The organism is Salinimicrobium marinum, from assembly GCF_014651535.1.
GTDB classification, from domain to species: domain Bacteria; phylum Bacteroidota; class Bacteroidia; order Flavobacteriales; family Flavobacteriaceae; genus Salinimicrobium; species Salinimicrobium marinum.
This window is the reverse complement of sequence record NZ_BMXB01000007.1, coordinates 57,672-115,342: the sequence shown is the minus strand read 5'-3', so window position 1 is coordinate 115,342 and position 57,671 is coordinate 57,672. Positions and strand designations below refer to the sequence as shown.

Annotated in this window: 43 protein-coding genes and 1 tRNA gene (2 of these 44 cut by a window edge); 19 read left to right on the top strand and 25 right to left on the bottom strand. The window is 39.7% G+C overall.

Going from position 1 to position 57,671, the window contains the following annotated elements; all coding sequences use genetic code 11:
- On the bottom strand, window positions 1–1,631 hold the 5' portion of the coding sequence (locus IE056_RS10335; protein ID WP_189604641.1) for a DUF4175 family protein. The gene continues 1,627 nt to the left of window position 1, outside the view; 1,631 of the gene's 3,258 nt are visible here — the first part of the coding sequence; it begins with the start codon at window positions 1,629–1,631; its stop codon lies off the left edge, out of view.
- A gap of 140 nt (window positions 1,632–1,771) precedes the next feature.
- On the opposite strand from IE056_RS10335, the gene gltX reads away from it, so the two are divergent.
- Window positions 1,772–3,295, top strand: coding sequence for a glutamate--tRNA ligase (gene gltX, locus IE056_RS10330; protein ID WP_189604640.1), 1,524 nt, complete (start codon window positions 1,772–1,774; stop codon window positions 3,293–3,295).
- Between the two features lie 79 nt (window positions 3,296–3,374).
- Here gltX and IE056_RS10325 read toward each other — a convergent pair whose 3' ends face one another.
- On the bottom strand, window positions 3,375–4,049 hold the full coding sequence (locus IE056_RS10325) for a hypothetical protein (RefSeq protein WP_189604639.1): 675 nt from the start codon (window positions 4,047–4,049) through the stop codon (window positions 3,375–3,377).
- A 77-nt stretch (window positions 4,050–4,126) separates the two neighbouring features.
- Between IE056_RS10325 and IE056_RS10320 the strand changes: the two genes are divergently transcribed.
- Window positions 4,127–5,116, top strand: coding sequence for an SPFH domain-containing protein (locus IE056_RS10320; protein ID WP_189604638.1), 990 nt, complete (start codon window positions 4,127–4,129; stop codon window positions 5,114–5,116).
- A gap of 104 nt (window positions 5,117–5,220) precedes the next feature.
- Here IE056_RS10320 and IE056_RS10315 read toward each other — a convergent pair whose 3' ends face one another.
- From IE056_RS10315 to IE056_RS10300, 4 genes are all read right to left on the bottom strand, one after another.
- Window positions 5,221–5,451, bottom strand: a complete 231-nt coding sequence (locus tag IE056_RS10315; protein WP_189604637.1) for a DUF6327 family protein — start codon at window positions 5,449–5,451, stop codon at window positions 5,221–5,223.
- A complete protein-coding gene (locus tag IE056_RS10310) occupies window positions 5,451–5,840 on the bottom strand; it encodes a phage holin family protein (protein WP_189604636.1) in 390 nt (129 codons plus the stop codon). The genes IE056_RS10315 and IE056_RS10310 overlap by 1 nt, the downstream gene beginning before the upstream one ends.
- 5 nt (window positions 5,841–5,845) lie before the next feature.
- Window positions 5,846–6,274 carry a YtxH domain-containing protein gene (locus IE056_RS10305; RefSeq protein WP_189604635.1) on the bottom strand — a complete coding sequence of 143 codons (429 nt, stop codon included), beginning with the start codon at window positions 6,272–6,274 and terminating at the stop codon, window positions 5,846–5,848.
- 132 nt (window positions 6,275–6,406) lie between these two features.
- A complete protein-coding gene (locus IE056_RS10300; protein WP_189604634.1) occupies window positions 6,407–8,083 on the bottom strand; it encodes a glutamine--tRNA ligase/YqeY domain fusion protein in 1,677 nt (558 codons plus the stop codon).
- Window positions 8,084–8,220: 137 nt separating this feature from the next.
- Between IE056_RS10300 and folB the strand changes: the two genes are divergently transcribed.
- Window positions 8,221–8,577, top strand: a complete 357-nt coding sequence (folB, locus tag IE056_RS10295; protein WP_189604633.1) for a dihydroneopterin aldolase — start codon at window positions 8,221–8,223, stop codon at window positions 8,575–8,577.
- 93 nt (window positions 8,578–8,670) lie between these two features.
- Window positions 8,671–8,741, top strand: a tRNA-Cys gene (locus IE056_RS10290).
- Window positions 8,742–9,049: 308 nt separating this feature from the next.
- Here the strand turns inward: IE056_RS10290 and IE056_RS10285 are convergent.
- From IE056_RS10285 to rnr, 3 genes are read right to left on the bottom strand one after another with little or no spacing between them, the layout of a single operon-like run.
- On the bottom strand, window positions 9,050–9,730 hold the full coding sequence (locus tag IE056_RS10285) for a LysE family translocator (protein WP_189604632.1): 681 nt from the start codon (window positions 9,728–9,730) through the stop codon (window positions 9,050–9,052).
- Between the two features lie 32 nt (window positions 9,731–9,762).
- Window positions 9,763–10,461 (bottom strand): head GIN domain-containing protein, encoded by a 699-nt coding sequence (locus tag IE056_RS10280; protein ID WP_189604631.1) that lies wholly within the window; start codon window positions 10,459–10,461, stop codon window positions 9,763–9,765.
- A complete protein-coding gene (gene rnr / locus IE056_RS10275) occupies window positions 10,445–12,646 on the bottom strand; it encodes a ribonuclease R (protein ID WP_189604630.1) in 2,202 nt (733 codons plus the stop codon). The genes IE056_RS10280 and rnr overlap by 17 nt, the downstream gene beginning before the upstream one ends.
- Before the next feature lie 241 nt (window positions 12,647–12,887).
- Here rnr and IE056_RS10270 point away from each other — a divergent pair, with 241 nt between their 5' ends.
- The 4 genes from IE056_RS10270 to IE056_RS10255 all read left to right on the top strand — a co-directional run bounded on the left by IE056_RS10270 (window position 12,888) and on the right by IE056_RS10255 (window position 14,742).
- On the top strand, window positions 12,888–13,082 hold the full coding sequence (locus tag IE056_RS10270; protein WP_189604629.1) for a hypothetical protein: 195 nt from the start codon (window positions 12,888–12,890) through the stop codon (window positions 13,080–13,082).
- On the top strand, window positions 13,079–13,321 hold the full coding sequence (locus tag IE056_RS10265; protein ID WP_189604628.1) for a DUF2007 domain-containing protein: 243 nt from the start codon (window positions 13,079–13,081) through the stop codon (window positions 13,319–13,321). Before IE056_RS10270 ends, IE056_RS10265 begins: the two co-directional genes overlap by 4 nt.
- Before the next feature lie 534 nt (window positions 13,322–13,855).
- Window positions 13,856–14,287, top strand: a complete 432-nt coding sequence (gene rpiB / locus IE056_RS10260) for a ribose 5-phosphate isomerase B (protein WP_189604627.1) — start codon at window positions 13,856–13,858, stop codon at window positions 14,285–14,287.
- Window positions 14,287–14,742, top strand: a complete 456-nt coding sequence (locus IE056_RS10255; RefSeq protein WP_189604626.1) for a GNAT family N-acetyltransferase — start codon at window positions 14,287–14,289, stop codon at window positions 14,740–14,742. Before rpiB ends, IE056_RS10255 begins: the two co-directional genes overlap by 1 nt.
- Here IE056_RS10255 and IE056_RS10250 read toward each other — a convergent pair whose 3' ends face one another.
- From IE056_RS10250 to IE056_RS10225, 6 genes are all read right to left on the bottom strand, one after another.
- On the bottom strand, window positions 14,743–16,374 hold the full coding sequence (locus IE056_RS10250; RefSeq protein ID WP_189604625.1) for a S41 family peptidase: 1,632 nt from the start codon (window positions 16,372–16,374) through the stop codon (window positions 14,743–14,745). It abuts the gene before it with no gap.
- A 6-nt stretch (window positions 16,375–16,380) separates the two neighbouring features.
- Window positions 16,381–16,755 carry a ribonuclease P protein component gene (locus IE056_RS10245; protein WP_189604624.1) on the bottom strand — a complete coding sequence of 125 codons (375 nt, stop codon included), beginning with the start codon at window positions 16,753–16,755 and terminating at the stop codon, window positions 16,381–16,383.
- A 128-nt stretch (window positions 16,756–16,883) separates the two neighbouring features.
- Entirely contained in the window at window positions 16,884–18,731 is a 1,848-nt protein-coding gene (locus IE056_RS10240; protein ID WP_189604623.1) for a M1 family metallopeptidase, read from the bottom strand.
- Window positions 18,732–18,734: 3 nt separating this feature from the next.
- Complete coding sequence (locus IE056_RS10235) at window positions 18,735–20,417, bottom strand: S8 family peptidase (RefSeq protein WP_189604622.1); 1,683 nt, start codon at window positions 20,415–20,417, stop codon at window positions 18,735–18,737.
- An 8-nt stretch (window positions 20,418–20,425) separates the two neighbouring features.
- Entirely contained in the window at window positions 20,426–21,286 is an 861-nt protein-coding gene (locus IE056_RS10230) for an MBL fold metallo-hydrolase (protein WP_189604621.1), read from the bottom strand.
- A gap of 104 nt (window positions 21,287–21,390) precedes the next feature.
- Window positions 21,391–23,175 carry a cation:proton antiporter gene (locus tag IE056_RS10225; protein WP_189604620.1) on the bottom strand — a complete coding sequence of 595 codons (1,785 nt, stop codon included), beginning with the start codon at window positions 23,173–23,175 and terminating at the stop codon, window positions 21,391–21,393.
- A gap of 218 nt (window positions 23,176–23,393) precedes the next feature.
- On the opposite strand from IE056_RS10225, the gene IE056_RS10220 reads away from it, so the two are divergent.
- Both IE056_RS10220 and IE056_RS10215 read left to right on the top strand, forming a co-directional pair.
- Window positions 23,394–25,424, top strand: coding sequence for a cation:proton antiporter (locus IE056_RS10220; RefSeq protein ID WP_189604619.1), 2,031 nt, complete (start codon window positions 23,394–23,396; stop codon window positions 25,422–25,424).
- 149 nt (window positions 25,425–25,573) lie between these two features.
- Window positions 25,574–27,454, top strand: a complete 1,881-nt coding sequence (locus IE056_RS10215; protein ID WP_189604618.1) for a cation:proton antiporter — start codon at window positions 25,574–25,576, stop codon at window positions 27,452–27,454.
- Here the strand turns inward: IE056_RS10215 and IE056_RS10210 are convergent.
- Window positions 27,451–28,209 (bottom strand): YebC/PmpR family DNA-binding transcriptional regulator, encoded by a 759-nt coding sequence (locus tag IE056_RS10210; protein ID WP_189604617.1) that lies wholly within the window; start codon window positions 28,207–28,209, stop codon window positions 27,451–27,453. The two genes, IE056_RS10215 and IE056_RS10210, sit on opposite strands and share 4 nt — an antisense overlap.
- Window positions 28,210–28,571: 362 nt before the next feature.
- A complete protein-coding gene (gene lepA / locus IE056_RS10205; protein ID WP_189604616.1) occupies window positions 28,572–30,368 on the bottom strand; it encodes a translation elongation factor 4 in 1,797 nt (598 codons plus the stop codon).
- Between the two features lie 275 nt (window positions 30,369–30,643).
- Between lepA and IE056_RS10200 the strand changes: the two genes are divergently transcribed.
- The 5 genes from IE056_RS10200 to murQ are packed head-to-tail and all read left to right on the top strand — an operon-like array spanning window position 30,644 to window position 36,055.
- Window positions 30,644–31,510 carry an ROK family protein gene (locus IE056_RS10200; protein ID WP_189604615.1) on the top strand — a complete coding sequence of 289 codons (867 nt, stop codon included), beginning with the start codon at window positions 30,644–30,646 and terminating at the stop codon, window positions 31,508–31,510.
- 47 nt (window positions 31,511–31,557) lie between these two features.
- Window positions 31,558–32,826 carry a sugar MFS transporter gene (locus IE056_RS10195; RefSeq protein ID WP_189604614.1) on the top strand — a complete coding sequence of 423 codons (1,269 nt, stop codon included), beginning with the start codon at window positions 31,558–31,560 and terminating at the stop codon, window positions 32,824–32,826.
- Window positions 32,823–33,590 (top strand): creatininase family protein, encoded by a 768-nt coding sequence (locus IE056_RS10190; RefSeq protein WP_189604613.1) that lies wholly within the window; start codon window positions 32,823–32,825, stop codon window positions 33,588–33,590. The genes IE056_RS10195 and IE056_RS10190 overlap by 4 nt, the downstream gene beginning before the upstream one ends.
- A gap of 33 nt (window positions 33,591–33,623) precedes the next feature.
- Window positions 33,624–35,225: a beta-N-acetylhexosaminidase gene (locus tag IE056_RS10185; RefSeq protein WP_189604612.1), complete on the top strand. Its 1,602-nt coding sequence runs from the start codon at window positions 33,624–33,626 to the stop codon at window positions 35,223–35,225.
- Window positions 35,226–35,242: 17 nt separating this feature from the next.
- Window positions 35,243–36,055, top strand: a complete 813-nt coding sequence (murQ, locus tag IE056_RS10180; RefSeq protein WP_189604611.1) for an N-acetylmuramic acid 6-phosphate etherase — start codon at window positions 35,243–35,245, stop codon at window positions 36,053–36,055.
- Window positions 36,056–36,174: 119 nt separating this feature from the next.
- On the opposite strand, the gene IE056_RS10175 is transcribed toward murQ, so the two are convergent.
- The 8 genes from IE056_RS10175 to IE056_RS10140 all read right to left on the bottom strand — a co-directional run bounded on the left by IE056_RS10175 (window position 36,175) and on the right by IE056_RS10140 (window position 47,325).
- Window positions 36,175–36,999: a sugar phosphate isomerase/epimerase family protein gene (locus tag IE056_RS10175; RefSeq protein WP_189604610.1), complete on the bottom strand. Its 825-nt coding sequence runs from the start codon at window positions 36,997–36,999 to the stop codon at window positions 36,175–36,177.
- A gap of 25 nt (window positions 37,000–37,024) precedes the next feature.
- Entirely contained in the window at window positions 37,025–38,737 is a 1,713-nt protein-coding gene (locus IE056_RS10170; protein ID WP_189604609.1) for a GMC oxidoreductase, read from the bottom strand.
- Window positions 38,738–38,739: 2 nt separating this feature from the next.
- Complete coding sequence (locus IE056_RS10165; protein ID WP_189604608.1) at window positions 38,740–39,285, bottom strand: gluconate 2-dehydrogenase subunit 3 family protein; 546 nt, start codon at window positions 39,283–39,285, stop codon at window positions 38,740–38,742.
- Window positions 39,286–39,445: 160 nt separating this feature from the next.
- A complete protein-coding gene (locus tag IE056_RS10160) occupies window positions 39,446–40,048 on the bottom strand; it encodes a 3-keto-disaccharide hydrolase (protein WP_189604607.1) in 603 nt (200 codons plus the stop codon).
- Window positions 40,045–40,791, bottom strand: coding sequence for a 3-keto-disaccharide hydrolase (locus IE056_RS10155; protein ID WP_189604606.1), 747 nt, complete (start codon window positions 40,789–40,791; stop codon window positions 40,045–40,047). Before IE056_RS10155 ends, IE056_RS10160 begins: the two co-directional genes overlap by 4 nt.
- A gap of 19 nt (window positions 40,792–40,810) precedes the next feature.
- The gene (locus IE056_RS10150) at window positions 40,811–42,166 is read right to left on the bottom strand and encodes a Gfo/Idh/MocA family protein (protein ID WP_189604605.1); all 1,356 of its coding nucleotides are present in this window, start codon (window positions 42,164–42,166) and stop codon (window positions 40,811–40,813) included.
- 150 nt (window positions 42,167–42,316) lie between these two features.
- Window positions 42,317–44,080, bottom strand: a complete 1,764-nt coding sequence (locus IE056_RS10145; RefSeq protein ID WP_189604604.1) for a RagB/SusD family nutrient uptake outer membrane protein — start codon at window positions 44,078–44,080, stop codon at window positions 42,317–42,319.
- Between the two features lie 32 nt (window positions 44,081–44,112).
- Complete coding sequence (locus IE056_RS10140) at window positions 44,113–47,325, bottom strand: SusC/RagA family TonB-linked outer membrane protein (RefSeq protein WP_189604603.1); 3,213 nt, start codon at window positions 47,323–47,325, stop codon at window positions 44,113–44,115.
- A 762-nt stretch (window positions 47,326–48,087) separates the two neighbouring features.
- Between IE056_RS10140 and IE056_RS10135 the strand changes: the two genes are divergently transcribed.
- The 4 genes from IE056_RS10135 to IE056_RS10120 all read left to right on the top strand — a co-directional run.
- Complete coding sequence (locus IE056_RS10135; RefSeq protein WP_189604602.1) at window positions 48,088–51,360, top strand: SusC/RagA family TonB-linked outer membrane protein; 3,273 nt, start codon at window positions 48,088–48,090, stop codon at window positions 51,358–51,360.
- 15 nt (window positions 51,361–51,375) lie between these two features.
- Entirely contained in the window at window positions 51,376–53,088 is a 1,713-nt protein-coding gene (locus IE056_RS10130) for a RagB/SusD family nutrient uptake outer membrane protein (RefSeq protein ID WP_189604601.1), read from the top strand.
- A 123-nt stretch (window positions 53,089–53,211) separates the two neighbouring features.
- Window positions 53,212–54,855 carry a glycoside hydrolase family 10-like protein gene (locus IE056_RS10125; RefSeq protein WP_189604600.1) on the top strand — a complete coding sequence of 548 codons (1,644 nt, stop codon included), beginning with the start codon at window positions 53,212–53,214 and terminating at the stop codon, window positions 54,853–54,855.
- A gap of 144 nt (window positions 54,856–54,999) precedes the next feature.
- Window positions 55,000–57,671 carry the 5' portion of a SusC/RagA family TonB-linked outer membrane protein gene (locus IE056_RS10120; RefSeq protein WP_189604599.1) on the top strand. Its footprint extends 388 nt past the window's final position, so the window shows 2,672 of its 3,060 coding nt (coding positions 1–2,672); it begins with the start codon at window positions 55,000–55,002; its stop codon lies beyond the right edge, outside the window.

Here is a 57,671-nt window from a genome sequence, read left to right as displayed (position 1 = left end):
TTCTCCAGCTTTTTTCTGTCACTGTAATTCAGCTCTTTCTTCTGTTTTTGCAGCCGTGAAATTTCTTCTAATTCTTCCCTAGAAAACTGCAACTTCTCCAAAGAATTATCCAGCCCTTTAATAGCATCCGATTGCTGATTTAATCGTTCCTCCTTCTTCTCATCTTCTGTTTTTCTGCGGAAATAAAAAACACTACTTTTTACACTTTTTCGGTTATTAACTGCATCATTATCGAAAGCCTGAAAATAATATTCATAGCTCTTCCCCTTCTGAAGATTTAACGTGTCGGGGAAAGCAAAAAGAAATTCAGCATAAGCAGCTTTTGAAATAGGAATACTCCTCCTCTGAACATCTTCAGATTTTTCTGTAGGATAATACACCAGCTGCACCCCTGAAATACCATAATCATCTGAAACTTTTCCGTAAAAATATTGCGTTTCCGTATCAACAGAATCTATCTTTTGCTCCAGTTCCAATTCCGGATATTGATCCTTTACTACCGCTATTTCATAATCAAGATTCTCATAATTCTTCACCTCTTTATTTGAGGTAGAGATTTCATATCGAAGCGCCTTCAATATTTCCTTATCAAATGCAAAACCATTTCCTTCTTTCTGAAATTGATTTATAGTATCCCCGGTCCGGAAAGAAACTTCTTCCGTAGCCAGGGTATTTAGTTTCCAGTTAATGCTTGTTCCTTCCGGAACTGTGGCATTTCCGGAACCATCTACTATTTCGTCCTCCAGTCCTGTATAATCAGGAAAATTAAGATGCATTTTAAAATCGGTCATTTCGGGAACCTCAACCACCTCCAGGGTATAGTTTCCTGAAGTCACTTCATTTCCGGAAAAATTGAAATTAACAGATTCTTTTAATGCTTCAAATTCATATTCAAATAATCCCGGGGAAACTTTATTCAGAAAGTATGTTTGTCCTCTATAATGAATAGAGGGACTTTCAGGCAGGACATTACCTACCGTATTTATCCGGAGTGTAAAGGGTTCATTTGCCCGGGCTTTCAGTTCGCCATTCATGATATTGAAAGCGAAAGGTGCCGGCGGAACATAGGCCTTTTTGTAATGCACTACCCTCTCGTAACTATCGGCAAACATATTGCTTTGGCCGGTTACAAAAATGAGTAGTATAATAAGAACAGGGATGGCAGCATATTTCAAAAATGGCAGATTGCTTTTAAAGTCTACCGCCATATTGAAAGGCACAGGTTTCAATTCCTGCGCTTTTTGATCAATCCCTGCAAGTAAAAGTTCAGATTGATGATTATTTTCTTTTAACTGTAATAAATTCAGCAACTTATCCTTCACTTCTGGAAAATGATCTCCAATGATCCGTGATGCCTGGGCGTAATTAAGCCCTTTAGACAACCTGAACAGCTTAAGAAGTGGAACTATGATGAATTTGACAAAAAGTAGTACTTCAACAAGAACGAAACTCCAAAACAGGATTTGCCGCTTTGTAGAATTGAGCCAAAAGAAATGTTCTAGAGATAAAGTTATTAGGAAATACAGCAGCCCTATAGAAACAAAAAATATAGCTCCTTTAAGAAGTTCATTCAAATAATATCGCCTTATAAAGGCTTCAAGTTTGTTTCGTAACTCATTAAAATTGTCCATACTACCTCCCCTTTTCCGCATCTTTAAAACTACAACATAAAATTAAAATTGTAAAAGAATTGCATTTTTGGAAAATCCTTCCACTAACAGCGATTTCTTAAACCTAAAGAAACCTCTATCTTTGCAGTAAAACAAGGTTTATGTCCACAGAAAAAGTCAGGGTGCGATTCGCACCAAGTCCTACAGGGCCCTTACACATAGGAGGAGTAAGAACAGCTCTTTTCAACTATTTATTTGCTAAAAAAAACGGCGGTGATTTTATTCTAAGAATAGAAGATACAGATCAATCCCGTTATGTTGAAGGTGCCGAAGATTATTTAGTAGAAGCTCTAAACTGGTGCAACATTCTATATGATGAAGGACCGGGAAAAGAAGGTGACATTGGACCTTACCGCCAGAGTGAACGGAAACATTTGTACCGGGAATATGCCGAAAAACTTATAGCTTCCGGAAATGCATATTACGCATTTGATACTTCTGAAGCTCTTGACGCCCACAGAAAAGACCATGAGGAAAAGGGAAAAACGTTTATCTATAACTGGCATAACCGGCTTAAGCTGGATAACTCCCTGGCACTTTCTTCAGAAGAAGTGAATAAAAAACTGGAAGCTGGAGTGCCTTATGTGATCAGGTTTAAAATCCCGGAAGCTGAAACTTTAGAGTTAAATGATGAGATTCGCGGTGAGATGCAAATCGAAACCAAGGTTCTTGATGATAAAGTACTTTTCAAAAGTGACGGGATGCCCACCTATCATCTCGCCAATATAGTAGATGATCATTTAATGGAAATTACCCACGTAATTCGCGGTGAAGAATGGCTTCCTTCCCTGGCACTTCATGAACTTTTATATCGTGCTTTTGACTGGCAAGCTCCAAAATTTGCACATTTACCGCTTATTCTTAAACCACAGGGAAAAGGAAAACTAAGTAAACGAGATGGCGATAAACTTGGATTCCCGGTGTTCCCTCTGGAATGGAAAGATCCAAATTCGGGAGAGATTTCATCAGGTTACAGGGAAGAAGGATATTTTCCCGAAGCTGTAATAAACATGCTGGCTTTCTTAGGATGGAATGAAGGAGGCGGAAGTGAAAAAGAAATCTATTCGCTGAAGGAGTTAATACAGGCCTTTAGCCTTGAACATGTGTCGAAAGGAGGCTCTAAGTTTGATCCTGAAAAAACAAAATGGTTCCAGCACCACTATCTTCAGGAAGCAAAAGATGAAGTTTTAGCGAAGCAGTTAAAAGTGCTTTTAGCGGAGAAAAATCTTGATTTCACACAAGAATATCTTGTCAAGGTAGTATCGCTTCTAAAAGAACGTGCGAGCTTTGTAAGAGATTTTTGGGATCTCGGCTTCTACTTCTTTGTCGCACCTGAAAAATACGACGAAAAAGCAGCTAAAAAGGCCTGGAAAGAAGATACAGCCGACCTTATGAAGCAACTTATAGCAGAACTAGAAAAAATAGAGGATTTCAGTACCTCTACTCTACAGGAAAATATCAAAGCCTGGATCACGGAAAAAGAAATAGGTTTTGGGAAAATAATGCAACCTTTCAGGTTAAGCCTCGTTGGGGCTATGCAAGGTCCCGATGTTTTTGAAATAGCCTCGGCTATAGGAAAAAAACAAACTGTTTCACGTATAGAAAGAGCTGTGAGAGAATTATAATAATTTTTTTTAGCATAAAAACCCCACACTACGTTTTTTGTAAAGTGGGGTTTTGTTTTATAGGAAAACTCTTTGATCTCTACAGAAACACCATTATTCCGCCGGTGATTAATGTCATGCTCCCGCTGATGTCTGTAGCACGGGGATCTATTTCCTCGAGGTTTTCCCCGCTTAATCCGCCAAAGAAGTTATTCACCCCGTATTGATATTGTGCAAAGAATTTGACGTTTTCAAATCCCCCGGAAATCCCTGCAGCCACATTAAAATTAACGGTAGAAACCTTTTCAATATCTGAAGCCTGAATATCATATTCTTCCAGGTAAAATAATTCGCGATCCTGCCTTGGTTCAAATTTTCCATTCACCTGGACGACAGGTCCTGCTTCAATACTTAAATAATTTCCAATGATCTTATAACTTCCAAGGAAACTCGCCTGAACGCCTATCATATTAAATTTTACATCCTCATTGGCCTCCAGGTCTTCCTGCTTTTGTCTCCCCCTTATTTTTGCATTCAGATCAAAAAAGTTTAGCCCGTAAATAAACTGGAAATCATCGTAATAAGATGCTCTGCCAGTAAAACCGGCTGTCCAGCTAGTGCCGGGTTCAACATCAAAATTTCCTGTATGAATATTAAAATGGTTCACACCGGCCTGTAATCCCAATCTGTTATATTCCCCTTCCCATCTTCTTTGAGAATGTGATAAAAATGAATATAACATCAAAAACATCAGTATAATGTACCTCTTTTCCATATTAACTATTTTCTTTTTGCGATAAATATAAAGGTTTTATTTTTTACCTTGACAGGCAAACTCTTAAACAGAACTAAATGATATCTACCATTCTCACTGTGATCATTATCTTTTTTGGACTTATGATCCTATTTTCAGGAATTTTTACTGTCAAACAGCAGACTGCAGCAATTGTGGAGCGTTTCGGAAAATTTCAAAGGACCAGCAACAGCGGACTTCATTTTAAAGTTCCCATCATTGACAAAATCGCGGGACGTATTAACCTAAAAGTTCAACAGCTGGATGTACTGGTGGAAACCAAGACAAAAGATGATGTTTTTGTAAAGTTAAAAATATCGGTACAATTTCGTGTTATGAGCAATAACACCTATGATGCTTTTTACAAGCTGGAAAATTCACACGACCAGATTACTTCTTATGTTTTTGATGTGGTACGTGCAGAAGTACCAAAAATGAAACTGGATGATGTTTTTGAGCGTAAAGATGACATAGCAATCGCTGTGGAAAGGGAATTGAATGAAGCTATGCAGGATTACGGCTATGACATCATTAAAACGCTGGTGACAGACATAGACCCCGATGTGCAGGTTAAAGCTGCTATGAACCGTATAAACGCTTCTGAAAGGGAAAAGGTAGCCGCAGAGTACGAAGCGGAAGCAGAAAGGATTAAAATTGTAGCTAAGGCCCGTGCTGAAGCCGAAAGTAAGAGGCTACAGGGACAGGGTATTGCAGATCAACGCCGGGAAATAGCACGCGGACTTGAAGAGAGTGTGGATGTGCTTAACAATGTAGGGATTAATTCCCAGGAAGCTTCTGCATTAATAGTGGTAACCCAACACTACGATACTTTACAATCACTAGGTGAAGAGACGCAAAGTAATCTTATTTTGCTTCCAAATTCACCCCAGACCGGGAGTGATATGCTGAACAATATGATCGCTTCTTTTACAGCTTCAAACCAAATTGGGGAAGCAATGAAAAAGGAAAATGCCTTAAGAGAGAGCAAAAGAAAGAAAGAAAAGGATAACAAAACCCGGAATAAAAATCCGGGTACAGAACTGGAATAACGAAAAAATAACAATGAAAAAAGGGTTGGACTCATCTATGTCCAACCCTTTTATTTTTACCATTAAACGGAAATGTTTAATACTTAAAAAAACGGCATTTATACCTATTTTTCGTCTTTCTTCCCTCCTATCATTCCTAGAACTTTGTTTGCACCCTTTAGAATAACAGCAGATTTAAACACAGTTCCTGCCATGTTCTTGATGAGGTTTACAGGTGCCAGACTTTCCTTGGTATAGTTATAGCTCAGGATCATTTTCTCCTTATCAATTTCCATCTGGAGTTTGAGAAGTCTCTTGTCCCTTTCAATTTCATTAAAGTTTTTATACTGCCTCATCAATCACGTTTGTCTTCATTACTTCCTTTATCTGAACCTCCGCTGTTAAAGAATTTTCTTGAAACCTTGATCAGCATTGTTTCTTCTATCATAGAACTTCCGAAGAATTTCATGAAAAGTATCAATAACAAATAAAATCCTGCCACAATAAAGAATCCACTGCTTGCATTGCCTATTGCATCACTTATCCATACAGAAGCGGCAAGAGATAGAAATAGAAGAAAAAATAAAGCAAGAAAGCCAATCACCAGTATTCTTGCCAGTGATGTGGCTCCCTTCATTACTTTTTCAAACAGGTCCAGCTTGTAGTACTCCGCACTACTCTTGCTGAAGGCCTTAATGTTCTGATTTAACCTTTCTAAATTTGCTGATATTCTTTCAAATGCCATTCTTATTAGGCTATTGAGTTATCTGTAGATGGATTAATTGCCTGATTGGACGGGGTTGTTACTTTCTCCTTTTTATCTGATGATGAATCACCACCTGATTTTTCTCCGGATTTCTGAAATCTTGCATTCTGGCGTCTCAACTCTTCTAATTTGCTTTCCAATCCATCAATTATTTCATCTGCTTTAAAACTGGCAGATGCAAGCGTATCTTCCAACCTGGTTTCAAAATCCATTTTGGCCTTTTTTGCCTTCTGTGATAAATTTGAAGAGGTTTCTCTATATTGCTTATTAAGATTGTCCTGAGTTCTACGTGCGTTTTCACTTAGTTTTCTCCGGGTATCTTCACCACTTTCAGGTGCATAAAGCATTCCTAATCCTGCTCCGATGGCAGCTCCTGTTAACAATGCTAAAAATGTAGTTCCTGTATTTGCCATGATGTTCTGGTTCTTTTTAAAATTAGTATTAATTCCAAATTTAACATTTTGAACCGAGCACCACTGTTAATAACCGGTTAATATCATTTTTGGATTGCTAATTTATTCTTAATTACCTGAACAATAAAAGTTTTAATCTTTGTTAGCCCAGGAATCACGCAAGGTGACGGTTCTGTTGAAAATTAGATTATCTGAAGAACTTTCTTTGTCTACATTGAAATAACCAATCCTTTGGAACTGGAATTGTTCATAAGGCTGTGAATCTTTCAAACCAGGTTCAAGATAGGCTGTGATCGTTTTAAGCGACTCAGGATTGATATACTCAAGATAATCCTTCTCTTTATCTGCATCTGGAGATTCGACTGTAAACAGGCGGTCGTAAAGCCTTACCTCAGCTTCAATGGCATGCTTTGCAGAAACCCAATGTAAAGTACCTTTCACTTTACGCATAGATTCTTCAGTTCCGCTTCCACTTCGGCTTTTGGGATCATAGGTACAGTGTATTTCTGCTATTTCCCCGTTGGCATCTTTGATTACTTTCTCTCCTTTTATGATGTAAGCATTTTTCAGCCTTACTTCTTTTCCAAGAGTTAATCTGAAAAACTTTCGGTTTGCTTCTTCTTTAAAATCTTCTTTCTCAATGTAAAGCTCTTTTGAAAACGGTACTTCTCTCGATCCTGCCAATTCATCTTCAGGATTATTTTCGGCAGTAAGCCACTCCTCTTCCCCTTCAGGATAATTGGTGATTACAAGTTTTACCGGATCCATAACCGCCATAACTCTTGGTGCCGTTTTATTGAGATCTTCACGAATACAAAATTCCAGCAATGAAACATCAATGACATTTTCCCGCTTTGCAATTCCAATGGTTTCAGCAAATTTCTTGATCGAAGCAGGAGTATAACCTCTTCTTCGAAGCCCAGATATGGTCGGCATTCTTGGATCATCCCAGGAAGAAACAATGCCTTTCTCTACCAATTGAAGCAATTTTCTTTTACTTACGATGGTATGACTCAAATTACGACGGGCAAATTCCCTTTGTTTTGGTTTAAAATCATCGGGTGAACTTACTTTTTCAAGGAACCAGTTGTATAGTTCCCGATGTGGAAGAAACTCAAGCGTACAAAATGAATGGGATATGCTCTCAATAAAATCACTCTCTCCATGTGCCCAGTCATACAGCGGATAGATCATCCAATCATTCCCTGTACGGTGGTGTTTTTTGTGCAGACTCCTGTACATGACGGGATCTCTCATAAGCATATTCTTAGCAGCCATGTCTATCCTGGCTCTAAGTACATGCTGACCTTCGGTGGTTTCCCCGTTTTTCATTTTTTCAAAAAGCTCCAGGTTCTCTTCTACCGATCGATCTCTGTACGGACTGTTCTTTCCGGGTTCTGTAGGAGTACCTTTTTGTTCAGCAATAACTGCTGAAGGCTGACTGTCAACATAAGCATATCCATTTTTGATTAGCTCCACTGCCCAGTCATATAATTGCTGAAAATAATCTGATGCATAGCATTCCTTGGCCCATTTAAAGCCAAGCCATTCCACATCTCTCTTGATCGCATCCACATATTCCTGCTCTTCTTTAATAGGATTTGTATCATCAAACCTAAGATTTACAGGAGCATTATACTTTTCTCCAAGGCCAAAATTGAGGCAAATGGAGGAAGCATGACCAATATGTAAATATCCATTAGGTTCGGGTGGAAAACGGAATTTTAAATCTTCTTTTTTATAGTTCAATTTAAGATCTTCTTCTATAATTTGCTCAATAAAATTGAGAGATTTCTTTTCTTCAGACATAATTTTTCGTTCTTCTTTACGAGATCAAAATTAATTAAAATAAACGTCAAAACTATTATAACAAGGGAATTTGGCCAGATAAAAATCATTATAAGATTATTGTCTTCTCAATTGTTTTTATCTTCGCAAAAAAAACAGTGGGTTCAATAAAAATTAAGAATATTAAGGTTTTTGCATATCACGGATGCCTGGATGAAGAAGGAAAAATAGGCAGTGATTACCGGGTCGATCTAAAAGTCAAAGGAGATCTCTCACTTTCTGCCAAGACCGATGCTTTAAAAGACACCATAGATTACGTGCATTTAAACAAAATAGTAAAGGAAGAAATGGCTACTCGTTCAAAATTACTGGAAACAGTAGCCGAACGTATTATTAATCGGGTAATGGAGGAATTATTAATTGTACAGAAAGTAACGGTAGATGTTTCAAAAATAAATCCACCAATTGGAGGAAATGTGCAGATGGTAACGGTAAGGAGAAGTAAAAGCAGATAGAAACCGAAATTGTTGAAATAATTTCTCCTTTTGCTTTCTGAAAAATATGGTCTTCCTAAAGAAATTTTATTACATTTGCCTTCCCAAATTTAGGGCATCGTGGCCGAGTGGCTAGGCAGAGCTCTGCAAAAGCTTGTACAGCGGTTCGAATCCGCTCGATGCCTCAACAAAAAAGCTTCCTGAAAAGGAGGCTTTTTTTTATTCAAATCATGATCTGCTAATTGATATTTGAAATTTAAACTGGAAAAGCGAACCACACCAGTTCGCCCTGGATATCCCATGTTAGGTTTTTCTAAAAAAGAACCTCCACCCTGTTTTATGGTACTGCTAGGTAGCATGAGAAAGAGAAATCATGAGAAGCTTCCGGAACATTTTACTATAGAACATCATGCATTATTCCGAAGCTTCGGAACGAGTGAAAAATTAAATTATTCTAAAAAGCTATTTTTAAAGCTTTATAGGAACTTTTTTTTTATTCGGGAGAGATAGTATCAATCTGATTTTGAAGCTGCGTCAGCTCCTCCGGAAGTAATCCCTGCCCTATTAATACAATCCCAAAAACAATGAGAACTATACTAATAGCCCGTTTGGTGTAGAAAATGCGGTTTGGGGTTAATTTGCGGTTTAGTTTTTTGGCCAGTAAGATCTTAATTACATCAAAAACAAGATAAGTTCCCAAAACACTACTAAAGAAAACAACAATTCTGTCGGTTTCCATTTCCATTTTGGGACCAAAAACAATGATTAAACCCAGCCAGAAACCTAAAACTCCAATATTAATAAAGTTTAAAAGAAAGCCTTTTGCTGCCAGTCCCAGGTAATCCCTCTTATTGAGTTTCTGGATCTCAGGCACTTCCTCATGAAGCAACACTTTTTTGGTTTGGATAAACTGAATTATCCCATAAGTCACCAGAATTCCTCCTCCAAAAACAAACAAAGCAGGATCATCTTTGATCCTGTTAAGCAGTTTGGTGGTACTTAAATAGGCAATAAAAAGGAAAACAATATCGGCAAAAATAACGCCGGCATCAAATGAAATTGCAGCCCTAAACCCTTTGATAGCAGCAGTCTCCAGTAATACAAAGAAAACGGGACCTAATAAAAATGCAAGAAAAAAGCCTAAAGGTATAGCAGCCAGAATATCTTGAAGCATTACGAACTTTTAGTTTTCACAAATGTAGCATTTTAGTTCATCTTCTTAATGCTGCCTCCAAAACTGGTCTTTCTATCCAGTTGTTCGGGATTTCCGAAAACTAAAATAGTACCTCCAAGTTTGGCAGTTGCCTTACAATAAGTTTCGGCAGATACTTCGGCGTTTCCACCTGCGCTAATAGAAACCTCAGTATTTTCTGAAATTAATTTTTTACCGTAAAACTGGCCTCCGGTATTGATCGTGATCTCCTGTTCCCTCACTTTACCATGAAGATTTACCTGTCCCCCCGTAACAGCTTTTGAACTTTGCTTTAAAGCATCAATCCCTGCAAAAACCGAAGCACCTTCCTGCGCCCTGAAAACGAGATTTGTTCCCACAATTTCACCATCCACCTGAACTACAGATCTTTCATTAGCATCTATCACCTGAAGTTTTCTAAAAAATATTTTTACAAGAGTGTTATCATCTGTCCAAATATTCTCCAGGGACAACCTTAATTCCAAACGGTTTTCCACATGTTGATATTTTACCTTTTCCTTACTGTGTCCGGTAATTTCTATCCTGTTTTCTTCAGAAGGTATTAAAACAACTTCTATCCCGTTGAAAACTTTCAATTCATTAAAATCTGAAAGCTGGGCCGAAATATCCTGCCCAAAAACAGCTCCCGAAACAATAAATAAACAGCAGGCTAAGGTGGTTTTGAAATTATTTAAATTAATTCTCAACTTCATTTCTGGACCCAATTAAATTAAAATCAAGATGTCTTTTTACTAAATCAGCATTTTTAACGCTCACATAAACTTCATCTCCCAACTGATATACCTTCTTGGTTTTTCTACCCACAATGGCATAATTCTCCTCGTCATAATCATAATGATCTTCTCTTATATCTCTAAGACGAACCATTCCTTCACACTTATTGGCGATTACTTCCACGTAAATACCCCATTCTGTCACCCCCGAGATAACGCCCAAAAACTCCTCTTCATTATGCTCCTGCATAAACTTGATCTGCATATATTTTATGGAATCTCTTTCTGCGCTGGTTGCCAGGCTCTCCATATTGCTGCTATGCTTACATTTTTCTTCGTATTCTTCTTCTTTTGCTGAAGCTTTGTCCTCAATATATTGCTGCAAAAGACGGTGGGTCATAACATCTGGATATCGTCTAATAGGTGAAGTAAAATGGGAATAATGACTGAAAGCGAGTCCGTAGTGGCCAATATTATCAGTACTATAATATGCTTTGCTCATGGTTCTTATAGCCAGCGTATCGACAAGGTTCTGTTCCTTTTTACCCTGCACATCCTCCAGTAACCGGTTAAGGGACTGACTCACTGATTTTTTATCTTTCAGGGTTAGTTTATGTCCGAATTTGGATACCAGGGTTTTAAGCGCAGCAAGCTTATCATCATCGGGTTCATCGTGGCAACGGTAAACAAAAGTTTTCTTTGGTTTCTGTTTTCCTATGAATTCTGCTACCTTCTTGTTGGCCAAAAGCATGAATTCTTCAATTAATTTATTGGCATCTTTCGATGTTTTAAAGAAGACTCCAATTGGTTCATTATTTTCGTCCAGTTCAAATTTCACCTCTACCTTGTCAAAAGAAATAGCTCCATGTTTCATCCGTTCTTTCCGCATGATCTTGGCGAGTTTATCCATTTCTAAAACCGCACTTACAACCGCGTCATTAGCATGATATGATTCACCCGAAATGGAAATATCTGCAGGGATTTCACCGGCAGTTGTTTCTATTATATACTGCGCTTCTTCATAAGCAAAACGTGCATCTGAAAAGGTTACTGTTCTTCCAAACCACTGATCTTTAATTTCTGCTTTTTCATTCATTTCAAAAACAGCAGAAAAAGTATATTTCTCTTCATTTGGACGTAATGAACAGGCATTATTGGAAAGAATTTCCGGTAACATTGGCACTACCCGGTCTACCAGATAAACAGAGGTTGCCCTGTTAAAAGCTTCTTCATCTAGAATCGTTCCCGGTTGTACATAATGAGCCACATCGGCAATATGAATACCAATTTCAAAGTTTCCGTTTTCCAGTTTTCTAAAGCTCAATGCATCATCAAAATCCTTGGCATCTTTGGGATCGATTGTAAAGGTAAGTACGTCACGCATATCCCTCCTTTTACTAATCTCCTCTTCCTTAATGGAAGTATCAATCGTTGCGGCAAAATCTTCTACTTCCTGCGGAAATTCATGTGGAAGACCGTATTGAGCTAAAATAGAATGGATCTCTGTATTGTGTTCTCCGGGTTTACCCAGCACCTGAATAATTTTACCGAAGGGAGAATCGGCTTTTTCGGGCCATTCTTCCATTTCCACCACTACCTTATCCCCATCTTTTGCATCTCCGATCTTATTCCTTTGAACAAAAATATCGGTATACATTTTCGGATCGGACATGGCTACAAATCCAAAATTCTCTTTCAGTTGAAGCACTCCTACAAATTCTGTGCGCTTTCTTTGAATGATTTTGGTTACTTCTCCTTCACTTTTCTTATTGCGTCTTCTTTTGTAGATATAGATCTCTACTTCATCCCCGTTTAGTGCTTTATTAAGATTAGTAGAAGGAATAAATACATCCTCTTCCAGTTCTTCAACCACCACATAACCACTTCCTTTGGCCGTAAGATCCACAATTCCGTGGTAATAATCATCTGTGCCCAGTAACTGGAACTTTCCCCGTTCTATTTCCTGAACCTTCTTTTTAGCCGCAAGTTGTGCTAAATTCCGGATGATCTTATTTCTGCTACCCGGATCATCTACACCTATTTTTGCAGCGATCTGTTTATAATTAAATGCCTGTCCCGGATCTTTTCTCAGGATGCCCAATATTGTTCTTGTAAAATCTTCTGTATTTGGGGTATTCTTTTTTTTGTTACTCTTTCTCGTCATTGTTGCCTATTAAATGATAAAATTACGGCTTATATACTAACTACTATATTTTAGTCAATATATTTTTAATCAGGAGTGTAAATTAATACTCTTTTTTAGTCTCCCGTACTCCTATCCTGAAAACCAAGCTTGTATAAAAATAAAAATTTAACATTCTAAATAAATTGTATTTAATAACATCTTAAATTTAACACATATTTTCTTTTTATGTAAAAAGAACAGTTAGTTCAATGGTTAAAATATGAATAATTCTACTAAACTTACTTTATTGTCCAAATTCATATTTGTTATTGGCGTATTGGGATATGTTTCTTACATCCACCGTATTCTTAATACTTATCACCACACCAATACCTCTCATTATCCTAAAGAAGCGTTATTTAGCTATCCCTTTACAGGAGATTTCGTTATCTTTAGTAGCAACTATAAGCTATGAAAGATTTCGTTACCCTCGCCATATTCACTTATCCGCATGAATTTGCGGTACTAAAACTCCTATTGGACAAAGCCCACATAAAACACTTTTTTCAAAATGAAACCATGGTAGGCGTTTTTCCATTTTACTCCAACGCCCTGGGAGGAATACATCTTAAAGTTCATCCAGCAGATATTACAAGAGCAAAAGAGATCTTGGATTCCTTCAATGAAACTTCTTCTCCTCTTAAAATCGTTTAGCCATTTTATTTTTAGTTGTTAACACCTATTATATTATTTTCTTTTTCTTTCTTTTTTTAAAAATTAAAATGCTTGTTATTATAGTCTGTTAATAGCTACAATAACTTTTTGCTTTATTTCTTGCTCCTTAAGATGATTTATTTAGGTAACAGGTTATTAACCTGCTGTTACTCTCTTAAGCTCCTGATTTATAAATAATCTTAAGACTTTATTAACAACTGTTCATAAGAAAGTGTGAATAGGAAAAGAGGATAAAAAAGATATTTTTTCATGTTTAAAAGCTGGGTTTTACTGCTGAAAAGTTTTCTAAAATTACCTGCTTAAAAATTATGATTCCCCGTAAAATAGTGGCTATTGAATTTTTTTCCCGGCTTTCCAAATTTGGTTTTTATTTTTTGGTTTCATTTTATGAACAAAAAGAAGGTATTTATAATCCCTTTATTTTTAGGGCTTTGTAACATTTAATTAACAATGTATAAAATTGAAGTTGATAAGCCTATTTTCTACCTTTGTGAGCTATTAAAACCACACATCATGAAAATTTCCATTGGAAACGACCACGCAGGAACTGATTATAAATTTGCTGTTTCTGAATATTTAAAATCAAAAAATATTGAAGTAATCAATCACGGAACAGACAGTGAGGATAGTGTTGATTATCCAGATTTTGTTCATCCTGTGGCCAGGGATGTTGAGAATGGAGAGGTAGATTTAGGTATAATAATATGTGGAAGCGGGAACGGAGCTTCCATGACTGCAAATAAACACCAGGGAATAAGATGTGCCCTTTGCTGGACCAAAGAGATAGCAGAACTGGCCAGGGAGCATAACAACGCTAATATTTTAAGTATTCCTGCAAGATATACCTCAAAAGCACAGGCGTTGGAAATGGTAAAAGTTTTTCTTGAAACCGAATTTGCAGGAGGAAGACATGCCACAAGGGTGGGGAAAATTGCCTGTAATTAATGAACATACAGGAATTAGACCTTAAAATAAAATCTTTTTCAGAACTTCATATTTCAGAATTATACGATCTCCTTCAGTTACGTTCTGAGGTTTTTGTGGTAGAACAGGATTGTGTCTATCTCGATATTGACGGAAAAGATGGTAAGGCTTTACACGTGATGGGATTCAGAAATGGAGAACTGGTTGCCTATACACGCTGTTTTGCACCCGGTATTTATTTTGAAGAAGCTGCCATTGGTAGGGTTGTGGTCAAAGCAAATTCGCGAAAAGAGAATTATGGACATGAAATTCTCAGGGCTTCTGTAAAAGCGATAGAGGAAGAGTATGATACTGCCGTTATAAAACTTTCAGCACAAACCTACCTTGTGAATTTTTACGAATCTCACGGCTTTCAGCAAATTGGGAAAGGATACCTTGAAGATGGCATCCCTCATATCGCCATGATCAAGAAATAATTACTGCAAAATCTTATTGTATTTTCCCGTGTCTAAAAGTACCTTTTTAGCTTCAAGGATTTCAGGATTTTGCTGTACAGAATATTCAAAAAGACCTTCTTTGTAGAAATATCTTTTTATGATCTCATCGGAAATAAGGCTGGTAATTTCAGCCTTTTTTTCGTCTAGTGCCATTCGTTTTTCCTCCTCAATGATCTTCTCCATTTCTGTATAAGTGTTCGAAATTTTATTGTCAAAACCTTCATCTTCTGCAGTTTCAAAGGCTTCCTGTAAATGTTTTTCGGTCATAGTCTTATAGCTGAATCCGCTGGTTTTCAGGTAATTTTTGAATTCAGTATAATCTGAATCAGTAAATTCGAAATCTTCAGGCTTATCAAGATTATGGCTATAATAATATTCTGTGGCATAATCAAAAATGGCATTTTCAAGCAATAATGCATTGGTAATGCTACTGTATTCCGAAGTTTCCATGGAAATATCGGGCAGGATTCCGCCGCCGTCATACACTTTACGTCCATTGCGGGTACTAAATTCGTTATACTCGTCAGTCTTTATTCTTACAGCGTTTCCTTCTGTGTCTCTGTTGCGATAATCAAGTGCCTGGATACATCTTCCGCTTGGTGTGTAATACCGGGAAATGGTCACCTTGAGCTGGGTTCCATAGGTGAGATCTTTGGGGCGTTGTACCAAACCTTTTCCAAAGCTACGTGCACCCAGGATCACTGCCCTATCAAGATCCTGTAGTGAACCGGCCACAATTTCACTGGCAGAAGCACTCCTGCCGTTTATTAAAATTGCAAGGGGAATGGACGTATCAACCGGCTGATTTGTGGTTTTATACACCTTGTTATACTTTTCAACGGCAGATTTTGTTGTTGTGATAAGTTCGCCCTGAGGAACAAAAATATTGGAAACATTAATAGCTTCGGAAAGTAATCCACCTGGATTTCCTCTCAAATCCAGAATGATACTGGTTGCTCCGTCATTTTTTAGCTCCTTTAACGCCTGAATGGTCTCTTTGGTTGCATTTCTATTAAATTGTGACAGCACAATATATCCAATATTGCCTTCTAATAACTTGTAATAAGGCACGGCTTTTATATCAATAGAACCGCGACTTAATGTAGTAAGCCTGGTTTCTCCCTGGCGGTTATAGGTGATCTCTACCATTGAATTTGGAGCTCCATTAAGCAGTTCTCCTGCATCTTCTTCAAAATTAGCAATACTTACATCTCCAATCTTGATTATTTCATCTCCGGCCCTTAATCCTGCTTTATCGGCAGGATAATCTTTGTAAGGCTCTACTACAATAATTTTATTATCCCTTACCATCACAGTGGCTCCAATACCTGTGTACTCCCCCAGATTATTGATCTTTGCTGCCTGCACTTCCTGTTCGTTCCAGTAATGGGTATAAGGATCCAGATCCCGGAGCATGGAGTTAATGGCCGTATCCATCAATTCGGCAGGATTGGTTTCATCCACGTAGTTCATGTTAAGTTCTTTGAACAGGGTGGTGAAAATCTCTATTTGTTTGGCTATTTCGAAAAAATCAGATTTATAGCTTACAGTGCTTAAAAAAAGCACGACTCCACATCCCAAAACAGCAACTTTTTTAATCTGATCTTTCATACAATTCTACTTTAATTCTTTTTCAGCAAACCTTTTCAGCAATTCTTCGGTAACAGAAAATAACTTGTGGTAAGAAAGCTTTTCTCTTCCCGTGTAAATAAACATGAAGGCATATTTTGTATTCATGTTGCTGGTTACAAGGTACTTATTTTTTCTGAAAGCTTCCCTCATGAGACGTTTCAAAAAAATACGTTCCACTGCTTTTTTAAAATTCCTTTTAGGAACCGAAACAGCGGTCTTATGATTTTCAAATCCGGGACGTGAAACCGGAAGATAAACCAGTTTAAGCGGATACTTGTTGAGGGATTTTCCTTCTACAAATAACTGACTTATTAAGATCTTGCTCTTGAGTTTTTCGTCTTTTCCGAAGCTTTCATTCATGTGTCAAAATTAAGGATAGAAATCTTTTTTTTTATTACATACTTCATTTATTTACTGCATAAAAAAAGGCTGTCTAAAGGTGTACGTTTCCTTAGACAGCCTCTTATTAAGAGATAATGAAATATTATTTAATCTTCTGTAGTTTCGGGAGCTTCATATACATTGTTTTCCCTGTCTATATCTGCCATTAGCTGTGAATCATCAATCTCCATTTTTGAAATTTCAGATTTTGATTTATCTATGCTAAACGTATAGGAAGGCATTGCCCAGGCCCAGTCCTCTTTTACCGTACGATTAGATCCATCTTCAGCAGGTTTTTCCCAACGCATCATCTGCAACGGAATATAAATTAATTCTTCTGAACCATCTTTATATGTGACAGTCACTTCTACCGGCATTGGCATCACCCCAAGTCTTTGAAGGGTAACATCGGTCTTGTTTCCGGTATCTTCTACAGTCTGGATAGCGTAATCAATGGTGTTGGTTGTTTGCGTCCAGTCCTGTAAATACCAATCCAGTTCTGCTCCCGAAACTTTTTCGGCTATCCTGATGAAATCGTTAGGAGTAGGATGTTTAAATTTCCATTCATCATAATAACGCTTCAAGGTTTTCTGAACGTTTTCCTTCCCAATAACATATTCCAGCTGCGCTAAGAAAACAGCTCCTTTAGAATAGGCTGTAGCGCCATACGCTGCGTTATAAGTATATCTGTCGGCGTGTGTGGTTTGTGGCTGTTCCACACCCGATGTGGCAAGCCTAAGGTAACTCTGGTAAGATCCCATAAAAGGATTTTCCCTGTTCATGTCCATCACCTCGTTCATGGCAAGATCTGAAATATAACTGGTGAAGCCTTCATCCATCCATTCATGAATACTTTCATTGGTAGCCATAAGATGTTGGAACCAGGCATGCGCCAGTTCATGGGCAGTAACGCCAACAAGACTTCCAAAGCTTCTTTCTCCGGTTATAAGCGTTAACATCGCGTATTCCATTCCGCCGTCACCACCCTGAATCACCGAATATTGATCCCATGGATATGGGCCTATATGCTCATTGAAAAATAGTAATAATTCTTCTGTTTTGGACTGAAGATTTTTCCAGTTTTCCTTGATTTCTGGATTGTCTTTGTAGAGAAAATGAAGTACGGTCCCATCCTGCGCAGTTAGTTTGTCGTGAATATATTCGGGATCTGCAGCCCAACTAAAATCGTGCACCTGTGGTGCCAGGAAATGCCAGGTCAATTTATCCCCTCTTTTCCTCTTTACTTTTACGCCTTCATCTTCATACCCATATCCTATTTCATTAGGATTCTGAAGGTATCCTGTAGCTCCAAGAATATAATCTTTGTCCACAGTTATTTTTACATCATAATCACCCCACACTCCATGGAATTCCCTGCCAATGTAAGGATCTGCATGCCACCCCTGAAAATCATATTCTGCCAACTTAGGATACCATTGAGTCATTGAAAGTGCCACTCCTTCTGCACTGTTTCTTCCTGCACGACGCACCTGTGCAGGCACCTGACCTTTAAATTCCATGGAAAAAGTTACTTTATCCCCAGGAAAAATAGGTTCAGACAGGGTTACTTCAAGTACCGTTCCCACTTCTTGAAATTGAACATCGTTTCCATCCTGTGTAAGAGAATTTACCTTTAAATATCCCTGTTCTTCCGGAGTAAGATTGAAGATCCTGTCTCCTACCCTTCTGTCGGGATCTGATATCGTTCTTGAACGTACATCCATCTCGCTTCCCGGTTGGAAAGCATTAAAGAAGAGGTGATAATACACCTTATTCAGCGTGTCGGGGGAATTATTGGTATAGACCAGTTCCTGATTTCCGGTGTACTGAAAATTCTTCACGTTCATATCAACAGACATGGTGTAATTTGCATGCTGTTGCCAATAGGAAGTATTGTTCTGTGCTGTCGCACCAAAAGCCATTAAAAGGCTAAGACTTAAAATAAGTTTTTTCATGAATTATTGTTTTGATATTCTGTCTGCCATAATTAAGGCATTATACAAATTGGCCATTTTACCCGAGGTGGATATTTCACTGAATTTCATGGTATTGGCAGGATTCCCTCCCAAAATAACAGATGCACTGCTGGATAATCCACTGTCCATAATGATCTGTTTTACCTGAGGTGCGGTAAGATTTGGATAAAATGAACGAACCACAGCTGCGATTCCCGCAACTGCAGGGGCCGCCATAGATGTTCCCTGTAGAAACTCGTATTCATTATTTGGCGTGGTAGACCAGATTTCTGTTCCCGGTGCAAAAACATCTACATTTTGTTTTCCGAAGTTAGAAAAGCTAGCCACCATGTTTGAGCCGTAGGTAAAATTAAGAGCGCCAACGGTAAGAAAATTATCTGCTATTTCTGCAGAATTTCCAGGTGTTTGATCATTCGGGTATACAGCTTTTTCATCAAGGTTTATACCTTCGTTTCCGGCAGCATTCACGATCAAAACATCGTTTTCTGCAGCGTATTGGATAGCCTCTCGTACCCATTCCGGGTGTGGTGAAAAATATTTTCCGAAGCTGGTGTTGATCACTTTTGCACCGTTGTCTACAGCATAACGAATCGCCAGGGCAATATCCTTATCATATTCGTCACCATCTGGTACAGCGCGAATGGCCATGATTTCCACATTGTGAGCAACGCCGTTTATTCCTATTCCGTTATTTCTTTGAGCGGCAATGATCCCGGCCACATGGGTTCCATGCTTGATATCTTCTTTATCGGGCGTAGGTCCCATCACTTCGTTATTTCCGTAGTCGGTATCGTTGATATCATTAGGATCATCTCCTACTACAGCTCTTCCGTTAAGGTCCAGGTTAAAATGAGAATTAAGTCTTCCTGAAAAGTATTCGATTGCCTCATTTAATTGATCGATAGCATCGGGTACATTTTCGCCTACATTGGCCATTACCTGGCTTAAAAAGCCTTTATATTGCTGCATCTCTTCAGAAGTTGCCTCCATCTCACGCAGTTCTGCACGGGTATAATCTTCTTTCCCCAGTTGTGCTGAAACAGCCTCATGAGCCATACGTAACTGCTGAAGAATTCCTTCATACTGATTTTTCATTCCCAGTGTTTCATTGTACTCTTTCTCGTATTCTCCCTGCGCTTCCTTATACAGCATGAATTCTTCCCGGTCTTCTTCACTTACAGAGGAAGCGGGAATACTCTCATATTTGGGTTTAAGATCTTTATAGATCCTTACATATTCAAGGTTCTCTTCTACGGCATCTCCAAGAAAATTCCAACCGTGTACATCGTCCACATAACCGTTGTTGTCATCATCCCTGCCATTGTTTGGCCTCTCGTCTTTATTGGTCCAGATTACATTTTTAAGGTCTTCATGTTCTATATCCACACCACTGTCTATAACTCCAACAATGACGGTTTTTCCATTGTAATTTTTAATGATCTCTTCGTAAGCTTTATTCACGCTCATTCCGGGAACGGTATCGCTAACAAGATCGGACCCACCCCAGCCCTGCAGCTCTGTTTCGGTAAGGTCTGAGACCTTGAGCGGCATGCTGTCAATATTTTCTAAGGGAGTAGATACAATAGAAGGTGCAGAGCTACCACAACCGGCCATGGTTGCTGCTAAACCTGCAACAAGCAGGGGTCGATAAATAGGGATTTTCATAGTATTTTTTAGTTAAAAAGTTCATTAAATGTATGTGTCTGATCCAAACGGATCCCTTTTTCTGTTTTCTGAACCGTGAGAATTTCGTTGTGAGCATCATGCTCCATGAACAACAGAAATTCTTCTTCGGCAGCCTTTGTTAAGAAAGCTTCTTTTTCGGGCAAAGTCAGCAATGGTCTCGTATCAAACCCCATTACGTAGGGCAACGGAATATGTCCTGCTGTGGGTAATAAATCGGCCATGAAAACAAGGGTTTTTCCTTTATAGTTTATGTGTGGGATCATTTGTTTGTCTGTATGCCCATCTACAAATAATATTCCAAATCCCAATTCTGAAGTATTCTGAAAGGATCCGTTGGTTCTTTCTATAAAATTCAACTGGCCGCTTTCTTCCATTGGAAGGATGTTTTCCTTCAAAAAAGAAGCCTTCTCCCGGGCATTAGGTTTTGTTGCCCATTCCCAGTGATCTTTGTTGCTCCAGAAGCGTGCATTTTTAAAAGCAGGTTCATAACCGGTATGTTCTTTATTCCACTGAATGCTTCCGCCGCAATGATCAAAATGCAGGTGGGTCATAAAAACATCTGTAATGTCATCCCGGTGAAAACCGTGTGCTGCAAGTGATTTATCAATAGAATGGTCTCCCCAGCGGTAGTAATAACCAAAGAATTTGTCACTTTGTTTATCACCCATTCCGGTGTCGATCAAAATGAGCCTGTTCCCCTCTTCGATGAGAAGACAACGAGCGGCAATATCAATCATATTGTTACTGTCTGCAGGATTTGTTCTGTTCCAGATGGATTTTGGCACTACACCAAACATCCCGCCTCCATCAAGTTTGAAATGTCCTGCCTGAATAGGATATAATTTCATGGAAAAAATTTATTAAATAATCGGTTGCAAAAGGCAAGCGTTCATTTTGAAAAGATTTTGAACAGCTTTTCCAAAAAGCTGTTTTCAGGCCTAAATTTAAGGATTTATTGCAGATAAACTATTTTTTCCTCGGGATGAATCGTTTCATGGTAATGGAAAGGCCTTTTTACTCCTTCAGCATTTATAATGAGTAACGGAAGTATGGAATCATTTTCTGATTTGTGAGTTTTTATCCATTCCCTGGTAGAAATCTCTTCTGAAGCTGTTTCAGATTTTTCTTCAAAATCTCCTGAAGTGACCTTGTAGATCCACGGCCCAAGCATGATTTTGTTGGCAAACATTGAAGAGGCATCGATCCTGTCAAGGGATTCTACGTCGGCTCCGGTTTCACTTGGTGCCATGAGCACAATTTTTTCGGGCATGTAAAAGGAATCATTGGCCAGTTGCGCAGCAAGAAGATTGATCTCACTGTTAGCTGTTAATCCTATAAAAGTACCTTTTTCCATAGCTTCTGCTTCTTCCATCGTTTCTTCTTTTAAGACATTTCCGTAGACATATTTTATTCCGGCTTGTTTGGCAGCCTGTATAAAATCTTTATTGGCGTCTATTACCGTGACCTTGCCTTCAGAATTTAGATGCTTTGCAAGGTAAAGCCCCAACGGATTTGCTCCCAGAATAATATATCCTGACCTGGATTGCTGATGAACCAGTTCCCCCCTCTTTTTTAACCAGTTTGTAGTCCAGGTAAGCAGTACCGGAACACTTAGTGTGGTAAAGATGGCCATAAAGACCAGTATCGAAAATATTTCTGCTGTGATGATTCCCATTTGCAGACCAATTCCGGCAATAATAATCTCTACCGCACCACGACCATTCATTCCTGTTCCTACGGCAATTCCTTCCCGCCAGCCATAGCCGCTGGGAAGATAAAAAAGGGCAGTTCCCAGGATTTTTCCGGCCATTGCAACTACGGTTACCGCTATAAGCATGTTAAGATCTGTCTGGAAAACATCCAGGGTGACATTGAATCCTGCTGTTACGAAGAAAATAGGAGCTAAAAAACCGATTGAAATATCATGAAAGACCTCATTGATCTCTTTTGAAATCTGCCTGTTGAATACCCCGTCCCTAATGAATAGTCCGGCCATGAAAGCTCCCAGAATGCTGTGGAGCCCTGCCAGCTCGGCGAGTTCGGCAAAGCCAAAAACAATGATAAGAATTAAGGTGAAATGCAGCGTCCTGCTTTTTGTGCCAAGTTTTGCCAAATATTTCCCCAGCAATGGTAACAGGTAAATTCCTGCTACAGCGGTGAAAATAAAGAAAAGAATGGCTTTTCCGGCAACCCATAGTAAACCAACAGTATCAATATTTCCGGCATCTACAAAACTTATAATCCCGGCAAAAATAATTAGAGCAAGTGTATCTGAAATTAAAGCACCTGCCATGAGTACATAGGCAATTCTGGTGTTCAATAGTTTTAGATCCACCAGGATGCGGCTTTTGGTAGCAAGTGAAGTAACTCCAACTGCTATAGCCACAAATAGGGCGGCCATATCTGTACCTCCAAAATAAATGATCGTATAATAACCTAGGCCAAAAGGAACTATAAAACCTCCGGCAGCGGCAAGTAATCCCGGCCAGGAGGCTTTTCCAAGGTCCCGGAAATTTATTTCAATTCCAATATGTACCATTAGAAGAATGATCCCAACCTCTGCCAGCACACTTAGCATTTCTGAAGTTTCAAGTAAACCAACCAGCGCAGGACCTAAAATGATCCCAATAACCAATTCTCCAAGGATTGCAGGATATCCTAATTTTTTTGAAATTGAACCACCCAACCATGCTGCTACTAAAATGATGAGAAGGTTTAAAATATTTAATTCTTCCATAGGTAAGTTGGACTATTTAAGGATTATGAATGATGGATTTTTAATTTAAGAAATTTTAATTATCCGAATTAACAAATCTTTGAAAGTTTTAAGATTAGATAATATGAAAAGATTTAGTAGTATAGCCAAAGAACCATTTTGTTGAACCATTTCTGCTTTTAAAGCAGAAATGGTCATTTCATTAGGACCATAACTAAACATTTTTGTTACTATAAAATATGAATGATTTTTTAGATTTAGTAAGTCACGAATTTGAACTGCCCCTCAGTAATCCTGTATTGGTTTTTGCTCTTATTCTTTTAATTATCCTGGTCTCTCCTATTCTGCTTAGAAGGATCAATATTCCGGGGATTATCGTATTGATCATTTCAGGAATTATTATAGGGCCATACGGTGCAGGGTTGCTTGAACAGAATACAGCCATTAATCTTTTCTCTACAATAGGACTTTTATATATTATGTTTATCGCTGGCCTTGAACTGGACATGAACCAGTTCAAGGTGAACCGGAATAAAAGTTTCCTGTTTGGCTTTTTTACATTTGCCCTACCCCTGGCCATAGGTTTTCCTGTGTGTTTCTATCTCCTTGGATATGATTTTAATGCAAGTTTCCTAACTGCCAGTATGTTTGCCACGCACACATTATTGACCTATCCCATTGTGAGTAAAATTGGAGTTTCAAAGAATGAAGCGGTTGCGATAACAGTGGGAGGAACTATCCTTACCGATACGGCGGTTTTGATCATTCTGGCTGTAATCATGGGGAACGCCCAGGAAGGTGGTTTAACAGCCGATTTCTGGATTCGGTTGATCATATCTCTCACAATTTTCTGTGCTATTATGTTCCTGGTAGTACCAAAGATTGCACGGTGGTTTTTTACCAGGATGGAGAAAGAAAAACACTCCCATTACATATTTGTTCTTGCAGTTGTTTTTCTTTCTGCTTTCCTGGCAGAACTGGCGGGAGTTGAAGATATCATTGGGGCTTTCCTTGCCGGACTGGCTCTAAACAGGTTGATTCCCCATTCATCGGCACTTATGAACAGAATAGAATTCATGGGAAATTCTCTTTTCATTCCTTTTTTCCTGATAAGTGTGGGGATGCTGGTGGACGTAAGTGTGATCTTTAGCGGCTATATGGCTATTGTAGTAGCGGTTACACTTTCTATAGTTGCGATCACCGGAAAATGGCTTGCTTCCTTTTTTACGCAGCTGGTCTTTAAGTACACCTCCTCCCAAAGAAAGGTAATTTTTGGTTTAAGTAGTGGGCATGCTGCCGCAACGCTTGCTGTGATTATTGTAGGATACAATGCTGATATTATCGATGAGAATATCCTGAATGGTACTATCATATTAATACTTGTAACCTCTATTGTTGCAACGCTAGCAACCGAGAATGCAGCTAAAAAAATGGTGGCAGAAGCCGAAGAGGTTAACCCGGATGAAATCAGGAAATCTGAGAATTATAAAATGGAAACCATTCTGCTTCCGTTAGCGAATATTACCAATCTTGAAAAACTTTTGGAGTTTTCCATACTTATAAAAGATAAAAGTTCTGAAAATCCTGTTTCCATACTTTCTGTTGTGCCTAATGATGAGCAGGCAGAACTTAATATTGCCCAGGCTAAAACTCGTTTGGAGGATTTTGTAAAACAAGCTTCGGCAACAGAAACTCCTGTAAATGTCACTGCAACCATAGACCGGGATATTGCCAGCGGGATTTCCCGTCGGTCTAAAGAACTCATTGCAGATGTTATTGTTATGGGATGGCCAACCAGTTCAGGAAAAGATGAAGTGATTGGCGAGAAAATGGCAAAGATCATTAATAAAACCACCAAAACAGTATTTTTATGTGAGTCTGAAAAACCATGGGCTACTCATGAAAAGATCGTAGTGGCAGCTCCTCCAAAATCTGAAATGATGGAAGGCTTTGAACTTTGGGTTAAGAAATTGATCAAAATGGCCGAAGAACTCAGTGTCCCAATCATAGTTAACTGTACGTTGGAGACTCAGACTGCTATTGAAGATTTTATTGATGCCCTTAATTTACGAGCTCCCTTTACCTTTAATACCTTCACTCATTGGGAAGACTTTTTGATCATTGCAAGGGACATAGAACCTGAAGATCTTGTAATGTTAATTACTGCAAGAAAAGGTTCTGTGGCATATCAACCTATTCTGGATGAGATTCCGAGAAAAATGGAGATTTACTTTAAAGAAAACACCAAGATCCTGGTTTTTCCGCAATAGATAAATGCACATTTTCAGTTAGAATTTTGAGCTTCTTATGAGGTTTAAAAGCTGCTGTAAAAATCCCTAAGTATTGATCTTGTTCTTCTTTTAATCAAATTAAAGTAACTTTACCCAAGATTTTTATTACAATAGTTTAAAATATTTGGATGTTAGAGTTAGCAGGATTGGTGATTTTAGGGATACTTGCTCAATGGTTTGCATGGAAACTTAAAATTCCGGCAATTTTACCGCTTATACTAATTGGGCTTTTTGTGGGACCCATTTCCACCCTCATTTCTGAGGATGGTACTAAATGGTTAGAACCTATCTGGAATGGGGAAGAAGGGGTTTTTCCGGGGGAAAGTTTATTCTATTTTGTGTCTCTGGCTATTGCCGTGGTGTTGTTTGAAGGTGGACTCACCCTTAGAAAAAAAGAAATTTCAAACATAGGCCCCATCATAGTTAAATTAATAACCATTGCTGTTATTGTAACTTTTGTGGGTGCGGGCTTAGCTGCACACTGGATTTTTGGACTTACCTGGCAAATCTCATTTCTCTTTGCTGCTTTGATTATTGTTACAGGTCCTACTGTTATCGCACCTATTTTAAGAAATATCCCCTTAAAAAAGGATATTTCTTCTGTTTTAAGATGGGAAGGAATTCTTATTGATCCCATTGGAGCACTGGTAGCCGTACTGGTGTTTGAATTTATAAGGATAGAAGACGGTCAGGACTTTACCAGCAGGGCACTTATGGAATTTGGTCGTATTGTGTTATTCGGTTGCACCTTCGGGTTTGCCTTTGCACATGCGCTTGTGTACGCTATTAAAAAGAACGTGATCCCGCATTACCTGCTAAATGTAGTCACTCTTGCGGTGGTAATAGGTGTTTTTGTACTTGCCGATAATTTTGCGCACGAAAGCGGACTTTTGGCAGTAGTAATTATGGGAATGGTCATGGGGAATATCAATCTTCCCAACCTTAAGGAATTGCTGTATTTCAAGGAATCGCTGAGTATTCTTCTGGTTTCCATCCTTTTTATTTTACTGGCAGCCAATATGCAACTGGAGGAAATGATGCTGGTATTCAATAAAGAAGCTCTTTTCTTATTCGCAGCAATTGTTTTTCTTTTAAGGCCGCTGGGAGTATTTTTAAGTTCCATTAATTCAGGTTTGAATTTTCGGGAGAAACTTTTTATAAGCTGGGTCGGGCCAAGAGGGATAGTGGCCGCTGGAATTGCCTCTCTCTTTGGGCTAAGACTGGCAAGACAGGGCGTTCCGGGAGCTGAGTATATAACTCCCCTGGTATTTATGGTTGTTCTTGGAACAGTGTTGCTAAATGCGACTACGGCAAGATACGTGGCAAAAATGCTGGGCGTTTTCCTAAAGGATTCAAAGGGTATTCTAATTGTTGGAGCCTCCTCTATATCACGTTTGATCGCAAAATACCTTCAGGATAACAACAGGCATGTGGTATTAATTGACAGCAATCCCGATAATATTCGGAAAGCACAAGACCTGGAGATTGATGCTATTGAAGAAAGTGTGTATTCCGATGATTTACTGAACAACATAGAGCTTAATGACATAGGTTATATCATGGCAATGACAGGAAACAGTGATATTAACAAAACAGCCATTAACAAGTTTTCCAAACAATTCGGGGAAAACGGAGCATTTAGAGTGGTTTCTTCAGATGAAATGAATAATCCTGAAAAGAATCCTCCAGAAGGGCTTTTCTCCCATACAGATGATTACATTAAATTAGCTGAAGTTTCCCGTTCATATCCTACAATTCACGAAGTTAAATTAAACAGCCAGTCCCACTATGGCGGATTGATTGAGATATCCAAAACAGATCCAGATATCATTCCGTTGTTCGTAAAAACACTTTCGGGTGATTTTAAGATCATCCCTTCCAATTCTTCTGAAGTAGTCATTGAGGAAGGATACCAGCTTGTATACTTGGGTAAAAAGATTCAGAAAGAAGCACTTACCGAAAAAGTAGAAGATTATGAGGAGACGGTGGAGGAATTGCAGAGGAATTAGTCTTTTTCCAGTTCTGCGATAAGTTCATCTGAAATTTCTAAATTGTGATACACATTCTGGACGTCATCATCATCTTCAAATCTTTCCACAAGATTGAGGATCTTTCGGGCATCATTAACAGGCAGTTCAATCGTGTTCAGCGGAATTCGCTGCACCTCTGAGCTTTTCGTTTCAATGCCTAGCTCTTCCAGCTTTGAAGACATTAATCCGAAATCGGTAAATTCAGAATATACTATCAAAACATCCTCCTCTTTCTCAATGCTGGTGGCACCTCCTTCAATGAGCTCCAGTTCAAATTCTTCCAGTCCGTGATTCATTTTTTCCTTCTCGATCACAAAGACCCCTTTTTTGTCAAATAAGAATTCCAGGGAGCCATTGGTGCCAAGACTTCCGCCATTTTTGGAAAAAATAGACCGAACAGAAGCCACTGTCCGATTAGTATTGTCTGTAGTACATTCTATAAAAAAAGCAATTCCGTTAGGACCATAGCCTTCAAAAGTAACAGCTTCAAAATTCTCTGCCTCTGCCCCACTGGCTTTCTTTATAGCGCGCTCTATGGTGTCTTTGGGCATATTCACCCCTTTGGCATTTGAAACGGCAGTACGCAGGGCAGGATTAGTCTCAGGATCTGGTCCTCCACCCTCTTTTACAGCCACGCTAATGTCTTTTATTGCTCTTGTGAACTCTTTAGCCCGCTTCTTGTCCTGTGCTCCTTTACGATGCTTTATATTCGCCCATTTGCTGTGTCCGGCCATAGGTATTATTTTTAGATCATAATTCAGACTTTAAATAAGTTCTGAAGTGCTCTTATCAGAAAGCAGCGTTTATTCAAAGTTATAAAAAACATAGGAGGAGAATAAATTTGAATCCAGGAGCTGTAAAAGCGGGAATTTAAAAAGAATGCTGCTTAGATAATTTTTCAGAATTCTCCTGAAATGGACTGTAAAATTATTGGAATTAGCTATTTTCTTTTTTGAATGACATCAGGATTCCTACTGGTATGAATTACTTCTTTAAATTCAAATTTTCTTCTAAAGAGTCCATAAGCTTCTGTAATAAAATATAAACCCTCACAGTCGAAATCTGTGAGGGTTAAATTATATCTTTTTAAAACTAGTTAGTCATTCAACTTCAAAACAGCCATAAACGCTTCCTGTGGAATTTCTACATTTCCTACCTGGCGCATACGTTTTTTACCTTTTTTCTGCTTTTCAAGAAGTTTTCTTTTTCGGGAAATATCACCTCCGTAACATTTTGCGGTCACATCTTTTCTCAAAGCCTTCACAGTTTCACGAGCAATAATTTTAGCACCAATTGCGGCCTGAATTGGAATATCAAATTGTTGTCTCGGAATTAATTCCTTCAGTTTTTCACACATTTTTTTCCCTATGTCATAGGCATTATCAACGTGTAATAAAGCTGAAAGTGCATCTACCACATTTCCGTTAAGAAGAACGTCAACCTTTACAAGTTTAGACTGGCGCATTCCAATAGGCGCATAATCAAAAGAGGCGTATCCTTTGGAAACTGTTTTTAACCTGTCGTAGAAGTCAAATACAATTTCTGCTAGGGGCATATCAAAAGATAATTCCACCCTTTCGGTAGTAAGATATGTTTGATTCGTGATCTCTCCCCTTTTTTCAATACATAAGGACATGACCGGACCTACAAAATCAGATTTTGTAATGATGGTTGCCTTAATATACGGTTCCTCTACCTTGGCAAGGCTGGAAGGTTCAGGTAAATCTGATGGGTTGTTTACCAGAATGACATCATTCGGATTTTTATGGGTATATGCCTGATAAGATACGTTAGGAACGGTAGTAATTACGGTCATATCAAATTCCCGCTCGAGTCGTTCCTGAATGATCTCCAGGTGTAACATTCCCAGAAATCCACAACGGAAACCGAATCCTAAAGCAGCAGAGCTTTCGGGGGTAAATACCAGGGAAGCATCATTTAGCTGCAGTTTTTCCATGGAAGCGCGCAGTTCTTCGTAATCTTCGGTATCTACAGGATATATTCCGGCGAAAACCATTGGTTTTACGTCCTCAAATCCTGGTACAGCTTCGGTAGTAGGATTTTTTGCATCGGTGATGGTATCACCTACTTTAACCTCCTTTGCTTCTTTTATTCCGGTGATGAGGTAACCCACATCTCCCGTTTTAATCTCCTGCCTGGGGAACTGCTTCAGCCTCAATGTTCCAACTTCATCGGCAGAATAATTTTTATCTGTGGCGACAAATTTTATATTCTGACCTTTCTTTATAGACCCGTTAATAACCCGGAAATATGTTTCCACACCTCTAAAAGGATTATAAACCGAATCAAAAATAAGCGCTCTTAACGGAGCATCTACTTTCCCGGTTGGTGGCGGAATACGTTCTATAATGGCAGCTAGTATTTCTTCAATTCCTATTCCGGTTTTAGCACTTGCCGGAATAACTTCAGAAGGATCACAGCCTAGAAGGTCAACAATATCATCGGTAACCACTTCAGGATTTGCACTGGGAAGATCTACTTTATTCAGTACAGGAATGATCTCAAGATCATTTTCTAAAGCAAGGTACAGGTTAGAGATAGTTTGTGCCTGTATACTTTGAGCGGCATCCACCACAAGTAAAGCACCTTCACATGCTGCGATAGACCTGGAAACTTCGTAAGAGAAATCCACGTGACCCGGAGTATCAATTAGATTTAGGGTATATTCTTCACCTTTGTACGTATAGTCCATCTGGATGGCATGACTCTTAATAGTAATACCACGTTCACGTTCAAGATCCATACTATCGAGTAGCTGCTCCTGTTTTTCACGCTCTGTTACAGAACCTGTGAAATCCAGCAATCTGTCTGCCAGTGTGCTCTTCCCGTGATCAATATGGGCTATTATGCAAAAGTTACGTATGTGCTTCATATATCTTTTTCATAGCCGGATAAAAAGAATCTACTTCCGGCTTTATTTTAGGAGACAAATATAGTTTATTTACAACTCTTTAAAGAAAATATTCAGATGGAGTATTTCCTATTGGATAATTTCAGCAAACGAAGCAAAACAGAAGACTTTTATAAAAAAATAATAGAAGTATTTGGATTTTATAAAAAAAGATTCCTACTTTGTGTGAATTATCTTTTTAATTTATAGAAAGATTAGAAGCTACTTTTCCTAAGCCGGGATAAAAATCATAGCAGATGAGCGATAAAATTATAGGAATTGACATTGGTGCTACCAAGATCCATATAGGTCTTGTACAGGACTCTAAGGTAACCAGAGAATTAAAATTTCCCACTTTAGCAAATGCTTCCCGGGATGAGATTATAAACAACCTTATCCATAAGATTGAGGAGGTGGATGATCCCCAGGTAACAGGAATTGGAATTGGTGTTCCGGGATTAGTAGATGAAGAAAAAGGCATTATTTATGACCTTACCAACATTCCATCCTGGAAAGAAGTACATTTAAAACAGCACCTTGAAGATCATTTCAAAAAGCCGGTAATGATTACCAATGATGCGAATGTTTTTGCTCTTGGGGAAAAGATCTTTGGAGATGGGAGTGCTTTTAAAAATCTTGTTGGAGTGACCCTGGGCACCGGGTTTGGTTCCGGGATCATTATTAATCATCAGCTTTACTCCGGAACTTTGTCAAGTGCCGGAGAACTGGGTAATATTCCTTATCTGGACAAAACAATTGAAGATTACTGTAGCGGAAAATTCTTTTTTTCAAAATATGGTTTAAAAGGAGGGGAAGTAAATTTTCTTGCAGAGAAAGGAGATCCCAAGGCCTTAAAAATGTTTGAGGAATTCGGATTTCATCTGGGAAATGCTTTGAAAATTATTATGAATGTTCTTTCTCCTGAAGCCGTTTTTCTGGGAGGTTCAGTAAGCCAGTCGTATGAGTTTTTTAAGGAACCAATGGAGAACAGCCTGGACAGTTATCCCTTTAAAAAAGTGAGGGATCAATTGATCATCCAGCCATCCAAAACTTCCGATATTGCAATATTGGGCGCTGCTGCACTGGTGGTATCCTATCAACAGCAAAGAGCAGAAATTACATAAAATTAAATAGTCTTCAATAACCTCCAAAAGTTTTAACCAACAACCAAATGGCAAAATATAATACAACCGAAGAAACCAAAAAAGACAAAGCTTCAAGTGACGCAACCCGGTCTATTATAATTATTGGAGCCCTGTTCTTTATCTTCGGATTCGTTACCTGGCTTAATGCGCTTCTCATTCCTTACCTTAAGATCGCTTGTGAACTCACAACTTTTCAATCGTATTTTGTAACCTTTGCTTTCTATATTGCTTATGTGGTCATGGCGCCAATTTCTACCAGGACCCTCAATCATTTCGGATTCAAAAAAGGAATGTCGGTCGCTTTGGGAGTAATGGCTTTAGGAGCATTGCTTTTTATTCCGGCGGCAATGAGCCGCACCTACTTAATTTTTCTGTTGGGATTGTTTGTTATGGGAGGTGGATTGGCCATCCTTCAAACTGCGGTTAATCCTTATGTTACTATAGTTGGGCCGGCAGAGAGTGCTGCAAAACGGATTAGTATCATGGGGATATGTAATAAACTTGCAGGTGCTGCGGCTCCTATTTTGATAGGATTTTTTCTTCAGTTGGATAAAGCCGAAGAACTCGCTGGAACCACTAATGAAGCTGCCCTGGATGAGATGGCGCTAAGGGTAATTCCCCCATACATCGGGATTATTGTAGTGCTGCTTGCTTTGGCTTTGTGGGTCTATAAGTCCAGCCTTCCGGAAGTAGAAGCAGAAGATAAAGAGGATGCAAATGCTGTACAGAAAGAAGCGAAAAAGATCTCCGATTATCCACACGCCATTCTGGGGGTGATAACGCTGTTCATTTACGTGGGAGTGGAAGTGATTGCTGTTGATACCATCATTGATTACGGGATTTTCCAGGGATTCGATTTCGAAACTGCGAAAAGCTTCACAACCGGTACCATGGCTGCAATGATTGTAGGTTATTTAATAGGTATTGTAGCTATTCCCAAATACATTAAACAGGAGAATGCCTTAAAAGTGTGTGCTATTTTAGGAGTGGTATTTACAGTGGGAGCCATTTTTACCTCAGGCTTTTTATCTGTGACTTTTATTGCTCTTCTGGGATTGGCAAATTCCCTCATGTGGCCGGCAATTTGGCCTTTGGCTCTGGCAGATGTAGGGAAATTAACTAAGGCTGTTTCTTCCCTGCTTGTTATGGGAATCGCGGGTGGAGCTATTATCCCGCTTGCTTATGGAGGCTTGGCAGAAGTTATGGACAAACAGGGAGCATACTGGGTAGCCGTTCCGCTTTATTTATTTATACTATACTACGCAATTGCAGGACATAAAATAAGAAAAGCATGAGACCATACATCCTGGCTGAATCGAACTGGAAAACAATAAAAGATCAGAAAACCGAGGTAGCGGTACTTACCTGGGGTGCTACCGAGGCTCATAATTATCATTTGCCGTACGCAACAGATAATTATCAGATCGAGGCAATTGCTGCCGAAGCTGCTAAAAAAGCCTGGAATGCCGGCGCGAAAGTGTTGGTGCTACCCAATATTCCATTTGGCGTTAATACGGGTCAGGCAGAGGTAGATCTTTGTATGAATCTTTATCCCAGCACACAACTTGCGATTTTATCAGATATTGTGGAGGTTTTAAACCGGCAGGGAATTAACAAATTACTTTTATTAAATGGGCACGGCGGAAATAATTTCAAAGCTCTGCTTAGAGAAGTAGGAGCCAGGTATCCGGAAATGATGCTGGTGACTACCAATTTTTTTCAGACGGTAGACAGAAATGAGTATTTTGAAGAAACAGGAGACCACGCCGATGAAATGGAGACCAGCCTCATGCTGCACCTTAAACCCGATCTTGTGCTTCCGCTTGAAGAAGCCGGAAACGGGGAGGAGAAGAAGTCACGTATTATTGGGATTAAAGAAGGCTGGGCCTGGTCTGAACGGAAATGGAAGATGGTTTCGGCCGACACAGGTGTAGGAAATCCCAAAAAAGCTTCCGAAGAAAAAGGGAATAAATTCTTTGAGGCCGTAACTCAGCAGATATCCGGTTTAATTATAGAAATGAATAGCATCAACCCCGAGAAACGGTACGAAGGCCAGTAATTCCCAGGACCATTATCCTTAAAAAATAATATTATGAAAAACATTTTTAAAAGCTTTAGTTTATTCCTAATCGCAACAATGGTATTATCCTGCGGGGGTACAGAACAGGTGGAGGCTCCGCAAGCTACTGCTTTACCCGAAGAACCGGCTTTGATCCCACTACCAGCACAGGTATCCTGGGAGAGCAAGGCTTATGTCATTCCGCAGCAGAATACTATTTGTTATACAGGAGAAGGAAAAGAAGCTTCGCAATGGCTTGAGGCTTTACTTTCAAAGGCAGGTGTAACGGTCGCCACTCAGGCTTCCGGTGACTGCGGAAACTGGAAAATTGAACAGGATGCCTCGCTCGAGGGAACTTTGGGAGAGGAAGGATATCAGTTAAGTATTACAGATGATGGTGTACTTCTGAAAGCGGCTTCCCAAGCCGGACTTTTCTACGGAATCCAGACGCTTCGGCAAATGTTTCCTCCGGAAATTGAAAAACAGCAACTAGAAAGTCAAGTTGTGCTTAGACAAGCTTTGATCGAAGATCAACCGGAATTTGCCTGGAGAGGCACCATGGTGGATGTCGCCCGAAGCTTTTTTGGTCTGGATTATTTAAAGCGACATGTGGACAGAATGGCAATGTATAAAATGAATCGTCTTCACCTTCACCTTAGTGATGATCAAGGGTGGAGAATTGAGATTAAAGGCTGGCCTAAACTTACAGAAGTTGGAGGAAAAGCATCTGTGAGAAGAGGAAGAGCAGGATTCCTGACTCAGGAAGAGTACAAGGACCTACAGGATTATGCACTTGCAAGAAATATTATTATCATTCCTGAAATTGATATGCCGGGCCACATATATGCTGCACTCATGTCTTATCCTGAATTGAACTGTGATGACTACACAAATCTTACTCCCAAACGTGCAACCCCTCCCGAAATGTTTCAGGATTACAACGTGGGCTGGAGTAAATTTTGCCTTGAGAATCCTGAGATCTATGAATTCGTGAACGATGTGATAGGTGAGATGGCAGAGATCACCAAAGGTCCATGGATCCATATTGGTGGAGATGAGATCGAGGATCCGCGCTATAAAGAATTTGTGGTGAAAGCAGATTCTATTGTTCAGACTTATGGGAAAACAACCATTGGTTGGGAAGAAGTGACCAAGGCAGAGGTGAGTTCCAGTCTTATTAGTCAGCGATGGCATGGTAAGGTGGAAAGTGTGGTGAAGGACATCAAAACAATTCACTCTTTATGCTCTCAACTGTATTTAGATCATGCAAATATTCCGGGGCAGGAGAATACCAATAACTGGTGTAAAAAAGACGGGGTAAGCCTGGAGGACACCTACAGTTTCAACAGCGATGATCCTAATGTAATTGGGGTAGAGGCAGCTGTTTGGAGCGAGTTTGTACTTTCAGACGAAATGTTGGATAACCGATTCTGGCCACGTGCCATAGCCGCTGCAGAGATCGGCTGGACTTCTGGCGAAAAAAGGAATTACGATGAATTTAAACAGAGACTTGGAAAACACGGGGATCGATTAAGAGCTTTAGATATTAATTTTTACAGAACACCCGGGGTAGACTGGGGCACAGAAAAAGCAGTTCCGGGAATCTTTTCTAATTTCATACCACTTTCAGAATAAAAGAAGTTTTAAAAAATATGGATAATAAACAGAGTACAGAGCGTTCTTCGAACTACGATCATTTGGAAAAAATGAGTAGCCGGGAACTGCTTTCTAATATGAATAAAGAAGATCAATCTGTTCCAAAAGCGATTGAAAAGAAGATCCCCGAAATTGAAAAACTTGTAGACGTGATCGTAGAGAAAATGGAGCAGGGGGGAAGGTTGTTTTACATTGGTGCAGGCACCAGCGGCAGGCTAGGTGTTCTCGATGCTTCTGAAATTCCGCCTACTTTCGGGGTTTCTGGAGACTGGGTTATAGGCTTAATTGCCGGTGGTGACACAGCCTTACGAAATGCCGTGGAGAATGCCGAAGATGATACAGAACAGGCCTGGAAAGACCTTCAGGAATTCCATATAAGTGAAAAAGATGTTTTAGTAGGAATTGCAGCTTCGGGAACTACCCCATATGTAATTGGCGGAGTAAAAAAAGCCAGGAAAGAAGGCATAACTACGGGATGCATTACCTGTAATGAAGGCAGTCCTTTGGCTGCTGAAGCAGAATATGCCATAGAATGTGTGGTAGGACCGGAATTTGTAACTGGAAGCACCCGTATGAAATCTGGTACTGCTCAAAAGCTTGTACTAAACATGATCTCAACCAGTACAATGATCAAAATGGGCAGGGTAAAAGGTAACAAAATGGTCGATATGCAGCTTTCTAACAAGAAGCTCGTAAACCGTGGTGTTAAAATGATCATGGAGGAGCTAAAAATAGGAGAGGAGCAGGCTGCTCAACTGCTAAAGGAGCACGGTAGTGTGAGAAAAGCTTGTGAGAACTACAGCAATTAAAGTTTCAGAAATAATGCTGTAAATTGTATTTTCTGAACATAAATACAGATCAAACAAAAAATCCGGAGTTTATGGCTCCGGATTTTTTTATTTATTCTTTTTACACTTTCAGAAAGCTTTTATTCGGATATTCTTTTGAAATAGTTGACGCTTTTTTCAATTTCAGGTAAAGAACTGTCCCAGTTGTGCTCATATTCCACAGAAATGACGCCTTCAAAGTCCTGGCGTTTCAATTCGTTTACCATTGCCTGTACATCGCTTATTCCGGTTCCCCAGGGTACGTCATGAGCTTCGCTGCTGTTTTCATTGAGATCTTTAAAGTGTACGCTGGCAATGTGGCCTTCCAGTTTTTTCAGGTTTTCCACGGGATTCATTCCGGAGCGTATCCAGTGACCAACATCTGCACAGGCTCTGATATTTTCTCTGCCTTTCATGGCTTCCAGCACGGTATCTGGATGCCAGTAGGTGCTGGGTTTCGGGTGATTGTGGAGACCAACGGTTACTCCATATTCTCCTGCTAATTTGTTTACCAAATCAAGGTCTTCCTGGGCAGGTTCAGAATTGATAACCTTAACCCCCATCTCCTTTGCGAATTCAAAAAGATTTCGCCAGTCCTGTTCATTCTTTCCCGAAACCACTCCATAGGCCACCAGTTCTATTCCTTTGGACTCCAGGAGCTGTTTTACCTGCTGCCGGGTGTTGGCTTCCATCTCGTAATGCATCGTACCTTCAATGCCATTTCCTATGGTTTGGCCGGGAAAAGCTTCTACATAGTTCAGATCTATACTCTTTATCTTTTCCAACGCCTCGGTAAAGGTGAAATTTTTGAACGTATATGCCTGCACGCCGAGCTTCCAGTCCAGATCTTTAGCTGTTGAATTTTGCTGTGCAAAAACAGCTTGTGTCATTAGGACTGACAGGATTATGGAAAATACCTTTTTCATGATGGTTTATTTAAATTGCTGAATTTTATAAATTTCCTTTTTTCATTTCCTTCACAGCATAATCAACCGCACGGGCGGTAAGAGCCATATAGGTAAGGGAAGGATTTTGAGTGGCTGTGGAAGTCATACAGGCACCGTCTGTAACAAAAACGTTCTTTGCATGATGCATTTGATTCCATTCGTTTAAAAGGGATGTTTTTGGATCTCTTCCCATACGAACGCCTCCCATTTCATGAATGTCCAGTCCCGGAGCCTGGTGGGTGTCACTGGTGCGAATATTGGTAAAGCCGGCACTTTCAAACATTTCGGTCATTTGCTCAAAATAATCAGCGATCATTTTTTCATCATTATCATCATAATCAACAGAAAAATTCAGCAACGGCATTCCCCACTCGTCTGTTTCTGTTTTACTCAGGTTCACAAAATTTGTTTCCTTCGGAATAGTTTCTCCCATCATATGACTTCCTACGCGCCAGGGTCCCAGCTTGGGATTCAGCAGTTTTTCTTTTAAAGTTGAACCTACACCTTCGGTATTTGAAATGGTGCTTCTATGGGCGCCAAAACCGGCTGCATAGCCTCTTAGAAAATTTGTTTCCTGTTGACGTACGTTCCGGAATCTTGGAATGTATCCGCTGGTAGGTCGGTTTCCATCTGTAGTGTAATCCAAAAATCCGTCATATTCTGCCTGGATCTTTGCCCGGTAATTATGAAATGCCATAAACTTTCCAAGTAAACCGCTGTCGTTACCCAAACCATTTGGAAAACGCTTTGACGTGGAATTCAGCAGAAGAAGATTTGTATTTACGGCAGCTGCATTGACGAAAATAATATCTGCAAAATATTCTGTGGTTTCTTTAGTTTTTGCATCAATGACCCGAACTCCGGTAACTTTTTCTTTTTGTTCATCATAGATCAGGGATTCAACTACAGAATCGGCCTGAAGCGTTAAATTTCCTGTTTTCTGTGCCCATGGAATAGTGGAGGAGTTACTGCTGAAATATCCACCATAAGGGCAGCCTCTCTGGCAAACCACCCGGTTTTGGCATTGAGTTCTACCCTGTTCAGTAAAAATTGGTTTTTGCTCAGAAAGGTGAGCACAACGGGCAATGATCACATGCCGGTCCTCATATTTTTGAGCTACTTGTTCCTTGAAATATTGTTCAACCTTTGTGAATTCGTAAGGTCGCAGGAATTCACCGTCGGGCAGTTCGGCAAGACCATCTTTATTTCCGGAGACTCCAGCAAATTTTTCCACATAGCTGTACCAGGGAGCAAGATCTTTATATCGAATAGGCCAGTCTACGGCAAAACCATCACGGGCAGGACCTTCAAAGTCAAAGTCACTCCAGCGCTGTACCTGCCGCGCCCAAAGCAGCGATTTCCCTCCCACCTGGTAGCCTCTTATCCAGTCAAATGGCTTTTCCTGTACATAAGGATGTTCTTTATCCTTTACAAAGAAATGCTCGGCATCATCCTTAAAAGCATAACATTTGCTTACAATGGGATTTTCTTCTATCACATCCAGCGGAAGCCTGCCACGATATTTCATTTCCCAGGGGCGCAGGTGAGTAGTAGGATAATCTTTGATATGTTCTACATTTTTTCCACGCTCCAAAACAAGAGTTTTTAATCCTTTTTCCGTAAGCTCTTTAGCTGCCCAGCCACCGCTGATACCAGAACCAATAACAATAGCGTCATAGGATTGTCTGGTTTTTGCGTCTATATTAAAATTTGCCATTTCTATGCGTTTCTGTAAACAGATTTTTCCACCGGAAAACTGCCATTAAAGCGGCCCGGAACGAATTCATAGCCCAAATGATTTTCCATGATATATTTGGAGCTCATATATCCTGAAATAGTAAGATCTTTTATGAAAGGAACAAAATTGATCGTTTTATCAGGATCTTTTTCGGTTGCTTCCAATTTAATTAACAGCTCCACCCGCTGTTGGGTGGAAAGTTGATCAAAAGAACTTCCATATGCCTCCGTACTGGATTGATGTAGTCCATTAAAACCTGTCAAAAATTCTTCCTGAGTTTCCTTCTGAAAACACCCTCCTACCATTGCCAGAATAAAATGATCCACTTCAAGTTCTTTCGCTCCCGGAATTTCTCCTGAAGGGATATAGGTATCCACCATTGCTGCAAGGACCAGTTTTTGATCCTCATCCAACCCGGTAGTATCGGCGGGAAGGTCATCAGAGGTCCAGCCATCCATCCATAAGGGAACGGTTGCAACACCTACTGCAGAAAGCCCTAAGACCTTTAAAAGATTTCTTCTGTTCATATTCATTATTTGATTCTGAAAAACAATTGTTGAACTGCACTTTTCAAATCACCATACATGGTTTTTCAGGGAGCATATTAATATAAAACATTCGCCCGTAACTAATACTATTTTGTCTTTTCCTAATATCTTATTCATCCTGTCATCACCCAAATGCTCATTATATCTCCTTTAGCTGAATGTTTCTCCAGTAGACTTTTATTCCTCCTCCATCATGGATTTGCAGAGCTATTTTTCCGTTGGCATCCCCGATTTTTTCATCTTTAAAGGAAACCATTTCTACCCCGTTTAGCCAGGTTGTCACTTCATCTCCTTGAACAACGATCCTCATTTTGTTCCATTCACCATACTTAAGCACATCTTCCTTTTCGGGGGTGGGTTTTATAAGCCATCCTCTTCCGTAAGATTCATAGATCCCACCTGTGTGAAGATCTTCGGGAGCAACTTCTACCTGCCATCCTGAAATTTTTGTTCCTTCAAGACCCGATCTAAAGAAGACTCCGCTGTTGCCGTCTGCCTCCTGCAAAAATTCAAGTTCCAGTTCAAAATCCTTGTAATCATCAACGGTTGCCAGATATCCGTATTGTTTGTCAGGTCCGCTTTCGGCAATCAGAAGATCATCTTCCACATACCATTTTTCTGTTCCGTGAATTTCCCAGCCCGAAAGATCCTGGCCATTAAATAATTCTACGGAGTCTGATGATTTACAACTTACCAGCACGAGTGCTGATACTAGTAGTATCAAAAATGATGCTCCTTTCATAATCTTCTAATTTTAATATTTCTAAACCAGGTGTAACTTCCGTGATCCTGAAGCCCAATCAAGCCTTCACGAGCCTCTCCATAATCTTCGAACTCACTCCATTTTCCTTCATTTTTTCTCTTTTTCCAGTCTTCGGACCATGGATCGAATTCTACAGTCTTTTTACCATTCAGCCAGTAGGTCACCTTATCGTTCGTAAAAACGATCCTGCTTGTATTCCATTCTCCCACATCTTTTAAAGCACCATCATAATCTGGATCATACATCCCGTAGTCGGCACCAATGGATTGCCAGGGTTCCAGTTTCTGAGGAAAACCTTCCTGATCGATGATCTGGTATTCCGGAGCTGTGTAGTAAGGAGCATCATATTGTTCATCTTCCACCACATGGTAAAAGATACCGCTGTTTCCACCTTCAGCAATTTTCCACTCCAGCTGTAGTTCAAATTCTCCAAATTCTTCATCACCGTAAACGATATCACCGCCAATATCACCGCCTGTGCCAAGGGATTTTAAGGTTCCATCTTCCACGATCCAGGTATCAGAAAGTTCTTCTCCGTTATACATTCTCCATCCTTCAGTTCCGTTTCCATCAAATAAGGATTGCCATTCCTCATTTTCTGATTCAGAAGTGGCTGTTACATTCTCACTTTCTTTTTCCTGAACTTCAGATTTCTCTGCTTCGGAATTCTTACAGCCAACAAATGCTGTGGCAATGAATAAGCTAAATAGTATTTTTTTCATTTTTATAAACTTTAGGGGGTTATACAATTTTCATATTTACAGGATCCCATTTGATAAATTTCTCCTGCCGGTAGCTGTCGTTGCATAATAGGGCAGGGGCAGCAGCACGAAATCCGAATACCGGATTTTCGGCCACCGTACCATTGGTTCTTATCGCGTGGAAAAAGTTGGCAAAATGGTCATAATGTGCACCTTTGTAACCTCTTTCGGCCGTGTAAACTGTTTCTAGAGGAGGATTTATTTTCTTCCTGTCTGGCTGCCTAAGGTTTTCTCTTTTTTCCTGTTCAGCAAGAAAAGGGTCATCCTGGCCGGTATTTTCATTTCTTTTTACGACTACTTCATCCCATTTTACATCCATAGAACCTTTGCTACCTACCAATTTTAAATAAGTGCTGCCACTGGTGCCATCTACGAAATTACAACGTAGGGAAAGGTTAAAAGGAGGATGAGCTTCTGTTTTGGGATAATCGAACATCCCCAATAACACATCTGGCACTTCCCGGCCGTCCTTCCAGTATCGCAGTCCTCCAGTAGCCGAAATCTGGTTTGGTCCAAGGGAATCTGTGATGAAATGAAGACTAGAGAACAGGTGTACAAAAAGATCACCAGACATGCCGGTGCCGTAGTCCAGGTAATTACGCCATCTAAAGAATCTTTTGGCATCAAAGGGTCGTTTTTCTGTATTCGCCACATACTTTTTCCAGTCTACCGTAGCGGGAGATGCATCCTCCGGAATATGGTACTGCCACGCTCCAGTTGGAGAATTCCGTGCCCAAAAACCTTCGGCGTAATTTAGTTCGCCAATTGCTCCTTCTTTAAGAAGTTCTTTTGCTTTCTCGTTTCCAAGCGATGACATTCCCTGGCTACCAACAATAAAAACTTTACCCGATTTCTTCCAGGCATTAATCACCTCATGGCCTTCCTCTACCGAATGTACCATGGGTTTCTCACAGTAGACATGCTTTCCGGCTTTTAAAGCATCTATACTAATTTGTTTATGCCAATGATCTGTTGTGCCAATAATAACGGCATCTATATCTTTTCTGTTGAGCAGATCGCTGTAATTTTTGGTGATAAAAAGATCTTCTCCCCATTTTGCTTTAGCTTCATCCAGTCTTCCGGTGTAGAGGTCACATACTGCCACCAGTTTTATGTTGTCATGGGAAAGTGCAGTCTCAGCATCCTGTGACCCCATAATTCCGGCTCCAATAAGCCCTATCCTGATTTCTTTTGCTGCAGAAGGAAAACCTGTCACTTTTCTTTTTATAAATTCTGATTTTTTGTTTTCTGCTGAAAATGCCAATGAGGGCATTACCGAGGCAGCTGCTCCGGCTATGCCTAGATTTTTTAAAAATATTCGTCTATTGTTATTCATATATTTGAAATATTGATTTGGGGGGATCCTGATTTTATTATATGAAACCGTTGATTATTATAAACTTAAAACATAAATCGCCTGTCCTAAAACAGGCGATTTAACGCAATTATTAAACACAACTAACTCCAATTTTACTGAATGAACTATTTAATTCTGCTGAAGCACAGGTCCTTCTGAGGTTGTACTAAGGTCGATTTGGCGTTGAGGAATTGGGAAATATCTGTCACTCTGATTAAAATTTCCACCCCTGACGTCTGTAGTAATTTGTCCTTCATATTCAAAGAAATCATTTAGTACCTCCTCGGCTACACCCCATCTTACGAGATCGAAAAAGCGGTGTCCTTCCATAGCCAGTTCAATTCTTCGCTCAAACATTATTGCATCCATTGCCTGTTCTTGTGAACCAAAATAACCTTCAGGATATCGTTGTACATTATAGTTCGCTGCATATTCTTCAGAGAAACCTCCTAATGGATTTTCAGGATCAACATAATCTTTTAACCAGTATTGAGGATTATCTGCCATCCTTCCGCGTACTCTATTTACCAGAGTTAAAGCTCTCTCCAGATTTCCTGTTTTAGCGTTCGCTTCGGCTGCCATTAGCAGTACATCGGCAAACCGAATAATTTGATAATTAATGGCATTACCGGGAGCCCACGAGCTTTGATCTGAAAACTCATCTGCATGGGACTGCCAGTAGATATGTTTCTTTGGAGCATAGGGCCCTCCGGAAGATTGCTCACGTACCCAGTCGTATCCAGGATGATATCCCCAGTCATGATAAGGAATATCTCTACGTCCCACTGTCCAGTCCAGGCGTGGATCCAAAGATTGCGTATCGGGCGTAAAGGGTTCATCGGAAAGGATTCCCATATCGTTTTTCACCGGATTACTGTTGTAATTGTCCAGGTAAGGCAAACCTGTAGCCTCATCTGTACGGAAAGAATTTACCAGATCCTGTGTTGGCTGATAGAATCCGCAGCACCTGAAAGGACTATTGTAAGGATATGCCAGCATTAGGCCCTGGTTTGAATTGGCAATGGTATTGGTTCCGTCATTGGCAACCATTTGAATAGCAAAAACAGATTCCTCATTGTTTTCATCGGCTGCATTAAAATTGGAATGATAGTTATCTACCAGTCCATAGGATTGACCATCTGTAGTTACCCCATTATTGATCACCTCTTCAAAAACGGTTGTTGCTTCCTGGAACTTTTCCTGATACAGGTATGTTTTTCCAAGATAAGCCCCGGCAGCCCATTTGTTTGCGCGGCCAATTTCTCCCTGCGTTGGAGGAAGATTGTTATAAGCAAATTCAAAATCAGCTTCGATCATTGGCCATATATCCACATCATTGGGAACATTAGGATTTTCTGTAGTTTCATCGATCCAGGGAACCATGTTGAACATTTTCTTCAGCTCAAAATAGTAATGACCACGTAAGAATCTTGCTTGGCCCGCAATGTTGGCACGTTCTTCTTCAGGAGTATCTTCAAGAGTATTCAATAAATTCAGGACGGCATTAGTACGTGCCACACCTTCATAAAGTGCTTTCCATTTTGTATTGAAGAAACCATTACTTGGATCTATATTATGTACGGCAATAGCATTTATAGGTGGCTGGTCTCCACCATCACTTCCTTTATGGGCATCACCCCCGGTAATGTCTCCATAAACCCAGTTAGTAGGGGCAGATTCCCATGGGTTTCCTCCTCCTAATGCTACGCCATTTCCCTGTAAATCCAGCGCAGCATAGGCCCCTATAAGAAGTGCATCAACACCTTTATCATCAGATAGAACTTCATCACTCAATGCACCGTAAGCCGGCTTATCAAGAAATTCTTCAGAGCAGGAGCTAAGGAATACTCCAAAACCAAGTGCCCAAAGCATAATTATGTTTCTTTTTTTCATCTTCTGGTATTTTAAGTTCTGTGAATATTTTTTTATAATGAAAGATTAATCCCACCAATGAACTGGCGTGGTGAAGGATAGGATCCTTCATCAATTCCAAAAGCAGTTGCAGATCCTGTAAGTTCCGGGTCTACACCAGAATAATCTGTTATTGTAAACAAATTAGTTGCCTGTACATAAAGTCTTAGTCTGTCCAGCCCCAGTCTCTCTGTCAAACTGGTTGGAAGCGTATAGCCCAACTGCACATTTTTTGCACGCAGATAAGATCCATCTTCTACGAAATAGGAGTTTGGAACGTTTGCTGTACTAAATGATCCTCCGGTTTCCTGGATAGGAGCCGTTGCATTCTGGTTTTGAGGTGTCCATGAATCGTACAAGGCGGTAGTGCTTTTTGCGCCACCAAAAGAGCTGTAGAAATCATGCCACCACTTTACCTGATTCCAGATGTCGTTACCGTAAGAAGCGTACAGGAAGATATTCATATCAAAGTTTTTATAGGTGAAATCCAGGTTAAGACCTCCTGTGAACTTTGGGTTTGGATTACCTAAAAACGTTCTGTCTTCCGCAGTAATAACTCCGTCACCATTGATATCGGCATAGCGGAACCGTCCAACTCCAATATCCTGCTGATACTCGGCATCAGGATTTCCCAAAATGTCCTGAGCAGAATTATTGGCGCTATTTACTTCTTCCTGAGAGTTCCAGAAACCTTCAATCTGGTATCCAAAAAATTGGCCAACAGAATTACCTACGGCATTTCTAACTATTGAACTACCATTGAACCTTCTTCCTTCCTGGTCAAAATATTCAACTCCTTCTGCAATATTCACAATTTCATTATCGTACGTAGTAAGAGTTAGTGTAGCATTCATCCTGAATTCATCTGAAAAATCTACCCAGGTAGTCGCTGATAAATCCAATCCGCTGTTTTTCATTTCAGCAATGTTCACGTAAGGGAAGGTGGAGACTCCTGCAGTACCCGGAAGCTCCGGGTTGTATAGCAGGTCAATCACATCCTTGCGGTAGTAATCTGCTGTTATCTGAAGTTTGTTCTGAAAGAGAGCTACATCAATACCTATGTTAGCATTGACATTTTTTTCCCATCCGGCATCTGGATTTCCAATTCGGGATCTTTCGAAACCTTCCACAAGGGTACCGTTTGTACCGTTCATATCATAGTAAGACGTAAAGCGGCTACTTCCATAAGTGGTAAAGGCGTTGGCGGGATCTACGTTCATTTGATTCCCCATGAGTCCATATCCACCTCGCAATTTTAGATCGTCGATCCAGGTTACGTCTTCCATAAATGCTTCATTAGAAATTCGCCATCCTGCACTAACCGCTGGAAACCATCCATGTCGTGGATTCTGAAATCTTGAAGTTGCATCACGTCTTATGGTTGCTCCTAACAGATATCTGTCATCATACGTGTAATCTAATCGCCCAAATACTGAAAAAAGTGCATCTTCAGTATAAAATCCTGAATTAGTTTGAGTTCCTGCACCGGTACTAAGATTTACATAATCTGGATCGAAGGAATAATATCCTTGTGTTACTCCAATCATTTCTTCGTACTGATTATGATATGCTTCAGAACCAATTAATACACTTACATCGTGTATGTCGTTGAAATTCTGTTGGTATTGAAGCGTATTGGACCAGGTCCAGTCGTAACCGTTCTGAGCGGTTTTCTGAAGCTGATTAAAAGTGCTGTTTTCAGCATTTTCATATTCCGGATATGTAAAAGTATTACCGTTAGTGTTGTAATAGCTACCACCAAAGGATGTTCTGGCAGTGAAAACATCCAGAAAATCCAGTTCCGCAAAGACATTACCAAAAATTCGGTTTGTTTTGAAGACATTATTTCTATTTCTTTCCAGAGTAGCGACAGGGTTGTATGAATTCCCCAGGGAAGGAGCCTGGGTTCCCGCAAAATTCCCGGCGATATCATATACCGGTATAATTGGCTGCATTCTATAGGCGTAATTTATAGGATTCTCTCCTTCCATTACATTGATCCTGTTGTCATCTGTAAGTGACACCGCCAGATTTTCACCAATTCTAAAGTTGTCTGAAAAATCAAACTGGCTATTTACCCTTGCAGTATACCGCTCCATATAAGTATTTATCAAAGTTCCCTCCTGGTCAATCCAGCTTAAAGAGAATAAAACATTCCCCTTTTCTCCACCCTGGCTTACAGAAATATCATGGCTGGTAATAGGTGCCGGATTAAAAATTTCCTGAAACCAGTTGGTTCCCTCCTGGTTGGCTCGAATGATCTGGTTAAAGCTACCAAGAACTCCGCCGTCAGTATAATAAGGATCTAAAAAATAAGTAGATTCGTCTACTTCACTTTGGCTGGCACCTGCCGGTAGAATATAATATGGCAGTGTTGGCTGTGAACCTGTTCCATACTGTCTGTCTGTAATGGTTTCTCCCGGATTCGTGTTTTGCATTGCCATCCATCGCAGATCTGCGTGTTCCTGGGGAGAGGCTATATCATACACATTTCCTTCGGGAACTCTTTGAGTTCCATAAAATCCGTTGTAATTGACTTTAAGATCCCCACGACCTTTTTTAGTGGTAATAATGATCACTCCATTTGCAGCACGTGCACCATAAATAGAAGCAGATCCTGCATCTTTTAACACCTGCATGTTTTCAATATCATTGGGGTTGAGAGAAGTGATATCTCCCGGAATCCCGTCTATTATATATAATGGATTACTATTTCCGAAGGTGTTTATACCACGAATCCTGACCTGAGGTGGCTCCCCCGGTTGACCTGAACTTGCTATGGTTACACCAGAAACCCGGCCCTGTAACCGTTCCGAGACCTGGGGTGAAGGCTGCTTGTTCATGGACTCAACATCTACTACAGAGACGGCTCCCGTAAGGTCTGCCTTGCGCTGCGTACCATAACCCACTACCACCACTTCATCAAGAGATGAAGCTTCAGGAGTCATTTCTATAATGAGGGTTTCCCGGCCATCTACAGGATATTCCAGTGGAGCATATCCCAGGTAATTAAATTCAAGAACGGCATCGCCGGGAACTTCAATGGTAAATTCACCGTCAAAATTGGTGACTGTTCCATTGGAGGTTCCTTTTTGAACCACACTGACTCCCGGAATTGGCATCCCGTTGGCATCGGTTACTGTTCCCTGTACTAATGACAACTCCTGTGCGGAAACATTAGTTTGAAACAGCATGACTATTACTAAAACGAGTAAAGATGTTTTCATACTTAAATATTAATGGTTGGTTAAAAAATACAAGTTGGCCTGGATTTATTTTAATTTCAATTTATAATATTAGAGGGGAAAAAACGTTTTCGGTTTAGCTAATGTAAAAAAACATTTATAAAATTATGAGAATTGTATAATTAATTTCCCATAAATTTTAATAATTGAAGTTTCTTAGTAAGAAGTTTTCTGTTGTACCTGCGACCACAACTGTTAATATAAATAAAAAAAATCGCTTGAAAAATGGTTTGTAAAAACTGGTGTTCCTAATGTTATCTTAAGGAAATTGACACCCTTTCTATGAGTTTTCTAATAACCACGAGGTAATTTTGAATTGTTTAAACTAATTATCCTTATTTAATTTTGGTGCAGAAAAAGTTATTTCTAATCCACTGTTGCTCCATTAAAAAAATCATTCTCCACTGGAAATTCTGCATTTAATGCTCCAGATTGATGGAATAGCTCTTAAACAGTATTACTAAATATTTAAAATCTTCCTTTCCCAACTATTTATCGGTTTGCTCACAGTTTGATGGAAAATTTCAGAATTGTCTTTTTTAGAATTCAATAACTATTAATATATAAGTATTTTAAGATAAAAGCACTATGTTTTTGTTTTATTTAATTTTTAAGTGTAAATACTTAAATAAAAAAATCATTAAAGTTTATTATGCATTAATAAATATTTTTAACAAAACATTTTATTCTTTTATAATTTGCATTATCTTGCCGCTGCTAAATTATATCCAAAAATTTCTGATTATGAGAAAAAAACTTACACTAGTTCTTTCCCTTTTCATTTTTCTTATTTCTGCTCAAACGTTTGCGCAGGAACGGGAGGTGACCGGGCAAGTATTAGATGAAGCCGGAATGCCAATACCCGGTGTTTCAGTTTACGTAAAAGACACTTCAGTCGGTACAATTACCGATTTTGATGGTGAATTTAGTTTGGAAATTTCCGGGGAAAATGCTGTGTTAGTGTTTTCCTATGTAGGGTTTCAGACTAGAGAAATTCCTGTAGATGATCAATCTACAATCCAGGTGACACTTTCCAGCGATGTTGAAGATCTTGATGAAGTGGTGGTAGTTGGATATGGAGTTCAGAGAAGAGCTAATCTTACAGGTGCGGTATCTACAGTAAATACTGAAGTTCTTGAGTCCAGACCAATAACCGATGTTGCACGTGGTTTACAGGGAACTACCCCGGGATTGACCATTACTTCTCCAACGGGGCAAATTGGTGAAAACCCTTCTATTAATTTACGGGGAGCTGTAGGTTCTCTTGGGAGTTCGGGTGGTGCACAGCCGCTTATTCTTGTTGATAACGTGGAAGTGCCTAATCTTAATGCAATTAATCCTCAGGACATTAAAGATATATCTGTATTGAAAGATGCTGCATCAACCTCTATATATGGTTCACGTGCTGCATGGGGGGTTATCCTTATTACTACAAAAAGTGGTAAAAGGAATCAGGCTCCTACAATATCTTATTCCAACAACTTTTCGTGGGCAACTCCAACAACTACACCTCAGGTAGCTCCTGCTGCTGAAGGTGCCGAAATGGCTTTTGAGGCTCTGCGAAGAACAGACCCGTCACAGGATGCTTTTGGAATTGTAGGTATGTGGATAGACCAAACCTCTATTCAGCGAATGAGAGATTGGGAAGCACAATACGGAGGTCAGGACCTGGGTATGGAGATGGTAGAAGGGCGTGATTTCGAAAGAAGAGACGGTCGTTTATTTTTCTACCGACCATGGGATCCTTTGGACATGTTTATGGAAGAATGGGCTCCTCAGCAGAAACATGACTTATCTGTTTCTGGAGGTAGTGAAAACACCAATTACTACGTTGGTCTTGGATATCTGGGACAGGAAGGTGTTCTTAAAGTAAATCCAGATCAATATGACAGGTATAACCTTAACATGAGAATTGATACAGATGTAAAAGACTGGTGGTCTGTAAGAGCAAGTGTATTACACTCCAACTCTTTGTCTACAGAACCTTTTCTATTTTCTAGTGCCACATATGATCCATGGTATTATGTCACCCGCTGGCCGGCGACCTACCCTTACGGAACCTTTGAAGGACAACCTTTTAGAAACCATATTTCTGAAGTGGAACAGGCAAAAATGAATGAAACTTCAAACTCTTTGTCTCGTATAAATCTTGGAACTACTTTTAGACCAATTGAGGGATTATCTATAAATATGGATTATACCCATGACAGGGTAGAGGAGCACGAGCACCAAACCGGTGGTGTGTTATCTGCATATAATTTCTGGGCAACAGGTCCAAATCTTGAATATGCTCCATATAGTAGCGCAGTTTATAACAGGGTGCAATACAATTCATCCTGGAGCAGAAGAAATACTGCAAAGGCTTTCGCTACTTACGAGATTGCATTGGGAGATCACGATGTTAAATTAACTGCCGGTGGAGACATGGAAGAATACGAATATTGGTTCCATTCCTCTCAAAGAAGAAATTTGTTCGATCTCAATGTAGGAGAGCTGGAACTTGCTACTGGTGACGAGTTCGTAACTGGTGACAGAAATAAATGGGCAACCCTTGGTGCTTTTGGAAGGATTAATTACTCATATCTTGATAAATTCCTTTTGGAAGTAAATGGCAGGTATGATGGATCTTCAAGGTTATCGGCCGATAAAAAATGGGCTTTTTTCCCATCTTTCTCTGCGGGATACATAATTTCTGAAGAAGAATTTATGGACTTTGCAAAACCTACTCTTTCATTTCTGAAAATAAGAGGGTCCTATGGTGCGATTGGAAACCAGAATGCAGATTTAAGAAATATATACAGAGTAATGACACCTGCCAATTCAAACTGGATCATTGGTGGTCAAAATGTGGTAACAGTTGGAGGATCAACCCTTTCTGCAATCTCCCGTACACCAGGTGCATTACCGGCTTCATTGACATGGGAAACTGTAACTACTCTTGATTTTGGGGTGGATTCAAGATTCTTTAATAACAGGTTAGGAGCAAGTTTTGACTGGTATGAAAGAACTGTAAGTGATATGCACAGCCAGGGGGTTACTTTGCCAAGTTCATTCGGTACAGATGCTCCAAGAAGAAACTATGGAGAATTACAAACAAGAGGTTGGGAATTGACAGTAGATTTCAAACATAGCTTTGAAAACGGATTGAATATAAATGCCATGGCTACGTTATCTGACTATCAGGAAAAAGTAACAAAATTCTCAAATACTACTGAAGCTCTTCCAAACCCTATAACAGGGTTGAACAATACCTATTATGAAGGAATGATGCTAGGAGAGATTTGGGGATATGAAACCGACCGACTTTTTACTGAAGACGATTTTGATGCAAATGGAGATTATGCCGAAGGAGTGCCGTCACAGGAAATATTTGAAACTAATTCCTGGTTCAACTTCGGTCCCGGTGATGTAAAGTACAGGGATATCAACGGAGACGGAGTTATAGATTATGGATCTAACACCAGAGGAGATTCCGGAGACCTTAAGGTTATCGGAAACTCAACACCACGTTACCAGTACGGATTACAACTGGGAGCAGACTGGAAAGGATTTGACCTGAGTATGTTTATGCAGGGTGTTGGGCAACGTGATATGTGGGCCAACGGACCGGTTATTATTCCCGGCTACAGACCTGCAGAAGGATGGTATGAGCATCAACTGGATTACTGGACTCCGGAAAATACCGACGCTTATTACCCAAGGCCAACAAATGCCAATCAACAGGTAAATCCTACCAACTTTCAGCCTCAAACAAGATATTTGCTAGATATGTCTTACCTGAGAATGAAAAACATAACTTTTGGATATTCTTTACCTCAAAGTTTGACGGAAAATATCCACCTGAATAATTTTAGAGTGTATTTTAGTGGAGAGAATTTATTTGAATTCACAAACCTTGATGTGCCAATTGATCCAGAGATCAATTATACGACTGCAGGATTGAATGACTCCAACTCGTTTGGACGTGTTTATCCATTCAGAAGATCGCTTTCCATCGGATTACAGGCTTCGTTTTAATAAAAAACAATTCTTATGAAAACTAGTAAAATATATTTAATTCTCTTTCTTTCATTAATCATAGTTGGTTGTGAAAAAGACTTTCTGGAAGTTCCGCCCCAGGATCAATTGGTAGATGAGACCTACTGGAAGACCGAGCAGAATGTAGAAACATTTGCTTATGGATTTTATCCCGCATTTTTTACCGGATACGGTAGGGGGTACACGTGGGGTGATTATTTCACGGGAGAATCTTTTAATGATGATTTTGGTCCTACAAACCCCAGTCCTTTTACAAAACAGGTTCCCACTTCAGGTGGAGGCTGGACTTTTGCCTGGGTAAGAAAAGCTAACATTTTTATAGACCGGGTACAGGGTGTACCCATGGAAGAAGAAGCTACTGCCCACTGGACAGGAGTGGGAAGATTTTTCAGAGGTCTTGAATACCATGATCTGGTAAGTAGCTTTGGAGATGTGCCGTGGTATGAAGAAGAACTTTCCGAAGAAGATCCGGAGGCTTTGTATCGTGAAAGGGATTCCAGGACTTTTGTAATGGATAAAGTTCTTGAAGATTTCAGGTATGCGGCCGAAAATGTGAGGGTTTCTGTTAACAATCAGGGCCAGGAGGTAAACCGGGATGTAGTTTTAGCTTTTATGTCAAGAGTGTTCCTTTTTGAAGGAACCTGGCAGAAATATCATGGTAATAATACCGAAAAGGCTGCAGAATATCTGGAAGCTGCAAAATGGGCGGCTAACGAGGTAATTGAATCTGGTAGGTATTCACTTGGTGACTATCGTGATGTTTTTAGTTCTTTAAGTCTTGATGGAAATCCTGAAGTTATACTTTTCAGGGAGTATGAAACTGGTATGCTTACTCATTCACTTATGAGCTATAACAACGAAGGGGAACCACAAACAGGGGTTTCCAAAGATGCGGTCGAAACCTACCTTGCAGAAGACGGTTTGCCTATTGAAATTTCACCTCTTTACCAGGGAGATCGTGGGATAGAAAATGTAATGGAGAACAGAGATCCCCGTTTACATGAAACTGTTGTGCCATACGAATTAAGAGTAAATGGAGTAGCAACTGCATATTCAACTACTGGTTATGCTACACATAAATTCTTAAATGAAGATATGAAAGACGATACAGAAGCTTTTTCAAGCCTTAATCCTACAGATGCTCCTGTTATTCGTTTTGGAGAAGTTTTAATTAATTATGCTGAAGCTGCTGCAGAACTTGCTACTGTTGGAGGTCCTGCATTAACTCAGGAGGACCTGAATAAGTCAATAAACGTATTAAGGAACAGACCTGGAGTAAACATGCCAGATTTACAGGTAATGGGTGATCAACCTGCCGTCAACGGGAATACTTATGAAGATCCCGATCGTGATCCTGAAGTTTCTCCTATTATCTGGGAAATTCGCAGAGAGCGAAGAGTAGAATTGATGATGGAAGGTTTCAGAAATGATGATTTAAGAAGATGGGGAAAACTGGAGTATCTTGACATGGTAGAGAATCCCGATATAAACAGGGGTGCATGGATTTCCAAATCTGATTATGAAGAAGAATTGGAAAGCCTGACCCTTACCGAAGGAAACGAAGGATATATTATCCCGGCAACAGCCGAAACTGCCATCAGGCAATTTACCGATCCTCGTGTATACCTTGATCCTGTCCCATTAGATCAAATCACTTTATATAGTGACCAGGGAGTGACTCTGGAGCAAAATCCGGGTTGGGAGTAAACAATCTGTAAAAGTAAAATTAGCCCCCTTTGGTGAAAACCTGGGGGGCAATTTGTTTAACGACTTTATTTATCTTAGATCGCCCTGAAATAATAATTTATCCACCGTCAAATAAATCATCATATGTCCCTACAACGTTCCTGGTTTTTTAAATTTTTTATAGTCCTGATTTTATTTAATTCCTGTTCAAGTCCTAAACCTGTGGTTCAGGATAACGAACCACAAGAACAACAGGTTTCTGAAGAAAATGGAGCACCTGAAGTTCCTGAAGCTCCTGAAACTCCCGAAGTGGCTGAAGAAGAAATACAGCCAGCTCCGGTTGTGAAAAAAGAAAAGAAAAATTTTCCGGAAGCGGATAGAGAATTTCGTGCTGCGTGGGTTGCTACTGTTGCCAATATCAACTGGCCCAGCAAACCAGGATTAAGTGCTCAGGAACAACAACGTGAGGCTATTGAACTGCTGGATTTCTTAAAGAATAATAATTTTAATGCTGTTGTTTTTCAGGTGCGGCCGCAGGCAGATGCACTTTATGAGAGCGAGCTTGAACCATGGTCCTATTATTTAACCGGAAAGCAGGGAAAAGCTCCGGAACCTCATTATGATCCCTTACATTTTTGGATTGAGGCAGCTCATGACCGCGGACTTGAATTACATGCATGGTTAAATCCTTATAGGGCACATCACACCACCGGAAAAGAAATCAGTGATCAATCTGTAATTAAAACAAATCCGGAGCTGGTTGTGGAACTTGCCAACGGAATGTGGTGGATGGATCCTTCTCTGGAAGGAACCAAAGAACGATCAACCAAAGTGGTGATGGATCTTATTAACCGTTATGACCTAGACGGTATCCACTTTGATGATTATTTTTATCCCTACACTTCTTATAACAACGGAAAAGACTTTCCCGATGACAAAAGCTGGAATGCCTATAAACAAACCGGAGGTGAACTTTCCAGGGCAGACTGGCGTCGTGAAGGAGTAAACGATTTTATAAAAAATCTGTACAAGCAGATAAAAGCCGAAAAACCTGAAGTTAAATTCGGATTAAGTCCTTTTGGCATCTGGCGTCCTGGATATCCTAAATCTGTTGCAGGAATGGATCAGCATAATGAATTGTATGCAGATGCACGCTTGTGGTTGAATGAAGGCTGGATTGATTATTATACGCCTCAGTTGTACTGGAAAATTAATCAATTTTCTCAGAGTTTTCCGGTTTTGTTGGGTTGGTGGCAAGAAGAGAACCATCAAAAAAGACATTTATGGCCTGGTATTAATGTTGGTTTGGGTGGAGATGAAAAAAATGCAGATGAAACCCTGAATCAAATTATGATTTCCCGAGGAATGTTAGCCGAAAGTCCGGGAGTTGTTCACTGGAGCATTGGTCCGCTGGTAAAGAGCCCCAGCCTCGCAAAAGCCATAGTAGAGGGTCCCTATAAGAAAGAAGCCCTTGTACCGGCCACACCATGGCTGGATGACAAAGCACCTGAATCTCCCCTAGCAGTTTCGGAAATAAATGGAAATAACCTCAAGATTACATGGGTTCCTGCCGATGCCGAAGATGCTTTCAGGTATGTTGTGTACTACAGATATGACGCCACCTGGAATTACAAAATAATGAACCGGAAGGACCACCTGCTGGAAATCCCTGCTTTTATAGAAACGAGATCAGGAAAATTACCTGTGAAAGCTATTGCCGTAACAACCGTAGACAAAACCGGAAATGAAAGTGAATTTAAAGAAATTTTGATTAAAAATAACCCGTAGTATAGCCCTCAGAATCTCTTTCTTTCATAAAAATTTATTAGAAGAAAGTGCGTTTCCATAAAAAAATCGTAGGAATCAGTTTATTATTTAAAGTTTTATTTTAACTTGCTTTCTGGTTTTTTAGCAAATTTTAACAAAATTAATATGAAAAGAAAGTTACAAACGCTAATGTTGTTTGCCGTTTTTCTTACCACTCTGCAATCTTTTGCACAGGAGAGGGAGATCACAGGAGTTGTAGTGGATGATAATAATATGCCTTTGCCGGGTGTGAACATCTTGGTGAAGAACACTACAAATGGTACAGTGACAGATTTTAATGGTGAATTTTCAATATCTGTAAGTGAAGAGAACCCTGTCCTTGTGTTCTCGTCTTTAGGTTTTCAAAAACGGGAAATTTCAGCAGGAGATCGATCTTCACTCAATGTTACTATGGCTACCGATATGGAGAGTCTTAACGAAGTGGTTGTAACAGCATTAGGAATTGAGCGCGAGAAAAAAGCGTTGGGTTATGCTGTTCAGGAAGTTCAGGGAGAGGAGTTGATGGAAGGAAATCAACCAAATGTAGTGAGCGGACTTCAAGGGAAAGTTTCCGGAGTTACAATAGCCAATTCTGGTGGTGCACCGGGATCTTCTGCCGTTATCCTTATTCGGGGTGGTTCTTCTATTACGGGTAACAATCAACCTTTAATAGTAGTTGATGGAGTGCCTATTGATAACTCAACAAGCTCAAGTCTTGAAGTGGCTAGTCCTAACAGGGCTTCAGATATTAACCCAGAGGATATTGAAAGTATTTCGGTTTTAAAAGGACCTGCAGCAGCCGCCCTTTATGGGATTCAGGCTGCTGAAGGAGCAGTGATTATAACAACAAAAAAAGGAAAAGCAGGGCGTAGTACTATTTCTTATTCGGGATCTCTTTCTTTTGATGAAGTACTAGGAACTCCCAATGTTCAGGATATGTTTGGACAGGGAAGGGAACTTGTTACTGAAGAAGGTCTATCCTATGATTCAGATTCCGAGTTCTCCTGGGGAGAAAGATTATCTTCCGGTATCCAGACGTATAATCATATTGAAGATTTCTATAATACAGCCATAACACAAAATCACAACGTTAGTTATTCAGGAGGTTCGGAAAAGAGCCAAATTTATCTTTCTATTGGTGATTTGTCGCAGGAGGGAGTGATAGAAGGTACTAATTACGATAAGACTTCATTTAAAATCAACTCTACTTCACAATTTAATGATAATCTTACTGTTGGAGCTTCTGCCAATTATATAGTTACAGATATTAGCAGCACAAAACAAGGGAATGCTTCAGGAAGTAGTTTTAGCAGTTTACTTTCTTACCCAATTAATGTGGATATTAGTGACTACTTAAATGACGATGGTTCTCAAAAAATGATCTATCAGGATCAAATGTTCGACAATCCTTACTGGAGTATACAAAACAGTCCTAATACCAACAAGGTCAACAGGCTTATTGGTATTTTAAGTATTAATTACAACTTCCTTGAAGGTTTTAATTTATCCTACAAATTAGGTACAGATTATTATGATGAGTTTAGCAAAAGAATTACCGGCGACGGTTCATTAATAGAAAACCGTGAGGATGGCTACATCAGTCAAACCGAGAGAAACCATAGAAGGACTACCTCAAACTTGATTTTGAGTTATGAAAAAGATCTTTCAGAAGATTTCGATATTAGTGCTTTAGTAGGTAATACGGTTGAAGATTTAGAAATAAATTCTGTTTATGCTACAGGTAGAGGATTTTTGGCACCGGGTATCTACAGCATCGGAAACGTGCTACAGGAGAACCAATCAATTTCGGAAGTGATCACGAGAAAGAGAACTGTAGGTGTTTTTGGAGAGCTAAAACTCTCCTGGAAAGATGCACTTTTCCTTACGGCCACAGGAAGAAATGACTGGTCATCTACCTTGCCTGAAGATAAAAGATCATTCTTTTATCCATCCATAGGGGCATCTGCTGTTATAACAGATTTATTTAAAGATGCAGGAAACGATATTACTTCAGAAAATGGTTTGACCTTTCTAAAGTTAAGGTCTACATGGGCAAAAGTGGGTAAGGATGCACCTATTGGCGCATTGGAAAGTTCTCTGGGAACAAATATTAACGGGCTTGCAAGTTCTGCTTATACTTATAATGGAGTAAATGTAGGTAACCCAAACCTTGAGCCGGAGTTTACGGATAGTTATGAAGTAGGACTCGATTCACGTTTCTTTCAAAACAGGTTGGGTCTTGATCTAAGTCTTTACTACAGTGAATCTGATAATCAAATCCTAAGAGACATAAGAGTGCCACCTTCTGCCGGAACTTTTTATGCTACTCTTAATGGTGGAGCTATTATTAATAAAGGAATTGAGGCTATGCTATCGGTGAGGCCATTATCCAGAGAATCGGAATTTCAATGGGACATGAATTTTAATTTTGGTTTAAATCAAAGTCATGTTGAAGATTTACCAGGTCAGTTAAACGAAGTTTATTTGTCTGATTCATGGACGTTTAACAGTACTGCTGCCGGTGCCGCTATTCTTGATGGTTCATTATTTGGCCTTAGAGGTAACAGGCCGGTTACAAATGAAAATGGCCAGGTAGTAGTAAATTCAAATGGTTTACCAAGTCTTGAAGCAGCAGTTTTCGATAATGTCAATCGTATTCCCGACTGGACCCTTGGAATTTCAAATTCTATGAGTTATAAAAATTTGAATCTGTCCTTCTTATTGGATTTTGTTCAGGGACAGGAGGTTTATAATGCTACAGAATCTGCTTTGGCTTATTATGGTTTAGGTGCAAATAC

Bases quoted from the DNA above. Each gene is read 5' to 3' on its own strand.
- rpiB (WP_189604627.1), top strand. From the start codon at position 13,856: ATGAAAATTTCCATTGGAAACGACCACGCAGGAACTGATTATAAATTT.
- IE056_RS10255 (WP_189604626.1), top strand. From the start codon at position 14,287: ATGAACATACAGGAATTAGACCTTAAAATAAAATCTTTTTCAGAACTT.
- IE056_RS10125 (WP_189604600.1), top strand. From the start codon at position 53,212: ATGTCCCTACAACGTTCCTGGTTTTTTAAATTTTTTATAGTCCTGATT.
- IE056_RS10200 (WP_189604615.1), top strand. From the start codon at position 30,644: ATGAGCGATAAAATTATAGGAATTGACATTGGTGCTACCAAGATCCAT.
- IE056_RS10190 (WP_189604613.1), top strand. From the start codon at position 32,823: ATGAGACCATACATCCTGGCTGAATCGAACTGGAAAACAATAAAAGAT.
- IE056_RS10165 (WP_189604608.1), bottom strand. From the start codon at position 39,285: ATGAACAGAAGAAATCTTTTAAAGGTCTTAGGGCTTTCTGCAGTAGGT.
- IE056_RS10315 (WP_189604637.1), bottom strand. From the start codon at position 5,451: ATGAGGCAGTATAAAAACTTTAATGAAATTGAAAGGGACAAGAGACTT.
- IE056_RS10325 (WP_189604639.1), bottom strand. From the start codon at position 4,049: ATGGAAAAGAGGTACATTATACTGATGTTTTTGATGTTATATTCATTT.
- IE056_RS10185 (WP_189604612.1), top strand. From the start codon at position 33,624: ATGAAAAACATTTTTAAAAGCTTTAGTTTATTCCTAATCGCAACAATG.
- lepA (WP_189604616.1), bottom strand. From the start codon at position 30,368: ATGAAGCACATACGTAACTTTTGCATAATAGCCCATATTGATCACGGG.
- IE056_RS10135 (WP_189604602.1), top strand. From the start codon at position 48,088: ATGAGAAAAAAACTTACACTAGTTCTTTCCCTTTTCATTTTTCTTATT.
- IE056_RS10270 (WP_189604629.1), top strand. From the start codon at position 12,888: ATGAATAATTCTACTAAACTTACTTTATTGTCCAAATTCATATTTGTT.
- IE056_RS10145 (WP_189604604.1), bottom strand. From the start codon at position 44,080: ATGAAAAAAAGAAACATAATTATGCTTTGGGCACTTGGTTTTGGAGTA.
- IE056_RS10265 (WP_189604628.1), top strand. From the start codon at position 13,079: ATGAAAGATTTCGTTACCCTCGCCATATTCACTTATCCGCATGAATTT.
- IE056_RS10245 (WP_189604624.1), bottom strand. From the start codon at position 16,755: ATGAATGAAAGCTTCGGAAAAGACGAAAAACTCAAGAGCAAGATCTTA.
- murQ (WP_189604611.1), top strand. From the start codon at position 35,243: ATGGATAATAAACAGAGTACAGAGCGTTCTTCGAACTACGATCATTTG.
- IE056_RS10130 (WP_189604601.1), top strand. From the start codon at position 51,376: ATGAAAACTAGTAAAATATATTTAATTCTCTTTCTTTCATTAATCATA.
- IE056_RS10150 (WP_189604605.1), bottom strand. From the start codon at position 42,166: ATGAATAACAATAGACGAATATTTTTAAAAAATCTAGGCATAGCCGGA.
- IE056_RS10320 (WP_189604638.1), top strand. From the start codon at position 4,127: ATGATATCTACCATTCTCACTGTGATCATTATCTTTTTTGGACTTATG.
- IE056_RS10250 (WP_189604625.1), bottom strand. From the start codon at position 16,374: ATGAAAGATCAGATTAAAAAAGTTGCTGTTTTGGGATGTGGAGTCGTG.
- IE056_RS10175 (WP_189604610.1), bottom strand. From the start codon at position 36,999: ATGAAAAAGGTATTTTCCATAATCCTGTCAGTCCTAATGACACAAGCT.
- IE056_RS10210 (WP_189604617.1), bottom strand. From the start codon at position 28,209: ATGGCCGGACACAGCAAATGGGCGAATATAAAGCATCGTAAAGGAGCA.
- IE056_RS10140 (WP_189604603.1), bottom strand. From the start codon at position 47,325: ATGAAAACATCTTTACTCGTTTTAGTAATAGTCATGCTGTTTCAAACT.
- IE056_RS10225 (WP_189604620.1), bottom strand. From the start codon at position 23,175: ATGGAAGAATTAAATATTTTAAACCTTCTCATCATTTTAGTAGCAGCA.
- rnr (WP_189604630.1), bottom strand. From the start codon at position 12,646: ATGACGAGAAAGAGTAACAAAAAAAAGAATACCCCAAATACAGAAGAT.
- IE056_RS10280 (WP_189604631.1), bottom strand. From the start codon at position 10,461: ATGAAGTTGAGAATTAATTTAAATAATTTCAAAACCACCTTAGCCTGC.
- IE056_RS10170 (WP_189604609.1), bottom strand. From the start codon at position 38,737: ATGGCAAATTTTAATATAGACGCAAAAACCAGACAATCCTATGACGCT.
- IE056_RS10310 (WP_189604636.1), bottom strand. From the start codon at position 5,840: ATGGCATTTGAAAGAATATCAGCAAATTTAGAAAGGTTAAATCAGAAC.
- IE056_RS10235 (WP_189604622.1), bottom strand. From the start codon at position 20,417: ATGAAAATCCCTATTTATCGACCCCTGCTTGTTGCAGGTTTAGCAGCA.
- gltX (WP_189604640.1), top strand. From the start codon at position 1,772: ATGTCCACAGAAAAAGTCAGGGTGCGATTCGCACCAAGTCCTACAGGG.
- IE056_RS10305 (WP_189604635.1), bottom strand. From the start codon at position 6,274: ATGGCAAATACAGGAACTACATTTTTAGCATTGTTAACAGGAGCTGCC.
- IE056_RS10240 (WP_189604623.1), bottom strand. From the start codon at position 18,731: ATGAAAAAACTTATTTTAAGTCTTAGCCTTTTAATGGCTTTTGGTGCG.
- IE056_RS10300 (WP_189604634.1), bottom strand. From the start codon at position 8,083: ATGTCTGAAGAAAAGAAATCTCTCAATTTTATTGAGCAAATTATAGAA.
- IE056_RS10285 (WP_189604632.1), bottom strand. From the start codon at position 9,730: ATGCTTCAAGATATTCTGGCTGCTATACCTTTAGGCTTTTTTCTTGCA.
- IE056_RS10195 (WP_189604614.1), top strand. From the start codon at position 31,558: ATGGCAAAATATAATACAACCGAAGAAACCAAAAAAGACAAAGCTTCA.
- IE056_RS10220 (WP_189604619.1), top strand. From the start codon at position 23,394: ATGAATGATTTTTTAGATTTAGTAAGTCACGAATTTGAACTGCCCCTC.
- IE056_RS10230 (WP_189604621.1), bottom strand. From the start codon at position 21,286: ATGAAATTATATCCTATTCAGGCAGGACATTTCAAACTTGATGGAGGC.
- IE056_RS10155 (WP_189604606.1), bottom strand. From the start codon at position 40,791: ATGAAAAAAATACTATTTAGCTTATTCATTGCCACAGCATTTGTTGGC.
- IE056_RS10215 (WP_189604618.1), top strand. From the start codon at position 25,574: ATGTTAGAGTTAGCAGGATTGGTGATTTTAGGGATACTTGCTCAATGG.
- IE056_RS10160 (WP_189604607.1), bottom strand. From the start codon at position 40,048: ATGAAAGGAGCATCATTTTTGATACTACTAGTATCAGCACTCGTGCTG.